The organism is Desulfolutivibrio sp. (assembly GCF_036584575.1).
Lineage (GTDB): Bacteria > Desulfobacterota > Desulfovibrionia > Desulfovibrionales > Desulfovibrionaceae > Desulfolutivibrio.
The window spans coordinates 1-57671 of sequence record NZ_JAZHDB010000098.1; the positions used below are offsets into that span (position 1 = coordinate 1).

At 62.6% G+C, this 57671-nt stretch carries 51 protein-coding genes and 1 tRNA gene (1 of these 52 running past the window's edge); 18 read left to right on the forward strand and 34 right to left on the reverse strand.

Features of this window, described 5'->3' with window-relative positions:
• Positions 1-4: 4 nt before the first annotated feature.
• Positions 5-1129, reverse strand: a complete 1125-nt coding sequence (gene alr / locus V3572_RS07655) for an alanine racemase (RefSeq protein ID WP_332110392.1) — start codon at positions 1127-1129, stop codon at positions 5-7.
• Between the two features lie 202 nt (positions 1130-1331).
• Between alr and V3572_RS07660 the strand changes: the two genes are divergently transcribed.
• Positions 1332-1408: transfer RNA gene (locus tag V3572_RS07660), tRNA-Met, on the forward strand.
• Positions 1409-1986: 578 nt separating this feature from the next.
• On the opposite strand, the gene V3572_RS07665 is transcribed toward V3572_RS07660, so the two are convergent.
• Positions 1987-2154 (reverse strand): Flp family type IVb pilin, encoded by a 168-nt coding sequence (locus V3572_RS07665; protein ID WP_163302088.1) that lies wholly within the window; start codon positions 2152-2154, stop codon positions 1987-1989.
• Here V3572_RS07665 and V3572_RS07670 point away from each other — a divergent pair.
• The 8 genes from V3572_RS07670 to V3572_RS07705 all read left to right on the forward strand — a co-directional run bounded on the left by V3572_RS07670 (position 2144) and on the right by V3572_RS07705 (position 8992).
• Positions 2144-2458: a hypothetical protein gene (locus V3572_RS07670; protein ID WP_332110393.1), complete on the forward strand. Its 315-nt coding sequence runs from the start codon at positions 2144-2146 to the stop codon at positions 2456-2458. The genes V3572_RS07665 and V3572_RS07670 overlap by 11 nt on opposite strands.
• 496 nt (positions 2459-2954) lie before the next feature.
• A complete protein-coding gene (locus V3572_RS07675; RefSeq protein ID WP_332110394.1) occupies positions 2955-3569 on the forward strand; it encodes a hydrogenase maturation protease in 615 nt (204 codons plus the stop codon).
• A 116-nt stretch (positions 3570-3685) separates the two neighbouring features.
• On the forward strand, positions 3686-4009 hold the full coding sequence (locus V3572_RS07680) for a TM1266 family iron-only hydrogenase system putative regulator (RefSeq protein WP_332110395.1): 324 nt from the start codon (positions 3686-3688) through the stop codon (positions 4007-4009).
• 1 nt (position 4010) lies between these two features.
• Positions 4011-4274: a hypothetical protein gene (locus V3572_RS07685; RefSeq protein ID WP_332110396.1), complete on the forward strand. Its 264-nt coding sequence runs from the start codon at positions 4011-4013 to the stop codon at positions 4272-4274.
• Positions 4261-5715 (forward strand): aspartate ammonia-lyase, encoded by a 1455-nt coding sequence (locus V3572_RS07690; RefSeq protein WP_332110397.1) that lies wholly within the window; start codon positions 4261-4263, stop codon positions 5713-5715. The genes V3572_RS07685 and V3572_RS07690 overlap by 14 nt, the downstream gene beginning before the upstream one ends.
• A gap of 182 nt (positions 5716-5897) precedes the next feature.
• Positions 5898-7184, forward strand: coding sequence for a [FeFe] hydrogenase H-cluster maturation GTPase HydF (gene hydF / locus V3572_RS07695; RefSeq protein WP_332110398.1), 1287 nt, complete (start codon positions 5898-5900; stop codon positions 7182-7184).
• 155 nt (positions 7185-7339) lie between these two features.
• Positions 7340-8605 (forward strand): [FeFe] hydrogenase, group A, encoded by a 1266-nt coding sequence (locus V3572_RS07700; protein WP_332110399.1) that lies wholly within the window; start codon positions 7340-7342, stop codon positions 8603-8605.
• A 12-nt stretch (positions 8606-8617) separates the two neighbouring features.
• Positions 8618-8992 carry an iron hydrogenase small subunit gene (locus tag V3572_RS07705; protein ID WP_332110400.1) on the forward strand — a complete coding sequence of 125 codons (375 nt, stop codon included), beginning with the start codon at positions 8618-8620 and terminating at the stop codon, positions 8990-8992.
• 277 nt (positions 8993-9269) lie between these two features.
• Here V3572_RS07705 and V3572_RS07710 read toward each other — a convergent pair whose 3' ends face one another.
• Entirely contained in the window at positions 9270-10109 is an 840-nt protein-coding gene (locus V3572_RS07710; RefSeq protein WP_332110401.1) for a substrate-binding domain-containing protein, read from the reverse strand.
• 372 nt (positions 10110-10481) lie between these two features.
• Here V3572_RS07710 and V3572_RS07715 point away from each other — a divergent pair, with 372 nt between their 5' ends.
• Positions 10482-10730: a hypothetical protein gene (locus V3572_RS07715; protein ID WP_332110402.1), complete on the forward strand. Its 249-nt coding sequence runs from the start codon at positions 10482-10484 to the stop codon at positions 10728-10730.
• Between the two features lie 500 nt (positions 10731-11230).
• Positions 11231-13261 (forward strand): methyl-accepting chemotaxis protein, encoded by a 2031-nt coding sequence (locus V3572_RS07720; RefSeq protein WP_332110403.1) that lies wholly within the window; start codon positions 11231-11233, stop codon positions 13259-13261.
• A 110-nt stretch (positions 13262-13371) separates the two neighbouring features.
• On the opposite strand, the gene V3572_RS07725 is transcribed toward V3572_RS07720, so the two are convergent.
• The 7 genes from V3572_RS07725 to V3572_RS07755 all read right to left on the reverse strand — a co-directional run bounded on the left by V3572_RS07725 (position 13372) and on the right by V3572_RS07755 (position 21298).
• On the reverse strand, positions 13372-14484 hold the full coding sequence (locus tag V3572_RS07725) for a 2-aminoethylphosphonate--pyruvate transaminase (protein ID WP_332110404.1): 1113 nt from the start codon (positions 14482-14484) through the stop codon (positions 13372-13374).
• 15 nt (positions 14485-14499) lie between these two features.
• Positions 14500-15945, reverse strand: coding sequence for a (R)-1-hydroxy-2-aminoethylphosphonate ammonia-lyase (gene pbfA, locus V3572_RS07730; protein WP_442877369.1), 1446 nt, complete (start codon positions 15943-15945; stop codon positions 14500-14502).
• Positions 15942-16769, reverse strand: a complete 828-nt coding sequence (gene phnX, locus V3572_RS07735; protein ID WP_332110450.1) for a phosphonoacetaldehyde hydrolase — start codon at positions 16767-16769, stop codon at positions 15942-15944. Before phnX ends, pbfA begins: the two co-directional genes overlap by 4 nt.
• A gap of 146 nt (positions 16770-16915) precedes the next feature.
• Positions 16916-18664: a putative 2-aminoethylphosphonate ABC transporter permease subunit gene (locus V3572_RS07740; protein WP_332110405.1), complete on the reverse strand. Its 1749-nt coding sequence runs from the start codon at positions 18662-18664 to the stop codon at positions 16916-16918.
• The gene (locus tag V3572_RS07745; RefSeq protein WP_332110406.1) at positions 18661-19797 is read right to left on the reverse strand and encodes an ABC transporter ATP-binding protein; all 1137 of its coding nucleotides are present in this window, start codon (positions 19795-19797) and stop codon (positions 18661-18663) included. Before V3572_RS07745 ends, V3572_RS07740 begins: the two co-directional genes overlap by 4 nt.
• 77 nt (positions 19798-19874) lie before the next feature.
• A complete protein-coding gene (locus tag V3572_RS07750; RefSeq protein ID WP_332110407.1) occupies positions 19875-20909 on the reverse strand; it encodes a putative 2-aminoethylphosphonate ABC transporter substrate-binding protein in 1035 nt (344 codons plus the stop codon).
• Between the two features lie 137 nt (positions 20910-21046).
• A complete protein-coding gene (locus V3572_RS07755; RefSeq protein WP_332110408.1) occupies positions 21047-21298 on the reverse strand; it encodes a hypothetical protein in 252 nt (83 codons plus the stop codon).
• Between the two features lie 142 nt (positions 21299-21440).
• Here V3572_RS07755 and V3572_RS07760 point away from each other — a divergent pair, with 142 nt between their 5' ends.
• Positions 21441-22952 carry a B12-binding domain-containing radical SAM protein gene (locus V3572_RS07760; protein WP_332110409.1) on the forward strand — a complete coding sequence of 504 codons (1512 nt, stop codon included), beginning with the start codon at positions 21441-21443 and terminating at the stop codon, positions 22950-22952.
• Between the two features lie 642 nt (positions 22953-23594).
• Positions 23595-25583: a methyl-accepting chemotaxis protein gene (locus V3572_RS07765; protein ID WP_332110410.1), complete on the forward strand. Its 1989-nt coding sequence runs from the start codon at positions 23595-23597 to the stop codon at positions 25581-25583.
• Between the two features lie 154 nt (positions 25584-25737).
• Here V3572_RS07765 and V3572_RS07770 read toward each other — a convergent pair whose 3' ends face one another.
• Entirely contained in the window at positions 25738-26136 is a 399-nt protein-coding gene (locus V3572_RS07770; RefSeq protein ID WP_332110411.1) for an OsmC family protein, read from the reverse strand.
• A gap of 198 nt (positions 26137-26334) precedes the next feature.
• Here V3572_RS07770 and V3572_RS07775 point away from each other — a divergent pair, with 198 nt between their 5' ends.
• Positions 26335-27789 (forward strand): DHA2 family efflux MFS transporter permease subunit, encoded by a 1455-nt coding sequence (locus tag V3572_RS07775; RefSeq protein ID WP_332110412.1) that lies wholly within the window; start codon positions 26335-26337, stop codon positions 27787-27789.
• Between the two features lie 98 nt (positions 27790-27887).
• Here V3572_RS07775 and V3572_RS07780 read toward each other — a convergent pair whose 3' ends face one another.
• The 5 genes from V3572_RS07780 to V3572_RS07800 form a co-directional block, all read right to left on the reverse strand.
• On the reverse strand, positions 27888-28805 hold the full coding sequence (locus tag V3572_RS07780; protein WP_332110413.1) for a delta(1)-pyrroline-2-carboxylate reductase family protein: 918 nt from the start codon (positions 28803-28805) through the stop codon (positions 27888-27890).
• Complete coding sequence (locus V3572_RS07785) at positions 28802-31882, reverse strand: efflux RND transporter permease subunit (RefSeq protein WP_332110414.1); 3081 nt, start codon at positions 31880-31882, stop codon at positions 28802-28804. Before V3572_RS07785 ends, V3572_RS07780 begins: the two co-directional genes overlap by 4 nt.
• Before the next feature lie 18 nt (positions 31883-31900).
• Complete coding sequence (locus V3572_RS07790; protein ID WP_332110415.1) at positions 31901-33019, reverse strand: efflux RND transporter periplasmic adaptor subunit; 1119 nt, start codon at positions 33017-33019, stop codon at positions 31901-31903.
• Between the two features lie 254 nt (positions 33020-33273).
• Positions 33274-34383 (reverse strand): transporter substrate-binding domain-containing protein, encoded by a 1110-nt coding sequence (locus V3572_RS07795; RefSeq protein ID WP_332110416.1) that lies wholly within the window; start codon positions 34381-34383, stop codon positions 33274-33276.
• A 54-nt stretch (positions 34384-34437) separates the two neighbouring features.
• Positions 34438-37107 (reverse strand): mechanosensitive ion channel domain-containing protein, encoded by a 2670-nt coding sequence (locus V3572_RS07800; protein ID WP_332110417.1) that lies wholly within the window; start codon positions 37105-37107, stop codon positions 34438-34440.
• A 252-nt stretch (positions 37108-37359) separates the two neighbouring features.
• On the opposite strand from V3572_RS07800, the gene V3572_RS07805 reads away from it, so the two are divergent.
• The gene (locus V3572_RS07805; protein ID WP_332110418.1) at positions 37360-38661 is read left to right on the forward strand and encodes a M23 family metallopeptidase; all 1302 of its coding nucleotides are present in this window, start codon (positions 37360-37362) and stop codon (positions 38659-38661) included.
• 25 nt (positions 38662-38686) lie between these two features.
• On the opposite strand, the gene V3572_RS07810 is transcribed toward V3572_RS07805, so the two are convergent.
• From V3572_RS07810 to V3572_RS07830, 5 genes are all read right to left on the reverse strand, one after another.
• The gene (locus V3572_RS07810) at positions 38687-39367 is read right to left on the reverse strand and encodes a molybdate ABC transporter permease subunit (RefSeq protein ID WP_332110419.1); all 681 of its coding nucleotides are present in this window, start codon (positions 39365-39367) and stop codon (positions 38687-38689) included.
• Between the two features lie 43 nt (positions 39368-39410).
• The gene (modA, locus tag V3572_RS07815) at positions 39411-40130 is read right to left on the reverse strand and encodes a molybdate ABC transporter substrate-binding protein (RefSeq protein WP_332110420.1); all 720 of its coding nucleotides are present in this window, start codon (positions 40128-40130) and stop codon (positions 39411-39413) included.
• 74 nt (positions 40131-40204) lie between these two features.
• The gene (locus V3572_RS07820; protein ID WP_332110421.1) at positions 40205-40903 is read right to left on the reverse strand and encodes an alpha/beta hydrolase family protein; all 699 of its coding nucleotides are present in this window, start codon (positions 40901-40903) and stop codon (positions 40205-40207) included.
• 19 nt (positions 40904-40922) lie between these two features.
• Positions 40923-41423, reverse strand: a complete 501-nt coding sequence (gene tsaA, locus V3572_RS07825; RefSeq protein WP_332110422.1) for a tRNA (N6-threonylcarbamoyladenosine(37)-N6)-methyltransferase TrmO — start codon at positions 41421-41423, stop codon at positions 40923-40925.
• Positions 41423-41698: a hypothetical protein gene (locus V3572_RS07830; protein WP_332110423.1), complete on the reverse strand. Its 276-nt coding sequence runs from the start codon at positions 41696-41698 to the stop codon at positions 41423-41425. The genes tsaA and V3572_RS07830 overlap by 1 nt, the downstream gene beginning before the upstream one ends.
• Before the next feature lie 370 nt (positions 41699-42068).
• Here V3572_RS07830 and V3572_RS07835 point away from each other — a divergent pair, with 370 nt between their 5' ends.
• Complete coding sequence (locus V3572_RS07835) at positions 42069-43190, forward strand: TOBE domain-containing protein (RefSeq protein WP_332110424.1); 1122 nt, start codon at positions 42069-42071, stop codon at positions 43188-43190.
• Between the two features lie 175 nt (positions 43191-43365).
• On the opposite strand, the gene V3572_RS07840 is transcribed toward V3572_RS07835, so the two are convergent.
• From V3572_RS07840 to V3572_RS07865, 6 genes are all read right to left on the reverse strand, one after another.
• Positions 43366-43860 (reverse strand): hydrogenase maturation protease, encoded by a 495-nt coding sequence (locus V3572_RS07840; RefSeq protein WP_332110425.1) that lies wholly within the window; start codon positions 43858-43860, stop codon positions 43366-43368.
• 189 nt (positions 43861-44049) lie between these two features.
• Positions 44050-45417 (reverse strand): Ni/Fe hydrogenase subunit alpha, encoded by a 1368-nt coding sequence (locus V3572_RS07845; RefSeq protein WP_332110426.1) that lies wholly within the window; start codon positions 45415-45417, stop codon positions 44050-44052.
• Positions 45418-45549: 132 nt separating this feature from the next.
• Complete coding sequence (locus V3572_RS07850; protein WP_332110427.1) at positions 45550-46485, reverse strand: methyl viologen-reducing hydrogenase; 936 nt, start codon at positions 46483-46485, stop codon at positions 45550-45552.
• A gap of 15 nt (positions 46486-46500) precedes the next feature.
• Positions 46501-46938, reverse strand: coding sequence for a hydrogenase iron-sulfur subunit (locus V3572_RS07855; RefSeq protein ID WP_332110428.1), 438 nt, complete (start codon positions 46936-46938; stop codon positions 46501-46503).
• A gap of 129 nt (positions 46939-47067) precedes the next feature.
• Positions 47068-50112: an FAD-dependent oxidoreductase gene (locus tag V3572_RS07860; protein WP_332110429.1), complete on the reverse strand. Its 3045-nt coding sequence runs from the start codon at positions 50110-50112 to the stop codon at positions 47068-47070.
• Between the two features lie 861 nt (positions 50113-50973).
• Positions 50974-51315, reverse strand: a complete 342-nt coding sequence (locus V3572_RS07865) for a hypothetical protein (RefSeq protein ID WP_332110430.1) — start codon at positions 51313-51315, stop codon at positions 50974-50976.
• Between the two features lie 311 nt (positions 51316-51626).
• Here V3572_RS07865 and V3572_RS07870 point away from each other — a divergent pair, with 311 nt between their 5' ends.
• Positions 51627-51926 (forward strand): 4Fe-4S binding protein, encoded by a 300-nt coding sequence (locus V3572_RS07870; protein ID WP_332110431.1) that lies wholly within the window; start codon positions 51627-51629, stop codon positions 51924-51926.
• A complete protein-coding gene (locus V3572_RS07875) occupies positions 51923-52351 on the forward strand; it encodes an iron-sulfur cluster assembly scaffold protein (RefSeq protein ID WP_332110432.1) in 429 nt (142 codons plus the stop codon). Before V3572_RS07870 ends, V3572_RS07875 begins: the two co-directional genes overlap by 4 nt.
• A gap of 43 nt (positions 52352-52394) precedes the next feature.
• Here V3572_RS07875 and V3572_RS07880 read toward each other — a convergent pair whose 3' ends face one another.
• From V3572_RS07880 to V3572_RS07910, 7 genes are all read right to left on the reverse strand, one after another.
• Complete coding sequence (locus V3572_RS07880) at positions 52395-53564, reverse strand: sensor histidine kinase (RefSeq protein WP_332110433.1); 1170 nt, start codon at positions 53562-53564, stop codon at positions 52395-52397.
• Between the two features lie 115 nt (positions 53565-53679).
• Positions 53680-54132 (reverse strand): response regulator, encoded by a 453-nt coding sequence (locus V3572_RS07885; RefSeq protein WP_332110434.1) that lies wholly within the window; start codon positions 54130-54132, stop codon positions 53680-53682.
• A gap of 160 nt (positions 54133-54292) precedes the next feature.
• On the reverse strand, positions 54293-54997 hold the full coding sequence (locus V3572_RS07890) for a hypothetical protein (protein ID WP_332110435.1): 705 nt from the start codon (positions 54995-54997) through the stop codon (positions 54293-54295).
• 2 nt (positions 54998-54999) lie between these two features.
• A complete protein-coding gene (locus V3572_RS07895) occupies positions 55000-55377 on the reverse strand; it encodes a response regulator (protein WP_332110436.1) in 378 nt (125 codons plus the stop codon).
• Positions 55377-57098 (reverse strand): sensor histidine kinase, encoded by a 1722-nt coding sequence (locus V3572_RS07900; RefSeq protein ID WP_332110437.1) that lies wholly within the window; start codon positions 57096-57098, stop codon positions 55377-55379. The genes V3572_RS07895 and V3572_RS07900 overlap by 1 nt, the downstream gene beginning before the upstream one ends.
• The gene (locus V3572_RS07905; protein ID WP_332110438.1) at positions 57091-57447 is read right to left on the reverse strand and encodes a NifB/NifX family molybdenum-iron cluster-binding protein; all 357 of its coding nucleotides are present in this window, start codon (positions 57445-57447) and stop codon (positions 57091-57093) included. Before V3572_RS07905 ends, V3572_RS07900 begins: the two co-directional genes overlap by 8 nt.
• Positions 57448-57481: 34 nt before the next feature.
• On the reverse strand, positions 57482-57671 hold the 3' portion of the coding sequence (locus V3572_RS07910) for a sigma 54-interacting transcriptional regulator (RefSeq protein WP_332110439.1). 1049 nt of this gene lie beyond the right edge of the window; 190 of the gene's 1239 nt are visible here — the last part of the coding sequence; its start codon lies off the right edge, out of view; its stop codon occupies positions 57482-57484.

The following is a 57671-nucleotide window of genomic DNA, read 5'->3' on the forward strand; positions in this document are numbered from 1 at the left end:
GCGCCTAGTCGATGTATTCGCGGGGGTTTAAGCCGAGCAGGCACAGGGGTTCGTAGGGGATGGTGCCCCACCAATCGGCCAGGTCATCGGGGGTAATGGCCTCTTCGCCCTGGCCGCCGAGCAGCAGGATCTCGTCGCCGGGTTTGGCGGAAGGGATTTCGGAGACATCCACGGCGGTGAGCTGCATGCAGACCCGGCCGCAGATAGGCACCCGGGTGTCGCCAAGCAGCATGAAGCCGGTATTGGAGAGGCTGCGGCTGTAGGCGTCGGCATATCCGGCGGCCACCACGGCCACGCGCATGGAGTCGGGCGCGGTGAAGGTGCGGCCGTAGCTGATGGATTGGCCCGGGGCCAGGTCGTGGACCGAGACGATGCGGGTGGCCACGTCCATGGCGGGTTTGAAGCCCTGTCCCAAGTGGGCCAGGGAGGCGCCGTGAAAGGGATTGCCGCCATAGAGGGCGATGCCTGCCCGACGGGAGTCGAAATGGGCCTCGGGATGGGCCAGGATGGCGGCGGAGTTGGCCAGGTTGCTTTGGAAGGTCAATCCGGCCTTACGCAGCGTATTGCGGATGGCCGTGAACTCCTGAATCTGGGCCGCCACATAGTCCACATCCTCGGGGTCGTCGGCCGTGGCCAGATGGGAACTGAGCATGGCCACATGCAGGCTGGGGGCGGCGGTGATGATCCGGGCGGCCTCGGCGGCCTCCTTGCGGGTGAAGCCCAGACGCCGCATGCCCGTGTCGCATTTCAGCGCCACGCCGAGCGGAGAGTCCATATGCCTGGCGACTCCGGCCAGCAGGTGCAACTGGTCGGGGTGGTGTACAAAGGGAATGATGTCGTAGGCCCAGAGGCTCTGGCACTGGTCGGCGTCGATGGGCCCCAGAAGGGACACGATGCGCCCGGGGATGCCCGAGGCGCGCAGGGCCACGGCCTCCTCCACCGTGCCCACGGCGAAGGTGGCGGCCCCGGCGGCAGACAGGGCTCGGGCTACAGGGATGAGGCCATGCCCGTAGGCGTCGGCCTTGATGACCGGGATGGTTTCTCCGCCGGGACGACACAGGGCTTTATAATTGTCCACGATATGGGCCACGCGGACGCGGACGCGCAGGGAATTGTACGGAATGGTCATGGGCTGCCGCCTGGGTTGGAGTTGCGGCCGAATGCGGCCGGTGGAAATGTGGCCGACTCGGGCGGGGATTGCAAGCCGCTTTCGCACGCCGGGAGGGGGAACGGGTTATCATGGGGCCATTTGCAATTCGACCCGGTTGCCGTCTTGCCAAAGGCCAGACGAATGTGTATTAAGCCCGTCTCCCGCATGCGGGAGCTTTCGCGGCGAGGTAGCTCAGGTGGTTAGAGCATGCGGCTCATATCCGCAGTGTCGGGGGTTCAAGTCCCTCCCTCGCTACCAAGATTGACCCGGCGGGACAGGCCAACAACCTGTCCCGCTTTTTTTCGGATCACGTCGTTCTCCCTCCCTGATAGCGTCCCAGTCGCCCGGACAGGCCCGATCAAACGCCCGCATGGCGCGCATGCGCCTTGTGTAGGCGATTTTTTGATTTCATCCGGCCATCACGCTGGAGAACGGCAATCCTTTTGTTCTCCCAAAACGCATCTTGCGTCGCGGGACCATGACGGCCTGAAACACGTGTCCCAGGGCAGCTGTTTCCTGTGAGGCCGTATCGGAAGGTGGCCGGGGCGTCGCCGACCGCCGTCGCCGCATCATACAGCCGCACCACGGATCAGACGCGAGAAAGCCGAAGGACCGCCCGAGAGCGGTTCTTCGGCTTTCTCGCGTGCCGCTATCGTCGGCAGACTCGAAAATCACACTGGTGGCGCGACGATGCCGCGCCGTTTGCGAGAGGTTTTCGAAACCAACCGTCCGGCGGCGTGGCCGCTGCTGGCGACAAAAAGCCCCGGTTTCGAAAAACCGGGGCGTTGTCGTCAGTCTGGGGCGGGCCGTGTGGCCCGCCCGTGTCTATGGCGTTGTTAGCCGCCGATGCCGGTGTTGATTTCTTCGAAGGTGCTGCGAAGCGTGGTGCCCAGGGTGGTCACGGCGAGCACGATGACGGCGGCGATCAGCGAAGCCAGAAGTCCGTATTCCACTGCCGAAGCCCCTTCCTCATCACGCACGAAGTTCATGATCTTGTTCAACATGGCCGTTCTCCTTTTATCGAATTTTGAAATTTTTTCCCTTGCGGATGACTCTCTTAAAGCAACCGCCGTGCCAGGCCGGTTCTTCGCGTCAAAACAGCCTGAGCGTATCTCAAACTGCTATAGAATTGTTTGTCGTGACGGGAAGTTGCCTGAAATCATCGGCGGCCTTCCCCATGTCCACGCCCGGTTCGCCGGACGGCATGATCCATATTTAGTGGAGCCAAAGGCCGGGGAAAACCGGGGAAGCCGCGATTGGCAAGGCGTTTCGCGTCTTTCCATGATTCGTGGCGCCCAGGGTGGATAATCCACAAATCGTGGATGTGAAAACATGGCTGCCGGAAATGTTCACGTGGGCTGCCATGTTCAGAGCCGAAACACAGAATGCCCGGGTTTTCAATCCGTCCCTGGGCTGCTGGTCCATCACCTGCTGCACCCAAAATCTGCGGCCCCCTCAGGCGACATGAAACCCTCGCCGCTTCCCTGCACCCGTCCCGTCCGGGAGGACTGCTTCGGACCTCCGGGGGGGGAAAACCCTTACGGGCAACCGTCCCGAACGATGCGCCTTTTTTCACGAAACCGATTGCATCTTTTGCCCGATGGGGATATCTGATTCCGAAGTAGCATCTTTTTTGATTTTGTATCCGATAAAGAGGAAGTTTCTAAGTTTGTTGTCACCCTCCCTGTCGACCCGCCCGGCCGTTTTCCCTGCCAGGCCGGGCGAGGCGGACAGGGATGACCCAAAGCGTTCCCGGCATCCGTCGGTGCAACCGACCAACGCCGGGACGGCAATGCGAGGCGCGATGCGTACCCACTTGGCGACGGCGCAACCGTCATTTTCTCCTGGACCGACGCCCGCTCCGCTTCCGCCGGAGACGACCGGACGCCGCTATGCCGTGGTGGGATTCGGCAACCTGTTTCGCGGCGACCACGGTGTCGGGCTCTACGCCCTGGAGGCCCTGGAACAGGCCGGATTCGGACCCGAGGTCCGTCTGGACTACATCGTCGGAGACTACCGCAACCTCATGACCTGTTTGTACGGGACGGACGTGGCGGTGATCGTCCAGGCCGACGTGGTCAGCGGGCGTCCGGGGGATATCCATTCCCTCGACCTGGCCCGCTTTCGCACCCTGGCCGCCCTGGACCATCACCTGCCCTCCCGCCGCGTGGCCCTGGCCGAGATGCTGGGGATTATTGAGGCGGCATATCGGCTGCCCCGGGAACTGCGCATCGTTCTGGTCGATCCCGACCCCGCGTTCGACGACGGCGGGGCGGGCCTGTCCAGGGCCGTTCGTCGCGGGGCGCGGCGGGCCGTGGAATTGACCGCCTCCGTTTTGGAGAGAAACGGGGCCGTTCGCCAAAATGGCCGCATGGTCAACCGGGTGTACCGCATCCCCTGGCTGGACATGACCCTGTAGCGGCCTTGCCGGGAGAGCGCACGGGGGAGAAATCCGAACCCCTCTGAGCCGATGCGTTTTGGAAAACATACAGCCTGTTGTTGGAGTTGAACCAGTCTTCACTCAGGAGTGCGAACATGAACGACGCCGCAAACACCCCCGGCCGCCATCCTGCGGGAGCAGAGACCCGCATGGGCATCCTGGCTCTGGCCGTGAAAAACCGGTCCGAGGCCGCCGAAGCCGTCAACCGGCTGATCAGCGAATACGGGGAGCTGGTCATCGGCCGCATCGGCGTGCCGTACCGGCAAAAGGGATTGAGCGTCATCGCCATGATTGTGGAAGGCACGACGGACGCCCTGGGGGCGTTTAGCGGCAAGCTCGGCATGCTGCCCGCCGTCAAAAGCAAGATGGTGCTGTTCGACAGCACGGCGCCGGGCCAAACAGACGTTCAAGGATCGTAAGATGTTCCAAGACACGGTAGCGGATTGGGTGGACGAGGCCAGCATCAGGGTCGCTCTGGAGTCAGGCCGCACGGAAGACGCGGGAAAAGTCCGCGACATCCTGGCTAAAGCCCTGGAGCTGAAAGGTCTTCGCCTGCACGACGTGGCCGAGATCGGGAAACGGGCCATCGCCCAGGAACTGGACGACATGCTGCCCAAAACGAGGCGCGTGTCGCAGCGCATGATCGAAAAGGTCCGCTCGGGACGCCGCGATGTCTCCTGTTGACGCCAGATATCAGGCCCCCATGCCGGGGTGCGCCGGGGAGGTCCGCCTGGAGCGGGATCTCCTCGGCGAGAAGGCCGTGCCGTTTGGCGCCTCCTACGGCATTCACACCGCCCGGGCGCTTGAGAACTTCCCCCTGTCGGGGCGAAGGGTGCATCCGGAACTGACCCGGGCCCTGGTTCTGGTCAAGCGGGCCTGCGCCCGGGCCAACATGGAGACCGGACATCTGCCCCTGCATGTGGGCGAGGCGATCCTTTCCGCCTGCGACGAGGCCCTGTCCGGCCTTTTGCCCGAGATCGGGATCACCGACGCCCTGCAGGGCGGGGCCGGAACCTCGGCCAACATGAACGCCAACGAGGTGCTGGCCAACCGGGCCGAGGAGATGCTCGGCGGCAGACCCGGCGACTACGCCCGGGTGCATCCCCTGCATCACATCAACCTGCACCAGTCCACCAACGACGTCTTCCCGACGGCCATCAAGGTCGCGGCGATCACGCTTTTGCGCCGTCTGGAAAAGTCCCTGGCCGCCCTGCAGACGGCCTTCCAGGACAAGGAGCGGGAATTTGCCGGGGTGGTCAAGATGGGCCGCACCCAGCTTCAGGACGCCTGCCCCATTACGCTTGGGGCCGAGTTTTCGGCCTACGGCGAGGCCCTGTCCCGGGATCGCTGGCGGGTGTTCAAGTGCGAAGAACGCCTGCGGGTGGTGAACCTGGGGGGCACGGCCGTGGGCACAGGCGTCACCGCCCCGCGCGACTATATTTTTTGTGTAGTGGACAAGCTGCGCGAGGACACGGGGCTTGGGCTGTCCCGGGCGGAAAACCTGATGGACGCCACCCAGAACGCCGACTGTTTCGTGGAGGTTTCCGGGATTTTAAAGGCCGTGGCCGTGAACCTCATGAAGATTTCCTCGGATCTGCGTCTTCTGGCCTCGGGGCCCCGGGCCGGGCTGGGGGAGATTCATCTTCCCGAGGTCCAGGCCGGGTCGAGCATCATGCCCGGCAAGGTCAACCCGGTGATCTGCGAGGCCGTGGGCCAGGCCGCGCTCCGGGTCATGGCCCTGGACGCCCTTACGGCCTCGGCGGCTATGTCCGGCCAGCTCGAACTCAACGCCTTCCTGCCCCTTCTGGCCGACGCCCTGCTTGAGGGCCTGACCCTGCTGGATGCCGCCTGCGCCATGTTCCGGACCAAATGCGTGGAGGGCATCGCCGCCGACCCGGCCGCCTGCGAGGAGCATGTCCACCGTTCCTGGGCCACGGTGGTGGCCCTGGTTCCGGCCATCGGCTACGAGGCCGCCGTGGAGGTGGCCCGGGAGGTGCGCGAGACGGGAAAAACCGTGCCCCAGGCGGCGCTGGAACGCGGGCTTCTGTCCGCCCCGGAACTGCGGCGTCTGTTGTCTGCGGAAACCATGACCGTCCTCGGGCAGGGCCGGGAGGGAAGGCCATGAACCGCCAGGACAACCTTGACAGGGAGGCCCTCTACGACCGGCTGCATCCCGGAAAACACCTGAAGGAACGGCTGGCCGCCCTGCATTTACGACCACAAGGAGGCTGTGGGCCTCAAATCGGCCAAGGCCGTGATCCGGCAGGCCGGTCACACGCTTATCAGGGACGGAGGTCTCAATAAACCATGCGCGAAACCCCGAAAGGACTACGTCTGCACATCGGCGTCTTCGGACGCCGCAATGTGGGCAAGTCCTCGCTTGTCAACGCCGTAACCGGCCAGCCCGTGTCCATCGTCTCGGACACGCCCGGCACCACCACCGATCCGGTGGAAAAGGCCCAGGAGCTTTCGCCCCTGGGGCCGGTGGTCTTCATCGACACGGCGGGCCTGGACGATGCGGGCGCGCTGGGGGAGCTTCGCGTCAAGCGGACGGAGAAAACCCTGGACCGCGTGGACGTGGCCCTTTTGGTCACCGAGGCCGGGGTGTTCGGGGATGACGAAATGCGCATTGCGGCCATACTCTCCGAACGGGACACCCCCTTCGCCGTGGTGGTGAACAAAATCGACCACAACCCGCCCACACCGGAATTTTTGGATCGCATCGCGGCCTGTTGCGATCCCGCCCCGCCGGTCATTCCGGTCTCGGCCGTACAAGGCCTGGGGCTTTTGGCCCTCAAGGAAATCCTGGTGAAACTGGCCCCGGACGACTGGTTCGCGGAGCCGCGTCTGGTGGGCGACCTGTTGCGGGCCGGGGAACTGGCCGTGCTGGTGGTGCCCATCGATCTGGGCGCGCCCAAGGGGAGGCTCATCCTGCCCCAGGTCCAGGCCATCCGGGACATCCTGGACAGCGACGCCCGGGCCATGGTGGTCAAGGAACGCGAACTGCGCGACGCCCTGGAGCAACTCACGCACAAACCGGCCCTGGTGGTGTGCGACTCCCAGGTGGTGCTCAAAACCGCCGGGGACACGCCCGCCGATGTGCCCATGACCACCTTTTCCATCCTCATGGCCCGCTTCAAGGGCGACCTGGCCAGACTGGCCGAGGGCGCGGCGGCCATCGACCGCCTGCGGCCCGGGGACCGGGTGCTCATTGCCGAGGCCTGCACCCACCATCCCCTGGCCGACGACATCGGCCGGGTCAAAATTCCCAGATGGCTGCGGCAATATGCGGGCGGGGCCATCCAAGTGGAGGTCAAGGCCGGGGCCGCCTACCCCGAAGACCTTTCGCCCTATGCCCTGGTCATCCACTGCGGGGCCTGCGTCGTCAACCGCAAGGCCATGCTGTCCCGGCTCTATCATTCCATCCGCCAGGACGTGCCCATGACCAACTACGGTCTGGCCATCTCCTTTCTCCAGGGGGTGTTGCCCCGCGTCCTTCTGCCCTTTCCGGCGGCCCGGGCGGCCTTTGAGAAGGCCCGGGAGACATGGCGACGCTCGCCACAGGAAAGGGACGTCATGCATGGAGGCATCTGAGGCCCGCGAAACCGTGCCGTTTCGCATACAAACCATAACACAGTCCGAGGGTGACATGACCTCAGACACGGGGGTCAAACAAAAGGAGGAGCCGCACAGCACCACATTGCCATGTTGCCTGAATCACTTTTGACCACGAAACATGGAGGAATCTCATGAGCAGAATCGAAATCGAGAAAATCTTTTACGAAAACCAGGTTCCGGATGCCAAGGCTGATCCGGACAAGCTCTTCTTTGTCCAGGTCGATGAGACAAAATGCATCGGCTGCGACACCTGCATGAGCTACTGCCCCACCGGCGCCATCTTCGGCGAGACCGGCGAACCGCACAAGATTCCCGACCAGGCGGCGTGCATCAACTGCGGCCAGTGCCTGACCCATTGCCCGGTGTCGGCCATCTACGAAACCCAGTCCTGGATTCCGGAGATCGAGGCCAAGATCAAGGATCCGAACGTCAAGGTCATCGCCATGCCCGCTCCGGCCGTGCGCTACGGCCTGGGCGACTGCTTCGGCCAGCCCCTGGGCTCGGTGACCACGGAGAAGATGCTCGAAGGCCTGAAAAAGATCGGCTTCGACCACGTCTGGGACAACGAGTACACCGCCGACGTGACCATCTGGGAAGAAGGCAGCGAGCTTCTGGCCCGGTTGACCAAGAAATCGGACCTGCCGCTTCCCCAGTTCACCTCCTGCTGTCCGGCCTGGATCAAGTATGTCGAGACCTACTATCCGGAATTGATCCCGCATCTCTCCACCTGCAAGTCGCCCATCGGCATGTGCGGTCCCCTGTCCAAGACCTATGGCGCGAAAGCGGCCAAGTACGATCCGGCCAAGGTCTATACCGTGTCGATCATGCCCTGCACGGCCAAGAAGTACGAGGGCATGCGTCCCGAGTTCAAGGCCAGCGGTCACAAGGACATCGACGCCACCATCACCACCCGCGAACTGGCGTATATGCTCAAGAAGGCGGGCTTCGACCTGCCCAAGGCCGCTGACGGCAAACGCGACGCCATCATGGGCGAGTCCACCGGCGGCGCGACCATCTTCGGCGTGACCGGCGGCGTCATGGAAGCGGCCCTGCGCTTCGCCTACGAGGCCGTGATGAAGAAAAAGCCCGAGAGCTGGGACTTCAAGGCCGTGCGTGGCCTGACCGGCTTCAAGGAGGCCTCGGTCGACCTGAACGGAACCGTGGTCAAGGTGGCCGTGGTGCATGGGGCCAAGCGCTTCAAGGACATCTGCGAAGAGGTCAAGGCCGGAAAGTCCCCGTACCACTTCATCGAGTTCATGTCCTGCCCCGGCGGCTGCGTCATGGGCGGCGGCCAGCCCATCATGCCTGGTGTGCTTGAGGCCATGGATCGTCGCGTGACTACCTTCCACGCCTCGTTGCAAAAACGTTTGGCCATGTTTAACGCCAACAAAGCATAAGGGGGGAACGCCATGTCCATTCTCCAACTCACCCGGCGCGGTTTCCTCAAGACGGCCTGCGTCGCCTCCGGCGGCGTGCTCATCGGACTGCGTCTGACCGGAAAGGCCGTGGCCGCCGGCAAGCAGCTCAAAGAGTACATGATGGACCGTATCAACGGGGTCTATGGGGCGGACGCCAAGTTCAAGGTGCGCGCCTCCCAGGACAACACCCAGGTCAAGACCCTGTACAAGGACTTCCTGCACGAGCCCCTGGGGCACACGTCCCACGAACTGCTGCACACCACGTATTCCGACAAGTCGGCCGGGATCAAGAAGCTTACCGCCGAAGGCAAGTTTCCCAATCCCCGGTCCAAGGAGTTCGCCGGTTCGACCTATCCCTATGAATAACCGCTAGCACCGCGCGACCCGAGGCCAGGGCCACAGGCCTGACACCAAGGGCGCGGCGGTTTGCCGCTTCTCCCCAACGCGCCGCATGCGTCCCCGTCCGTTCCGACGGATGGGAATGTTCCCTCCCGCCGCCGCATCTCCACCCCGGCCAACCAGCCGCAAGCGTTTCGTGCAACGCGGCGACAGGCCCGCCTCGGGGATCAAAATGACACCGCCGCATCCGGCCTGTGCAGGCGCGGACACGGCGGCGACCCGATGTTGGCAGAAAGGATGGCGGTTATTGCGGGGCAGGGCCGTACACGTACAGGGTGGAGCCGTTTTTGGTGTGCCCATTGATCATTTCTTTGGCCTGGGGGGTGAACCACCAGTCCAGGAACACCTTGGCCAGGGCCGGATCGGTCTTGGTGCATTTCTCCGGATTGACGCGCATCACGCTGTACCGGTTGAGCAGGGCCGGATCACCCTCGACCAGAATGGCCAGGGGGTTCTTGTCGCCCTGGTTGGCGGAAAAAAACTTCCAGGAGGCCCGGTCGCACAGGGTGTAACCGCCCTTCTCGGCCGCCATGAGCACCGTGGCCGACATGCCCTGGCCGCTTTCCAGATAGGACTCCGAAACGGCGGGTTCGATCTTGAGTTCCTTGAGCAACTTCTTCTCCAGCATGTGCGTGCCGGAATTGTCGCCACGGCTGATGAACAGCGCCTTGTCCCCATGGATGCGGGTCAGGGCGGCCCGGATGTCCTTGCCCGTGGTCTTGGCCGGATCGGCCTTGGGGCCCACCAGCACGAAGTCGTTGTACATGACTTCCTTGCGGTCCAGGCCGTTGCCTGCGGCCACAAAGGCCTTTTCCGCGTCCGGGGCATGCACCAAAACCACGTCCGCGTCGCAGTTCTTGGCGATTTCCAGGGCCTTGCCCGTGCCCACGGCCACGTACTTCAGTTCGATGCCCTTTTCCTTGGCGAACACATCCACGATCTTGTCCAGCAGGCCGGTTTCAGCCGTGGACGTGGTGGTGGCCAACATCAGGGGTTTGAGCTGGCCGTCGCCAGCCAGACAGGTGGCGACGCCAAACAACATGCCAAGGGCCGACAGGATGAGGAAGATATTTATGGTTTTCATGACATATGTCTAACCTCACATGACAAAAAAAGTCAATTATTTCAAAATTAACATAACAAAATAACCTCCGGGCGGATGCCGTCCGGGGGCATCCGGCTGCTGGCGTGTCGCGGTTAGGACTGTTCCTCCCCGCACTCCGGGGCCAGTGCCCAGGCCGCCCGGTCGCGTCGCGGTTCGCCGCAGGCCCCTCCCCTGGCGTCTGCGGGCATGACATCCCTTTTGGTCTGTGCTAAACGGCCGACATGCGGAGTGTGGCGACCCCTGGCTGCAAACCAAATGAGTGGGCAGGCGAGAATCGCCCGCACGACCTGTGACAGGCCCGGCGGCACGGGGCTCTACAACGACATACCCTTTCCCGGAACGGGAGGTTTCATGCAACGCCCTCTGATTCTCGTTTTTCTTTGCGCGGCCCTGCTCATGGTCGGATGCACAAAGCCGCCCTACCGCGCCCCGGACAAGTCCCTCGCCCAACTCAACGGCGACTATACGGACTGCTACAGCCAGGCATCCTTGACGGCCAACACCCCGCCCTACCCCGACAACCTCTTTCGCACCGTGTCCGATCAGACGGACCAGTGCATGAAAAGCCGCGGCTATACCGGCGGCTGCCTTTTCGATTGATCAGATCCCGGCGGCGTCCCTCCGGCCGGATTGCCGCCACGGCCGGTTCAAGACGACGCCCCCTGCCCAATCCGGCGGGGAACGCAAACTCTTCCTTCCGTGTTCCGAGGGTGTTTTCGAACGCATCCTGGCACGGAAATGCGCCACGGATGGCCGGAACCATCCAGCCTCTTTGGCTACGGCTTCCCTGAAGATGTTCCTGGCTGGCGATATGCAATAGAATTTCTGTTTTTTTTGCCGTCCCGCCATACGCCGTACAGCCCTTCGTGTTTCAAAACCCTCCGTATTATTTGAAGAACATCACAACATGCCCGCCTACCTGACCCAGGCTTACGACGTCCGGCCAGAGCAGGCGCACTCGAATACCCCTTGCACATTGGATATTTCTCCTGATATCGTGATAACCTATCATATTGAAAGCCTTCACCTTGCAGGGCTTGACTGGAGAGACGCCACACGCACGGAATTTGTGAAATTTCTTACATAGTTATGGAGGAATCATGAAAATTTCCATTTTCTGGAAGCTGGTGGGCATGATCTGTATAACCATCGTGCTGCTCTCCGGGTCCATCTTTTTCACCGTGAACCACTTTGTCGTCGATGGTTTTGACAAGGAAGCCTCCGGCGCCATCCAGAAATTCCAGAAAAGCGTGGACCATGAGGTGGAGGATCTGCGGCAGTTTCTCCAGACCGGGGGCGCCTTGCTGGCTGAGAATCCCGCCGTGGCCAAGGCTATGGCCGAAGGGGACGGAGCCTTCTTGAAAAAAGCCGCCAAGGATCTCATGGACCGAACCATGGTCGAATTCGTGACCATTTCGGACAAGGACGGCAAGGTGCTGGCCAGGGGACACGCGGACAAGGCCGGAGACAGCGTCCTGAATCAAACCAACGTGAAAAAGGCCCTCCAGGGGCAGACCAGCGTGGGCGTGGAACCCGGCACGGCGGTGAAGTTCTCCCTGCGGGCGGGATGCCCGGTGCGCTACGAGGGCAAGATCGTCGGGGTCATCACCCCGGGCATCGATCTGGGCTCCCACAGTTTTGTGGACAGCATCAAAAAACGCATCGGCGTGGAATGCACCATTTTCGAGAAAGACACCCGCCTGTCCACAACCATCATCCGCGACGGGAAACGGGTCGTGGGCACCAAGATGGACAACCCCAAGGTCATCGAGACCGTGCTCCAGAAATCCCAGCCCTTCATTTCCCGCAATATCATTTTGGGCCGGGACTACGATACGGCCTATTGGCCCCTGGTGGATGCCGGCGGCAAGACCGAGGGCATGTTTTTCATCGGCGCGGATCGGGCGCTCATCGAATCCGTTGAGTCGGAAATCGTCACGGCGGTGTTGACCGTGACCGGCATCGTGGCCTTGATCATGATTGCGGCCGGCGTTTTCTTCGCCCGTTCTCTGTCGCGCCCCCTGGGCCGGGCCACATCGTTTGCGGTGTCCGTGTCCGAAGGCAACCTGAACGAAACCCTGGAGGTCGCCAACAAGGACGAGATCGGCACCCTGGCCGCCGCCCTGCGCAAGATGCTGGACAATCTCAAGGCCAAGATCCTCGAATCCGAAGAAAAGACCAGGCAGGCCGAGGCCCTGGCCGTCAAGAGCCAACAGGCCACCGAAGAGGCCACCGAGGCCAAACAACAGGCCGAGGTGGCCAAGCGCGACGGCATGCTCCAGGCCGCCTCCCAGATCGACGTGGTGGTGGAGCGCCTGACCACGGCCTCGGAAGAGCTGTCGGCCCAGGTGGAACAGGCTGGACGCGGGGCCGAACTGCAACGGGAGCGGGCCGGGGAAACGGCCACGGCCATGGAAGAGATGAACGCCACGGTTCTTGAGGTGGCCAAAAACGCCGGACAGGCCTCGGAGAGTTCCGACGCGGCCCGGCAGATGGCCGAAAACGGTTCCTCGGTGGTGCAGCGGGTCATCGGGGCCATCTCCCAGGTGCAGACCCAGGCCACCACCCTCAAGGCGAACATGGGCAGTCTCGGCAAACAAGCCGAGGAGATCAGCAAGATCATGAACGTCATCGAGGACATCGCCGACCAGACCAATCTTTTGGCCTTAAACGCCGCCATCGAGGCCGCCCGGGCAGGCGAGGCCGGGCGCGGCTTCGCCGTGGTGGCCGACGAGGTGCGCAAGCTGGCCGAAAAGACCATGAACGCCACCCAGGAAGTCAGCCAGGCCATCACCGCCATCCAGGCCGGGGCCCGGAAGAACATCCAAAATACCGACGACGCCTCAAAGGCGGTGGAAAACGCCACGGTCCTGGCCGGGAAATCCGGCGACGCCCTGACCGAGATCGTCCGTCTTGTGGATTCCGCCGCCGACCAGGTGCGCTCCATCGCCACGGCGGCCGAACAGCAGTCCTCGGCCAGCGAGGAAATCAATCGCAGCATTGAGGAGATCAACCGCATCTCCGCGGAAACCAGCCAGGTCATGGGCGAGTCCGCCCGGGCCATCCAGGAACTGTCCATGCAGGCCCGGGAGCTTCAAGAGCTGGTCGAGGACCTCAAAACCCAGGACTAGGCGCGAAAGCACACCACGACAAGGCGCGGGCTGTGGGGACGACCCCAAGAGCCCGCGCCTTTTTCGTTGCCTGTGGCCTTCCGGCGGCCGCATTATATCCAGCGTTCCGATTATTCCGCCAAACCGGACATGGACACGGCCTCCACCAGCCGCTCCATGTCCTCGGGAAAGACCTGGCCGATGCTGCCGATGCGGAAGGTGTCGGCCGTCGAAACCTTGCCGGGATAAATGACGAACCCCCGATTCTTCAGGGCCTCATACAGGCGCTTGAAGGTGAAGCCGGACCAGGCCGGGCACAGAAACGAGGTGATGATCGGGGACCGATAGGCCGGAGGCAGGAGGCATTCGAAGCCCAGGCGGTTCATGCCCGAGACCAGGATGCGGTGGTTTTTGGAGTACCGGGCATGCCGGGCCGCCACCCCGCCCTCGGCGTCGAGCTCTTCCAGGGCCCGGGCAAAGGCCCGCACCACATGGGTCGGCGAGGTGTACCGCCACTTGCCGCCCTTGTCCTCCATCTCCTTCCACTGCCCGTACAGGTCGAGGCTTAAGGAACGCGCCCGGTCGCCCAGGCGCTCCATCTCCCCCCGTCCGGCCACCACGAAGCCGAACCCCGGCACGCCCTCGATGCACTTGTTGGCGCTGGAAATCAGAAAATCCGCGCCGATCCCGGCCATGGTCATGGGAATGCCGCCAAAGGAACTCATGGCGTCGACGATGAAGACCTTGCCCGCGTCCTTGACCGCCCGCCCGACGTCGCCAACCGGGTTTTGCATGCCCGTGGTGGTCTCGCAATGCACCACGGCCACATGTGTGATGGCCGGATCGGCCTCCAGGGCCAGGGCCACATCCCCGGGACGCGGCGGCTCCAACTCACCGAAATCCATCAGGGTCAAGGGGATGCCCAGCCTGCGGGCGATTTCCCCGATGCGCGCGCCGTAGGCCCCGTTGGACAAAACCAGAAGCTTGCCCTCCCGGGGAACGGCCGTGCCGATGACCGATTCCACGCAAAACGTGCCGCTGCCCTGCATGAGCACGGCGGTCAGCTCCTCCCCGCCTCCGGCCAGACGCACCAACTGCGACCGGATGTCCTGCACCAGGGCGTTGTAGTCGTCGTCCCAGGTGCACCAGTCGCGGAACATGGCCGCCTTGACCCCCTTGGAGGTGGACAGGGGGCCGGGGGTCAGAAGCAGATAGGGATTGTCCGGAAGCAGTCTGGAGTCCATCGCGTGATCCTTTCGTCAGGCGTTGCAGTCAGTTGCGGCGGCCAGGGCGGCATCCAGAACGGAAAACGCCAGGTCCGCGTCCTCATCGCTGATGGTCAGGGGCGGGGTCAGGGTGAGCACGTTTCCCCCGGACACCTTGAAGCTTACGCCCCGCGCCAGACACTCGTAAAGCACCCGGTCGGCGATGGCCGCCGCCGCGTCCCCATCCCCTTCCGGACAGTCGACCTCCAGGGCCAGGGCCAGCCCCAGGCCGCGCGCCGACCCTGCCGCCGCGTGTCGTGCGCTCAAGGCTTTGAGGTCGCCCAGAAGGCGTCTGCCCAACGTCGCGGCCCAACCCGGAAGATCCTCGTCCAGGATCACCCGCAGGGCCGCCAGACCGGCGGCGCAGGCCACGGGATTTTTTTCGTGGGTGTAGTGGCCAAGGGCCTTGTCCGGGGCCACGTCGAGATCCGCCCGGGCCAGAAGCGCCGCCAGGGGCATGATCCCGCCGCCCAGGGCCTTGCCCAGGACCACCATGTCCGGCCTGGCCTCGAAATGTTCGCAGGCGAAAAGCCGTCCCGTGCGCCCAAGCCCCACCGCTGTTTCATCAAAGATCAAAAGCGCCCCGTGCCGGTCGCAGATGTCCCGCACGGCCCGCCAGTATCCCGGCGGCGGCAGGACCACGGTGGTGGCCCGTACCGGTTCGGCCACCAGCGCCCCCACATCCCCCTCATGCCCCATGACGTAGTCGATGTACGCGGCGCAGCGCAGTCCGCAGGAGGCGCAGTCCCCACCTGGGCGGAAGAGGCACCGGCCGGGATCGGCCGGGGGAACATGGACGGCCCCTGGCAAAAGCGGTCCCGCGTTCTTGCGGAACAGGGCCTCGCCGCCAACGGAGATGGCGTCCAGGGACGCGCCGTGGAAGGAATCCCACATGGACACGGTCTTGAACCGCCCCGTGGCCGCCCGGGCCAGCTTCAGGGCCATGCCCACGGCCGTGGTTCCGCCCGGGGCGAAGAGCGCCTTGGACGGCCCGCAGGGGGAAGAGGCGCACAACAGTTCGGCCAGCTCCACGGCCGGGGCGTTGGCATACCGCCGGGGGCAAAACGGCAGTTCATCCATCTGGCGGCGCACGGCCCGGACCACGGCCGGATGGCCGTGGCCGAGGTGGTGGACGCTGTTGCCGTGGAAATCGAGGATGCGCCTGCCGCCAAGGTCCGTCAGCCAGGCGCCATGCGCCCCGGACAGGACGTTGAGGCAGGGGGTGGACAGGCTTTGCCGGAAAAAGACGGCCTGGTCCCGGGCCAGCCAGTCCCGGGTGGCCTGGTCGTGTTCGGCGGCCACAAACGCCGCCCGCCGGGGAGACAGGTTCACGTCCCCCTCGGTCTTTTCGGCCCGTTTAAAAGCCGTATCCCCGGGGATCGACGGCGACGGTTCAGAGCGCGTCCCCGCATCCCCCGGACATCCGTCGGCCTTGGTCACGGGCGGTCCCCCAAGGCCAGGCGGGAGCCGATCTCCTCGACAATGGCCGGGCAGTCGCCGATGCGCCGGGCCAGAAAATGCGCCCCGGCGTTCACCAGGCGATTTTCGGCCGCCTCCAGGCGCTTGCAAAACGTCGCCGGGGCCATGGCCGCAAGCTCCGCCTCGGGAAAACCCATCTCGTTGCCCTGCTCCGTCAGTCCCACGGTCCACAGGCCGGCGTTTAAGCCCTCGTGGATGTCGCTGACCGTGTCGCCGATTTTGACGATGGCCTCCAGGGGATAGACCTCCAGGGCCACGGCGTTTTGCCAGCACATGTAGGGATAGGGCCGACCGGCCGGGGCGTCCGTGGGACAGGCCATGAAATCCGGCGCATAGCCGCGCTCGCGCGCCAGGGGCATAAGCGCCTCCATCATGGGCCGGGTGTAGCCGGTGGTTGAGCCGATGCGCAGCCCCATGTCCCGCAACGCCGCCACGGCCTCCACAAGGCCGGGCACGGGTTCGGCGTGCCGGGAGATCATCTCCACCATGAGCGGCTCGGTCTCGGCGTACATGTCCTCCACGTCGGATTCGTCCGGGTCGCGGCCGAAGACCTCGCGCCATCTGGCGGCCACGGAGGCCATGCGGCACACGGCCCGGATGTGGTCCTTTTTCATGAGCCCCATGGGGGCGCGGGCCTCGGGCACGGTCACCGCCACCCCCCGGCGGGCGAAGACCTCGAGGAAGACGGCCACGGGGCCCATGCAGCCGAAGTCCACGGCCGTTCCGGCCCAGTCCAGGATGACCGCCCTGACGGGCCCCGTATAGGCGGTGTTGCGAATGAACATGTCCACGGTATCGATTCTCCTTTTGGATCATCGCGGCGCGACGAACCGTCTGGGCGGCCTATCACGGCGCCGCGTGCTTTTCCATGCCGGGCTTGACGTCCGTTCCACGAGCGGCCGTCACCCGGGCGCCGCTTCCCGGCGAAAATTTATCCCTTCCCGGCCCATGTCTGGGTGCGTCGCCGCAACCGTTTGGTCGCCAGCCCGTAGAGGATGCGCACGGCCACGTTGGCCCCCACGATCAAAACGGACATGGCGCAGGCCGGGGCGATGTCCCCGGCGTCGTCCATGTTGGCCACGGCCACGGCGGCCAGGGGGATGTCCGCCGAATAGAGAAAGATGACCGCCGAGACCGTGGCCATGGAGTTGACGAAAAAATACAGCCCGATTTCCAGAATGGCGGGCAGGCACACCGGGGCCGTGACCCGCAGGAAGGTGCGGTAAAAGGGCACGCCCATGGATTCGGACACGGATTCGAATTCCCGGTCGAGCTGTCCCAGGGCCGTCGCCGCCGTGAGGTAGCCCACGGTGAAAAAATGCACCACATTGGACAACACCAGGATGCCCATGGTGGCGTACAGGGCGTTGGCCGGGTTGGGGATGTGCAGCCCAAAGAGGTCGAAGGCCGGGGCGTTGAAAAAAAAGATGTAGGACAGGCCGATGACCAGCCCGGGCAGGGCCAGGGGCACGATGCACAAAAAGGAGGCCGCCTGCCGGATGGGGCGCATGCCCGGGGATTTCTCAATGAGATAGGCGGCGGAAAAGGTGGCTACGGTGCCCGCCACGGCCGAGATGGCGGACATCTTCAGGCTGTTGAAAAAGGCCCGGTAGCCTCCGCCGCCCGTGCCGGAAAAGTCGTAGTGGGCCAGGGTCAGGCTCAAATCGTAGGGCCAGACCTTGATCAGGGAGGCAAAAACCGCCACCAGGAAAAAGGAGATCACGGCCAGGGCCACCAGCAGGCAGAAAAGGAAAAAAGGCCGGTCGCGAACGGGATCGGGCCGGGGAACCAGGGGCACGCTGCGGGCCCCGATCATGGACGACTGTCTGCGGCGGCTCACCCGGTCGGCCAGAAAGGCCAGAACGGTCGGAAACAGCAGGATCATGCTGACCGTGGCCCCCATGACGAAATTCTGTTGCCCGATGACCTGCTTGTAGATGTCCGTGGCCAGGACGTTGAAAAAGCCCCCCACCACCTTGGGCGCGCCGAAATCCGTGAAACTCAGGATGAATCCCACGAAACAGGCGCTCACCAACCCGTAACGCACCCCGGGCAGGGTCACGGTGAAAAACACCCGGCCAGGCGACGCCCCGAGGGAATGGGCGGCCTCATAGAGCCTGGCGTCGGTCATGGAAAGGGCCATGGTCAGGATGAGCACGGCCTGGGGAAACACGAACAGCACCTCGGCCAGGATGATGCCCACGGCGCCATACAGGCCGATGTCCAGGCCAAAGGGCAAGATCCCGAAAAAACCCGTGGTGACGAGCCCCTTTTTCCCGAACAGGTAGACCAGGACGATGCCGTTTAAAAGCGTCGGGGCGAAAAGCGGCATCATGGCCACGGTGAGGAAAAACCCTTTGGCCGGGATGGCCGTGCGGGTCAGGGCGTAGGCATAGGCGAATCCAAGGCTGACGGCTACAAGGGTGGTGGCTGCGGACACGAAAAGGCTGTTGCCGAAGGAAACGGCCAACGAGGGCGTGCTGAAATAGCGGATGAAATTGTCGAACCCGGCAAACGCCCCGTCCGGGGTGGTGAGGCTTTTCACCGCCAGGGTGGCCAGGGGAAACAGCACCGCCACGGTCAGCCACAGGCACAAAAGGACCAAAAGCCCGGCCCGAAGCGCCCGCATGGCGTCGAAGTCCGCACATGCCCGCGTCAACGCCGCCATCCGGGGGCTCATGCCCCCTCCGCAACGTGGGCTTCCTGACGATAGACGTGCATCCGATCCGGGCACAGCCCCACCGAGAGCCCCATATCCTGGCGCAGTTCCATCCGGCGCACGGTCTCGGCCGAGACGTCGGCGATCATCCCGCGTTCTCCGCCGCCCACGAACAGGCTCAGTCCCACCCGGTAGACCCCGCCGCGAAACTCAAGATGACGGGCTTTTCCCGGCCACAGATCCGGCCCGGTTTCCTGGCGCGGGGCCAGGGTTACGTCCTCCGGCCGGATGGCCAGGGTCACCTCCCCGGCATCCCCCGCTCCCCGGGCGATCCTCGGGCCGCTTGCCCCCCGGATGGAGCGGTTGCCCAGGAACACGGTGCCGTCGGGATGGCGCTTGCCGCCGGAGATGAAATTCATGGAGCCGATAAACGAGGCCACGAACGGTGTGGCCGGGGCGTCGTAGATGTCCCGGGGCGAGCCGTCCTGGACCACCATGCCCTGGTGCATGACCAGGATGCGGTCGGCCATGGTCAGGGCCTCCTCCTGGTCGTGGGTGACCATCACCGTGGTCACCCCAAGACGCCGCTGCAAGGAGCGAATCTCGCCCCGCAGCATGATGCGCACCTTGGCGTCCAGGGCGGACAGGGGCTCGTCCAGGAGCAGCAGCTTGGGAGACAGGGCCATGGCCCGGGCCAGGGCCACCCGCTGTTGCTGGCCGCCCGAGAGCCTGGCCGGATAGACGTCGCCAAGCCCCGTCAGCCCCACCAGCCGCAACAACTCCTTGACCCGGTCGTGCCGGGCCCCCTTGGCGGCGTTGCGGCTTTTTAAGCCATAGCCCACGTTCTCTGCGGCGGTCAGGTTGGGAAACAGGGCGTAGGACTGAAAAACGATGCCCACGTTGCGCCGGGACACGGGCAGCCCGGTGACGTCGCGTCCGGCCAGGACCACCCGCCCGGCCTCATGGGATTCGAGTCCGGCCACCACCCGCAGCATGGTGGTCTTGCCGCAACCGCTGGGGCCCAGGATGCACACGAACTCCCCGGCCGAGGCCGCCAGCCCCACCTCGCGCAGGGCGTAGAAATTCCCGAAACGCTTGGTGACGTTTTCCACCAACAGATACGGCTCGTCCTTTCCTGGGGCACGTTGGGGCATGATGTCCTCGGGGGCGCGATCCGGCGGGAAAGACCGGATCGCGCCCGTGATGGGGGGAGGCAAAGGGATCGGGAGGCCTATTTGGCTTCGCTTTTGCTTCCGTAGCGCTTGGTCCACTCGGCCAGGATGCGTTCACGATTCTTGGCCGCCCACTGGAAGTCGTTTTTCACCAGGATCTTGAAGGGATCGGCCGGATAGCCCTCGGGGATGGCCACGCCCGTGGGATAGGCGGTCAGGGGGTAGACCTTGGCGTACATCTTCATGACGTCGGCCCCCAGCGCCCAGTCCAAAAAGACCTTGGCATCGGGCTTGATGGCCGCCTTCTTGACCAGGGCGTTGGCCTCCACGTCCCAGCCGCAACCGTCGGAGGGGAACACGGTCTGCACGGGCTCACCCTTCTGCTTCTGGATGATCCCCCGGTAGCCGAACGAGATGCCGATGGGGAATTCCCCGGCCCCGGCCATCTTGCAGGGCTTGGAGCCGGAATGGGTGTACTGGGCGATGTTGTCGTGGAGTTTGTCCAGGAACTGCCAGCCCTTTTCCTCGCCCATGGTCTGGAGCACGGCCGAGACGGTCAAAAAGCCCGTGCCCGAGGAGGCCGGGTTGGGCATGACGATCTTGCCCTTGTATTCGGGCTTGACCAGATCGGCCATGGAGGCCGGGATGGGCAGCTTCAGCTTTTCGGACTCCACGGTGTTCACGCAAAAGCCGGTTTCCCAGGCTTTGATTCCCACCCAGTGGGGCGGATTGGCCGCATCGCGGAACTGGCTGGCCACTTTGTCCAGATTTTTCGGGGCATAGCCTTCCAGCATGCCGTTTTGGTCGCACACCAGAAGGCTGGTGGCCGCCGTTCCCCACACCACGTCGGCCTGGGGGTTGTCCTTCTCGGCCAAAAGCTTGGCCGTGACGATGCCCGTGGAATCGCGCACCACCTTGACCGTGATCTCCGGGTGGTCCTTTTTGAACAGTTCCAGATAGCCAGGGTATTCGTCGTCCTCCAGGGCGGTGTAGACCAGGATCTCCCCGGCCCGGGCCAGACCGGAAAAGACCAGCCCCAGGGCCACGACAAACCCCAGGATCATGCCTGCCAGTGCGTGCGTGCGGCGTTGCATCCCCGTCTCCTTTGCGTTGCGGTTTGATGGATAAAAAGAACTGGCAGGAATGTGTTACAAACGCAGGACGGCCTGGAGACAAAGCCATGACCGAGGCGCCGGCCGGAAAAAGAAACCCGGGCAAGGTGAGACCATTTCTATTCTCTAACCAGAATCCGTAAATAACATCCGTTCAAGATGCCGTAACGGCGCCTCAGGTCATTGAAAAAAGTGTATAATTCCAGGATATTGATCATTGCTGGGTGGCGATAGCCCACTTCATCCACGGGGTGCTGGACATGAGCAAGCGTGCCATGTAGATGATTCAGGAACCGATCATCGGCAATACCGGGTTGCTGACTGCGGGAAAAATTCTGCACATCAGTGGCGTTGACGGTGTCTGCACTCATCTGGAATCGGCAAATCACCTGGACCGTTTTTTAGTCTCGCAGTCCTCCCTGAAAGAATAATGCTGCATACCAGTCCTGGGGTATGCGTAGCGCAGTGGGATTGCTGCGAGGGCCAACGATCTAGGGAGGATACCCGCATCGCATGAAAATCCTTCTCGTTTCGCCAGCTTATCCGCCAACATTCTGGAGCATGCAGTATGCAGGACGCTTTTTTCATGCGCCATCGAATGTTCCGCCTCTTGGTCTGCTCACCGTAGCCGCAATGCTCCCAAAGGATTGGCCACAGCGACTTGTTGATATGAGCGTGGAACCGTTGCTTGAAGAGCACCTCGCCTGGGCAGATGCTGTTTTTGTAAGCGCCATGGATATTCAGATGCAATCGGCTGCGACGGTCGTGCGCCGGGCAAATGCCGCCGGAGTGCCTGTCGTGGCCGGGGGGCCACATTATACGCTGTATTATGAAACGGTCCAGGGAGTTGATCATATCCTGGTGGGCGAAGCCGAGGCCGTCATGCCCCAGCTTGTGGCCGATCTGCAAAACGGTTGCGCCAAGCCGGTGTACAAGGCGGACGGTTTTCCACGCTTGACAGAGACACCGCCCCCCCGGTTGGATCTTCTCGACATCAAAGCGTACCTCGCCATGCCCATACAGAGCACACGAGGGTGCCCCTTTCAGTGTGAATTCTGTGATGTGTTGTTCCTCAACGGTCTGAAGCCCCGCCACAAATCCCTGGAACAAATCCTTGTCGAACTGGACAATATCTTGTCTCTGGGCTGGGGAGGCATGATATTTTTTGTCGATGACAACTTCATCGGCAACAAAAAGCTGGCAAAAACGTTCCTGCACGGCATCATCGCTTGGCAACAGGGGCATGGACAGCCATTCACGTTCATCACGCAGGCCAGCATCAACCTGGCCGACGACGCGGAACTGCTCGGACTGATGGCGACGGCCCAATTCAAGAGCGTCTTCATCGGCATTGAGACTCCGGCGGCCGCCTCCCTGGCCGAATGTTCCAAGAAACAAAATCTGGGACGCGACTTACTGCGATCCGTGGAGACGATCCATTCCTTTGGCATCAATGTCATGGGCGGCTTCATCATCGGTTTCGATGCGGATCCACCCGAAATTTTCTCCATCCAACGGCAGTTTATTGAGAATTCCGGTATAGCCGTGGCCATGATCGGGTTGCTCTCGGCTCCGCCCCACACGCCGCTGTGGAAACGTCTTGAAAAAGAGGGCCGGATTCTTGGCTTTCCCTCAGGAAACAACACTATGGACGAGAATGCCCTGAACTTCATTCCAAAAATGGATAAGGACTTCCTCGTTAACGGATACAAAGACCTTTTGCGAGAAATCTATACGCCGACAGCATCCTTTGGGCGCATCAAAAAATGTTTGAAGCACTATAAGACTCCTGATTTCGTGACAAAAAGACCGGTGAAGCTGTATGATGTCAAGGCCATGTTCCATTTGTTTTGGACACTTGGCTTTTTCACGAAAGGGCGTTTGGCTTTCTGGAGATTATTTTTTTACATATTGTTCAAAAGTCCAACCGAATTGACTGAAATGCTGCATTTGGCAGCCATGGTGCACCATTGTCAAATCGTGACCACGGATTTCCTCAGAAACAAAGAAACGTGTTCAAGATGATGGTCGCCATGAATCCGTAAGAAGCATCCGCTCAATCTTCAGTAAAAAGGCGGCGTCAAACGGAGGCTTCGCAGAAGCGCGTATCAACCTGCGCCGACACCTGGCAACGGTCTGAACATGAAAGCGGCAATTCACTGCTTGGGCAGCGGCCTGCTGAAAAATCGTTCACTTTCGCCTTGACGCCAAAAACTCCGCTCTGTCGAAAATGACGTCTCACCATCAAGATTGAACCAGACGCTGAGCGGATATCTCCCGGCTGAGAATCCTCGCCAAGAGAAAGAACGGGGGCTCTGCCTCGATAGCCCAACGGATTTATATTCTCTAACAATTACTGAATATTACCAACGTATTTGTCCAAATCCAAACCCCGGCGGATGCGGTATCGCCACCGGGCGGGGAGGATTCCGATTGACGGCGCCGCAGGGCTTTCGATACCTCGGAAGACGCGTATGGCAGATTGGTTTGAACCCCAGACACACCCCGATCCGCTTCGTGTTGCTCGGATCGGCAGTGTCCTGGAAAACGCAGCACTGCCTTTGACCTCCTGCAACGCCGTAAAGGAAGGGAGGCTCAACTTCCCCGGCCGATTGTCATGACCACGGTGCGGCAGGTCGGCTCAGACACCGCCAAAAGGAAATGATCATGTTTATGAATTTGAAGTTGGCCGGGAAGATCGGCCTGGGATTTTCCCTGGTCCTGGCCATCGCCATGGCTGTTGGCGCTGTATCCATTGTCTCCATGAGCGGCGTCCGGACCCAGAACCATGTTCTGGCCCAGACCAACGTTCCCGAGTGGTCGCTGTCCGGGATCATCGAACGCCATCAACGTCAGGCCGGATATTATAATCTGGGCTACAGCTTAAATCTCCAGCCGGAATGGCTGGAAAAAGGCCGCCAGGAAATGGCCCTGGCCCGTACGGCCATGCAGAAGGGCCTCGCCGGACTCAAGGAAACCTCGGGAGGCGGCGACGCCGACTCCTTCGGCAAGGTGTTGCGGGATATTTCCGCATCCATGGACGCCTATGAGATCGCCGTTCAAAAAACAGAAACAAGCGTGGAGCGCACCAAAGCCGCCCGGGTGGCCCTGCATGAGGCCTCCCAGACCTTTACCACCAACATCGACGCCTACCTCAGGCAGCAGCAATCCGCCATGCAGCGCCAGATCACCGCCCACGACACCGTGGAGGAACTCCAGCTCAGGCAGGACCGCATCGACCGGGGGTTGGCCCTTCTTCTGGCCGGAGAGGATATCCGGGCTGACGCCTGGGAGGCCCAGGCCACGGCCAATTCGAGCATCCTGGAAGCCTGCGTCCAACAGACCGGAAAGATCATCACCCTTACCGACGAACTCTTGGCCGAAACCCGACAGGAGGCCAATCGGCGCCAACTGTCGGCGGTCAAGGAAGCGGCCCAGGCGTTTCGCAAGGTCATCGGGGAGATCGTTACGGAACAGATGGCCGTGGCCCCGCTTATCCAGGAACGCATCGCCACCTATTCCGGAGTGCTGGACCGGGCCGCCGACCGGGCCGCCCTGGCTGAAAAGAGCACCACGGCCATGGCCTCCGAGGCCCTGGCGTCCCTGGACACGGCCATCTCCACGACCTCCATCGGACTTGGGGCGGCCCTGCTCCTGGGCATCCTGGTGACCGTGATCATCACCCGGGCCATCACCGGCCCGGTGCAAAAAGGGGTGACCTTCGCCCAGGCCATGGCCGAAGGCGATTTCACCACCAACCTGGACATTGATCAGAAAGACGAAATCGGGGTGCTGGCCAAATCCTTAAACGACATGGTGGAAAAACTGCGCGAGGTGGTGGCCGACGTGCAATCGGCCACGGAAAACGTGGCCTCGGGCAGCGAGGAGCTGTCGGCCTCGGCCCAGCATCTCTCCCAGGGGGCCAGCGAACAGGCCGCCGGGGTGGAGGAAATCTCGTCCTCCATGCAGGAGATGACGGCCAACGTGCGCCAGAACATGGATAGCGCCCAAAAGACCCGCCAGATCGCGCTCAAGGCCGCCTCCGACGCCGAACAGGGCGGCGAGGCCGTGCGCAAGGCCGTGGTGGCCATGAAAAACATCGCCGAAAAAATATCCATCATTCAGGAAATCGCCCGCCAGACAAACCTGTTGGCCTTAAACGCGGCCATCGAGGCCGCCAGGGCCGGGGAACACGGCAAGGGGTTCGCCGTGGTGGCCGCCGAGGTCAGGAAACTGGCCGAACGCAGCGGCGCGGCTGCGGCCGAGATAGGGGAATTGTCCGGAACAAGCGTGGATGTCGCCGAAGAGGTCGGGGTCATGTTCTCCCGGCTCATCCCGGACATCACGCGGACAGCCGGACTGGTGGAGGAGATCGCCGCGTCCGGGGTCGAGCAGAACGCCGGGGCGGAACAGATCAGCAAGGCCGTCAGCCAACTTGACCAGGTGGTGCAGCAAAACGCCTCGGCCAGCGAAGAAATGGCCTCCACCTCGGAGGAACTGGCCGGACAGTCCGAACAGCTCCAGGCCACCATCTCCTTTTTCCGGGTCAGCCGAAGCCACCCCACGGGCCGGACCTCCAAGTCCATCGCCGGAACATCCGCTGGTCCCGGCGCCAGCCCGAAAGCGTCGCCGGGCCAAGCGTACGAACGCCTGTAACGCAGGATATCCAACTGGCAAAAGGCCGTCTTCCCCGGGGTGCGGGGGAGGCGGCCTTTTGCTGTTTGGCAGGGAAATGCCGGATCGTGGGGATGCCGTCGCGTCCCTGGCGATCCCGGCAGCCGACGCCACGACCAGATCGCGACGCCAAGGATCAGCGTGTGCGCACGGAAAAAAGCGGCGGATGCTCGAAGTGTTTTTTCACCCAGCAGGCCTCCACGGCCCGGACAATGGCCTCGCGGTATTTTTCCGGGAATCCCTCGGGCAGGGTCAGCTCCATCTCCACCGTGCCCACAAGCTTGGTGCGCTCGTCGGGCTGGCAGCGCACCGACAGGGAAAGGCCGGTGGCGTCGATGGAACGGTTTTGGCAAAAGGCCAGGGCATAATAGCCGGAGCAGGCGGCCACGGCCCCGAAAAACAACTGCGATGGCAGGGGGGCGCTCCCCTCTCCGCCGCTTTTGACCGGCTGGTCCGTCTCAATGACCACATCGCCGAAGTCCGCCAGAACCTTTTTTCCACCGGGGAACCGAACGTCAATCACCATACTGTCCATAACGACATATCCTCCGGCCCCATGTCTACACGCCGGGCCATGCCCAAGGCAAGAACCGCGGCGAGGCCTTGACGGGGCGTACGCCGTCGCAATTTCCTAGAGCGGCCCTCAAAAAAAAGCTTTGCGGCCCAGGCGGCATCACTATAGAAATGACGGCTCTGCGCGATCCCGGAAAACCCGGCGCGCCAAGGACTCTCCATGCCAGAAAACGCCTCCTCCGTCCCGGAATCCGCCTTCGGCTCCTCCGTGGCCCTGTCCATGCTCGGGGTGAACATGATGGTGCTCATGGCCACCCTGGACATGAGCATCGTCAACGTATCGCTTCCCACCCTGGCCGCTAGCCTCGGGGTGGATTTCGCCACCATCCAGTGGGTGATCCTAAGCTACGTGGTGGCCATCGCCTGCCTGTTGCTGCTCATCTCCCGGCTCGGGGACATGATGGGCAAAAAGCGCATCTTCGCAACCGGCCTGGTCATCTTCACCGCCGCCTCGCTTCTGTGCGGGCTGGCCCCAAACGCCCATTGGCTGATCGCCTTTCGGGCCCTGCAAGGCGTGGGCGCGGCCATGAGCCAGGCCTTGGGCATCGCCATCGTCACCGAGATCGCCCCGCCCGGCACGCGCGGCCGGGCCATCGGCTTTGTGGGGGCCACGGTGTCCATGGGACTGGCCCTGGGGCCGTCGGTGGGGGGAATCCTCATCGATCTGGCCGGATGGCGCTGGATATTTTTGGTCAATGTGCCCATCGGACTTTTGGCCATGCGCATTGTGGCCAAATACATGCCCGCCCTGCCCCCCTCCCAGGCCAGGCAACGGTTCGACGTGCCCGGCGCGGTCATCGCCGCCGTGACCCTGGGCTGCTACTGTCTGGGCATGACCCTGGGCCAGAAGACGGGCTTCGACCAGACAGGCGCCCTGGCCCTGCTGGGTCTCTCCGTCATCGGATTCGCGGGATTTCTTGCGGTGGAGCGGCGCACGGCCCAGCCCATGATCGATTTGTCCCTGTTCCGCAACCTGCGGTTTTCCCTGAACCTGCTCATGTCGGTGCTGGTGTTCATCTCCCTGTCAGGCGGATTCATCGTGCCCTTTTTCCTGCAAATGGCCCAGGGGCGCGCCACCTGGGAGGTCGGATTGATCATGATGGTCCTGCCTGTGTGCATGGGCGTGTTCGCCATGCTTTCCGGCTCCCTCTCCGACCGCTTCGGGTCGCGGGGATTAAGCATCCTGGGGCTGGCCACGGTGGGCATCGGCTATCTGGCCATGACCGGGCTGACCCAGGACGCCCCCTGGTGGGAATTCGTCCTGCGCAACTGTCCGGTGGGCATCGGCATCGGGCTGTTCCAGGTTCCCAACAACAGCGCCATCATGGGGGCTGTGCCGCGCGAACGGCTGGGCGTGGCCTCGGGGCTGCTCAATTATACCCGGGTGTTCGGGCAATCCACGGGAATGCCCCTGGTGGGGGCGATATTCACCGCCTCCATCGCTGGCATGTCGGCCATGCCCACGCGGGCGGACATGACCCGGGTGCCTCCCGACCAGTTGGTGGCGGCCTTTTGCCATACCAACTCCATCCTGTTCCTCCTGGCCATGGCCGCCCTGGCGCTGGGGGCCGTGGTCTGGCGGCTGGACCGCACGGCCAAGCCGCAGGCTGCTTAAAAACACACGGGGGCGGCCCGACCGGAAGGCATCTTCCGGACGGCGCGAGGGCCGGGACAGTCTCCCTGAGATTTTGGCAAGGATACGGCCGAAGCCGCTTACAGCATGGCCATGGCCAGCCGGGCGGCGGCCAGATCGAACAGGGCGTGCCCCACGCTTTTGAAAAGCACCGGTCCCCCGCCCGCTTCCGGACGTCCCACCGCACCGTCCGCCACATCCTCCAAGGGCGTGATGCGCCCGAAGTCCGCCCCGGCCCGGATGAGATCGCCCGCCTCTGCCTGCGCCGCCGTCAGATCGTCCACATAGACCTGGGCCCGGCGCACCAGACCGGCCGGGATCTCGGCCGCCCGGGGGGAAAACGACCCCACGGCGGCCAGGAAGGCGTCGTCCCGGACCCTGTCCGGAACAACCGGCTCCGTGGCCGTGGTGGCCGTGACCACAAGCGGGGATGCGGCAATCACGCCGGGAAGCTCCCGGGCCTCCACGGCCCTGGCGTCCAGGCCAGCCTGCCGCAAGGATTGGGCCAGGGCCTCGGCCTTAGCCGGGGTCCGCGAGAACAGGCGGCAGGTCTTCACCCCCAGGCCCTCATGAAAGGCCAGGGCGTGCGTCCGGGCCTGCACCCCCGCCCCCACGACCAGCAGCGGCCCCTGCGGATTCGGGGCCAGAAGCCGCGCCGCCAGAAGGCTCAGGGCCGCCGTGCGCCGGGCGGTCACCGTCGGGCCGTGCAGTTCGAAGAGGGGTTTTCCCGTGGCCGCGTCGGACACCGTGACCTCGCCCTGAATGGCGGGCGCCCCCTGGCCGGGATTGCCGGGATGCACGGTGATGCGTTTGACCATGAGCAGATGGTGGTCCGTGGCGGGCATGACCAAAAGCACGCCGCCGGGAAGGGGCATGTGCAGCCGGGGCGGGGCGAAAACCTCGCCCCGGCGCTTTTTCGCCAAGACCTCGGCCAAGGCGTCGGCCAGCCGGTCAAAGGGCAGCACGCTGGCGGTTTGGGCGGCATCCAGGCACATCATGAGGCGTCGGCGTGGCTCTCCGAACGTTTGGTCAGCCAGTTCTGGAGCTGGTCCATGTAGGTATAAAACACCGGGGTCAGGTACAGGGTGACGATCTGGGAGATGACAAGCCCCCCCGCCACCACCAGACCCACGGGCTGCCGGGCGTCGCCGCCGGCGCCGTAGCCCAGGGCGATGGGCATGATGCCTGCGATGGCCGCCACGGTGGTCATCATGATGGGCCGAAACCGCACCACGCAGCCCGCGAACACGGCCTCGAAGGGGGTTTTGCCCTCTTTCTCGGCCTCGATGGCGAAGTCGATGACCATGATGGAGTTCTTCTTGACGATGCCAATCAGCATGATGATGCCCACGAAGCCGTACAGATCCAGGGGACGGCCGAAGAACAGAAGCGTCACCAGACCGCCCAGGGCCGCCGAGGGCAGGCCCGAAAGCACGGTCAGGGGATGGATGAAGCTTTCGTAGAGAACGCCCAGGATGATGTAGATGACCATGATGGCCAAAAGCAGCAGGAAGGGCACGCTGGCCAGGGATTCCTGGAAGGCCGTGGCCTGGCCCTCGAAGAAGTAGCTGATGGTCGGGGGCAGCTCCTTCTTGGCCAGATCGGTGATGGCCGTGACCGCCTGTCCCAGGGAATAGACGCCTGCGGTGTTGAAGGAGATGGTGACCGAGGTCAGCTGGCCGGTGTGGTTGACCACCAGGGGCCCCACGCCCTCGCGCATGGAGACCATGCCGCTTAAGGGCACGAGTTTCATGTCCCCGGTGGTGTCGTCGGCCTGGCTGGTGCGCACGTAGAGCTTGTTCATCAGGTCCGGCCGACGCTGGAACTCGGGCTGGACCTCCACAATGACCTTGTAGGTGTCCGTGGTGGCGTACAGGTTGGTCACCTGTCTGGCCGCATAGGCGGTCATGAGCGCCGTCTCCAGGCTTTGGGCCGTGACCCCCAGGGTCTTGGCCTTGTCGCGGTCGATGTCCACGAAGATCTGCGGGCCGTTGATCTGCATGTCGGTGTTCACGTCGGCCAGTTCCGGCAGCTTGCGCATGAGCCCTTCCATCTTGCGGGCCAGGGGATAGAGTTCGGAGGTGCTCGGCGAAAGCAAGGTGAACTGATACAGGGCCTTGGTCTGCTTGCCGCCGATCTGGATGGAGGGCGGATTGTACATGAAGACCATGAGATCCGGAATCTGGGCCACCTTGGGGCGCATGCGGTCGATGATCTCCTGGGCGCTGGCCTTGCGGTCCTTCATGGGCTTGAGCAGAGGGAACCCGGCGGCGTTGTTCATGGAGGTGTTGGGACCGCCCACGCCGATGATGCCGATCATCTTGAAGACGTCGGGGTCGGCGGCGATGACCCGGCTGAGTTTGAGCATGCGCTCTTTCATGGTGTCGAAGGAGGCGCTCTGCTCGGCCATGGCGAACATGTAGAACATGCCGGAATCCGTGGCCGGAATAAACCCCGTGGGCACCACGGTGAAAAGCCACATGGTCAGGGCCAGAATCCCGACTGAGGCCATGAGCACCAGGGCCCGAAACCGCAGGGCCACATGCAGGGTTTTCTCGTAGCCCCGCTCCATAAGTTTAAACAAACCTTTGGATTCGTTCATTTTCCCTGACAAAAACCGGCTGCACAGCATGGGCGTCAAAGACAGGGTGACGAATCCGGAGACCAGGATGGCCACGGTGATGGTCACAGCCATCTCGTTGAGCACCCGGCCCAGGATGCCGGCCATGAACATGATGGGAATGAACACCACGGACAGTGACAGGGTCATGGAGATGATGGTGAAGCCGATCTGGCGCGCCCCGTCCAGAGAGGCCTGCATGACCTTTTTGCCCATCTCCATGTGGCGCACCACGTTTTCGATCATGACGATGGCGTCGTCCACCACGAATCCCACGGCCAGGATCAGGGCCATCATGGACAGGTTGTCCAACGAAAAGCCCAGAATCTGCATGACCGCCAGGGTGCCGATGATGGAGGACGGCAGGGCCATGGCCGCTATGAGCGTGGCCGGGAGGTTTTTGAGGAAGAAGAAGATGACCACCACCACCAGGGCCACGGACAAAAGCAGGGTGAACTGCACGTCGTTGATGGATTCTTCGATGGTGACCGAGCGGTCGTAGAGCACCTCGACGGTGATCGAGGGCGGCAGGGTGGCCTCGATCTGGGGCAGAAGCGTCATGATGTCGTTCACCACGTCAATGGTGTTGGTTCCGGCCTGACGCTTGACGGCGATGACGATGCCCTGGTCCTGGTTGAAGAACCCGGCGTTTTTGTCGTTGATGGTGGAGTCGATGGCATGTCCCACATCGGCCAGACGGATGGGCTGGCCGTTGCGGTAGGTGATGATCTGGCGGTTGTAGGCCGCCGCCGTGTGCAACTGGCCCTTGGTCTTGATGGTGTAGAGCTTTTCCGTGCCGTAGAGGGAGCCCGTGGGCAACATCACGGTTTCCGCCGAGAAGGCGTCGGCCACCTCGTCCACGCCGATGCCCAGGGCGGCCAGTTTGTCGGGATTGACCTGCACCCGGGGGGCATAGGTCTGGTCGCCGTAGATGGACACCTGGGCCACGCCGTTGATCATGGAGATGCGCTGGGTGATGAAGGTCTTGGCGTAGTCGGTGACCTTGTACAGGGGCATGGAATCGCTGGCGATGCGGATATAGACGATGGGCATGTCCGCCGGGTTGACCTTCTGGAAGGTCGGGGGGCTGGGCAGGTTGTTCGGCAGGCTGCCCTGGGCGGCGTTGATGTAGGTCAAAACGTCCGTGCCCGCGCCGTCAAGGCTTCGGGACAATTCGAACTGCAAGGTGATGGTGGTGGTCCCCAGGGCGTTGATCGAACTCATGGATTGCAGGCCCGAGATGGACGAAAACTGCCGTTCGAGGGGGGTGGCCACGGCCGAGGCCATGGTTTCCGGGTCCGCGCCGGGCAGGGAGGCGGTGACCTGGATGGTTGGAAAGTCGATGTTGGGCATCTCGCTCACCGGCAGCGAGAAATAGGAAACCACTCCGAAGAAAATCAGCGCCGCCATAAGCAGCGTGGTGGCCACCGGACGCTTGATAAAAAGATCGGTCATGCCCGAGATCCTTGTAAGTTAGGAGCCTTTCCGATCCTTGTCGACCGCGTCCTGCCCACTGTTTTGTCCATCGCCTTTCGGCTGGGGCTGTCCCTGCGTCGTCCCGTCAGCCGGCGGGACCGGCCCTTCATTATAGGTCTTCTCGTTGACGATGGTCACGGGCGCTCCCGGGAAAAGCTTGATCTGTCCGGACGTGATCACCGTGTCTCCGGCATTTATGCCGGACTCGATCACCGTGTTCGACCCGATTTTGCGTCCGGTCTTGACCTTGCGTATCTCCACCGTCTTCTGGGCCGTGACCACGAAGGCGGAGATGCCGTCCTGGGTTTCCATGAGCGCGTCCGAGGGCAACAGGATGGTTCCCGGGATCATGGCCAGAACCACGGAGGCCTCGACGAACTGACCCGGCCACAACAACCTGTTTTCATTCTGGAACTCACCCTGAATGGTGATCATGCCGGTGGTGGTGTCCACGGCGTTGTTGATGACCGTCAGCACCCCCGTGCTGGCCGGGGCGTCCTTTCCCGGAAAACGGACGTTGATGGGAAGCTGGGTCTTGACGGCATGGGCGCGCAGATCGGGAAGATCCTTTTCGGCCACGGAAATCTGGATATTGATGGGGCGAATCTGGTTGACGGTGAGGATGGTGTCCTTGTTTTCCTCCACCAAGTTGCCCGTTTTGATCTGTTGCAGGCTGCAGATGCCGTCCACGGGAGAGGCGATGGAGCACCAGGACAGGCTGATTTCCGCGTCGGCCAGGCTGGCCTCGTCCATCCGGACCTGTTCTTTGGACTGCTGATAGTCCGTGCGCTTTTTCTCGTAGTCTTCCTGGCTGATGACCGCCTTCTCCACCAGATCCTTATACCGCACCCAGTCCCGGTGGTTCTGTTCGGCCGTGGCCTTGTCGCGCAAAAGCGTGGCCTTGGCCTCGTCCACTTTGGCCTGGAACGGGGCCGGGTCGATGAGCACCAGCAAATCCCCGGCTTTCACCTCTTGTCCTTCGACGAAGGAGGTGGCTTTGAGATAACCGGTCACCTGGGGGCGGACCTTGACGGTGTTGTAGGCATACACATGCCCGATGCCGTCCACATTGAGCGGGGCATCGGCATGAGCGGCCTGTACGACCGTGACTTCCACAGGCTGCGGAGCCGCCTTTTGCTCGGGTTTTTTCTCGCATCCGGCAAAAGACAGAAAACTCACAACAATGACGAGGGCCGCATAAAAAAAGGCGGCTTGTCCAGTCTGGGGGCGGCTTTTCATTGCACTCCTTACGGCGACGTTGGTACGGCGCAGCAACATGCGTTATCCAGTTTACGGGTAGACACTAATCTTTTTAACAATTTCGAGCAAGGGCCTTGATCCGTACCGCTGCAGCCGCCTTTCCCCGGCGGCTACTCCCCAAGATATGGGCCGGTCAGTGTTTTCCAGTAGTTCCGGTCCATACGCAAACGCAGAAGGACCACGTTGGCCGGCTTGCGCAAGGCGCTGCCCAGGGGAAAGGCGAACCCGTACAGTGTGGGATCGAAGTGCGCTTCCAGAACCGCCACTTTTTGGGAATATCCCTCCCGCACCGTGTGCAGCAAAAAGGGCCGATCATCCACCACAGCGTCCAAATCCCCCGCAGCCAGGGCGGCCAGAGCGGCGTGAATATCCGTATATTGGCGCGGCCTGGCGTGGATATGGCGCAGATAGCCCTCAGCCGTCCCAGGGGAGACGCAGCCCACGGCGGCCGTCGGCAGATCGGCCGGGCCGTTGACCTTGCCCTCGATGCGGCCCACGGTCAGGGTGGTGGTCACGCTGGCCGTAAAAACGGACACCAGCACCACCGAGGCGAACATCCAGGCCATGCCCAGAAGCCGACCCGCGATGCTTTTCGGGGCGGCGTCGCCATAGCCCACGGTGGTCATGGTCACGGCGGACCACCACATGCCGTCCACAATGCCCCGGGGACCGCGCCCGAACTGGTCGGGATTCAAGCGCCGTTCGATCCACCACACCACAAGGCCGCTGACCATCAGCAAAAAGCCCATAAGTCCCACGTAGATCAAAAACTGGGGGGAAATGAGCTCTTCCACCACATGGATGAAAATATTGCCCACCGGGCGATTTGGAACCGCGATCCCCAGTCCGCTCAGATAATAGGGATGTGTGAAATCCATGTGGCGTTCCGAGTCCGGGGTGATGGACAGGGCCGTGACGGCCGCGTCGATCCGGCCGTGTTCCACGGCCTGAAGCAGGGACTTCTCGTCAAATTCTTCAAGCGTAACCCCGTATCCCATCTCGTCGGCCATGTCCTGCCACAGGTCGATGCTGATGCCCTCCCATTCCCCATGGGCGTTTTTATACGAAAACGGCGGCCTCTGCGTGGTTCCCACTTTCAGATTGGTGGAAGCCGCAGGGGCGTTTTCCGGTGCGGACGGAGGCGGCGTCTGGGCTGTGGCCGAAAGCGGCGCTCCCCAGAGAAGACCGGCGAGGATGGCGGCTGTGAAAACATGACCCATGGGGCGAGGCTCCTGGAGTGTTGTGTGATTGAACCTGAGGCGGCCGTTGCGGGGCTATTCCGACTGCCGCACCGTGACCCGGGAGAGATTCCATCTGCGTCTGGAATGCACCCGGCGCATCTGCCGGACCAGCTTGAACGTCTCTCCGCGCTTTTCCTTCAGGGCCGTCCGGGCCTCCTCCAACTGCATCTCCTCGGTGCCCCTGGGCTTGTATTTGACCTTGACCCCCTGGAAGGCCATCATGATCTTGTTTTCCTGGAATCGGTTGTCGATCTCGGACAAGATATCCGACTCCGTCTTGAATTTCTTCATGAAGTCGTCGATCCAGATGTACAGGTCGAACTCCACGCCGAAACGGCCGAACTGGCGGATGTTGACCTCGGGCTTGGGCTTTTTGAGCACGGCCTCGTTTCCCTTGGCCACCTCCAGAAGCAGCTTGCGCACCTTCTTGATCTTGGCCCCCGGGGCCACGGCCACGGGAATGGTCAGGCGCATGGTGGTGTCGTGATAGCTCAGGTTGATGATCTCCCCGCGCAGAAAGCTGGAATTGGGGATGATGACCATGGTGTTGTCCAAGGTCCGGATGATGGTGTTGCGGATGGAGACGCTTTCCACCTCGCCTAAGTTTTTGCCCTGCTGGATGATATCGCCCTTTTTGATCGATCCTCCGAACATGATGATCAGGCCGCTGACGAAGTTGTTGACGATGTCTTTGAGACCAAAGCCGATGCCCACGGACAGGCCGCTGGCGATCCAGGCCAGGGCGTGCAGGGGCACCCCGAACAGATACAGGATGAGCAGCATAAATCCCAGCCAGACAAGATAGGAGCTGATGTTCGTCAGGGCGTGGCGCAGTCCCGGCTCCATCTTCCGGCCCCCGAGCTGGGGCATGGAGAACAGGGAGCCAAGCCAGGACAAGAGCACCTTGGCCAGGAAAAAGGCCACAACCAGGGTCACCACGGCGTGGGGGGTGATGGTCGCCACGCCGATGGTCAGGGAAAGATCCATGACGTAGTCGGCAAACCCGGGGCCGCCGATGTAATGCAGCACCCAGAAAATGTATAAGGCATAGATGATCGTCTGGGCGAAAGGCAGGCCAAGCCCCGGCCTCGCCTCCCCTCCCCTGGCCGTGGCGAACGACACGACCGCCTGGTGCAGCAGGCGGGAAACCCCAAGGGTCAGAAGCAGCATGAAGATGGCCTGGGTCACGATGAGGCTTTGCGGACCAAATCCGGCCAGACCGGCCACGACCATGAGGGCCATGAGATATCCGGCCTGGGCCGCCATGTTGCGTAGTCGCGAGGCGTTTCCGGCCTGGGCCCGCAGGCGGTACAGACGGATGGAGGCCCACAGCGCGGCCAGACTCCACGCCAGCCCAACGCCCGTGGCCGGGATGTTGAGGGCCTGCAGCAATGCCCCCAGGGCAAAGAGCACGGAAAAGACGAACATGGGTCGGCGCACCAGCGGTGGTGTCCCCAAGGCCTGGGCAAGGTCCATCCGGCCCGACAGCATGAACATGACCCCGAAGGCGATCAGCACCACCCAGCCCAGGGCGACGAACTGATTGTTGGTGAACAGCGTCAACTGGTCGGCCAGATAGAGGGACAGCCCGAGAAAGACCAGCAGGCGGCCGAGACGCTGCGGCAGGTCCGGGCCGGACGGCGGCGCAGGGAGCGCCTCCCCGGCGGCGGCTTCCGTTTCCAGGCGGCCGCCATCTGCTTCTTGAGACGTTTCTTGAGACGTTTCTCCCGGAGTAGCAGGCGACGCATCAGGAACCGTTTCAAGCGACACTTTCCCGGGGCGCACGACCTTGGACCGCAGGGATTTCACCACGGCCGCAGCCAGATACAGCAGGATGAAAAAAACGGCCAGGTAGGAAAAAAACGACGTCCAGCGCACCCATCCCACCAGGGGGGCGACAAAGCGGGGAAAGGCCTCGGCCCATTCCTCCATGTCGTCGCTCAAGGACTGCCACCCTTCCAGGGTCAACAGCGTGTCCGACCGGGAAAAATAGTAGCGTTTCAGGGCATCGACAAATCCTGCCTGGATCTGGTCATGCACCTGGGTGATATCCGCCTGCAACTGGTCGGCCTGGGTCAGGGCGGCATCGACATCCGCCTTGATCTCATTCAGGTCTTTTTTGAACTCCCGGAACCGGGCCAGGGGGGCGTTTAAGCTGTCGCTCGTCCCGGCGGCATAGTCCAGGGTCAGCCCTTTTTTCCGAATGGCCCGTATGGAGGAATAGTCCTTTTTGGCCTGGGCCAGCCTGATCTGCCGGTCGTCCAGGGGAGACCGCTTCAGTTCCACATAGCGCTCAAGCTCCCGCAACTGGATGAGGATGCTGCGGTAGGCCCACGGGGTTTCCCCGGCCACGCCACGTAGAAGCAAAAGCTGGTCCAGGCGGTTGTCGGCCTTGGCCAGGGCGTCTTCAAGCTCGACCTTCATGGCGGGCAGAATCGTGCGCAAGGTTTCGGTCTGCCGGATGCGCAGATCCAGATCCTTCTCGATTCCAGCCAGGATCGTCCGCCACGTTTCGGCCTCCTGGGTTTCATGATCCAGGGCTTTTTTGTCCCTGGCCGACAAGGAGGCAGGGCTTTCCTCCGTCGTCGGCGCGGCAGGGGGCGATCCGGTTTGGGCAAAGGCCGCCCCCCCATGCCCGGCAGCGGAGAATGGCGTGAGGCAGACCACGACATACAACAGGATCGTCAAGGAGGATGTGCGCATAGGTCTCCAACGGGATCTGTCCATCCATGGCGGGTCCGTGCCGTACGAACGGACGCCCCCTGGCTGTGAAGCCTTTTCCCATGGGGGCAACGAGTATCCTTTTCCGTACCAGCAAGCAAGGATGACGCCGCGTTTTGCTGTAGCGGGGCTGATTTCGGGGAGGGATTCGCCGTCTCTGCCGCCGTCGTTCAGACGCCTTGAATTCGCTGGCTCATCCCGGTATGCTGGCGGGCAGCAAAAAGGACAGCTTCCATGAAAAAATTGTTTTTCCTCACCATCCTCGTCTGTCTGGCCCTGGGGGGCGCAGCGGGATATTTCTTTCTCACCGACAGCGAGATACCCTTTGTAACCCTGCGGCCCGACACTCCAACCGTCTCTCCCAAGCGGGAATACACGGTGGAGGCGGTGGATTCGGGGTCAGGCATCCGGGCTTTAAGCGTCATCGTGAGCCAGGGCGACAAGAAGATCACGATACTGGACAAGGCCTATTCCCCCGCCCCACCCCAGGCTGCCGAGACGTTCACCCTGGAAAGCGCAGGACTCAAGGACGGTCCCTTCGACCTCGACATTACGGCCACGGACAATTCCATCCACGGGTTCGGGGCGGGGAACGCCGCGCTCATGCACAAGACCCTGTCCCTGGACTCCACGCCGCCCGTGGTGGGCATTCTGAGCCAGGCCCACAACGTGCGCCAGGGCGGTGTTGGCTGCATCGCCTATTCGGTGTCCGAGAAACCGGAGTCCTCCGGGGTGTTGGTCGGGGACATCTTCTCTCCGGGATTCAAGATCGCCAATGGCCATTACGTGTGCTTTTTTCCCTTTCCCCTGTCCATGGAGCCGGGCGATTTCAAGCCCCGGCTGCGGGCCGTGGATCTGGCCGGAAACGAGCGCATCATGGATTTTCGCCATCAGGTCATCCCGCGCAAGTTCAAGGCCGACACCATGAACGTGTCCGATGGTTTCCTCCAGGCCAAGATGCCCCAGTATTTCGCGACGTATCCGGGGATGAAGGATCTGGTTGAGATCTATATCAAGGTCAACAATGAAATGCGCCGGGAAAACGCCAAAACCCTGCGCGAACTGGGATCGCAAACCGCCCCGGAGCTTTTCTGGGACAAAAAGGCCTTCATGCGCCTGCCCAACGCCGCCCCCATGGCCGCCTTCGGCGACCGCCGCACCTACATGTACCAGGGGCGCGAAATCGACAAACAGATCCACATGGGCCAGGACTTGGCCTCGTTGGCCAATGCCCCGGTTCCGGCCGCTGCAGGCGGCAAGGTGATCCTGGCCGAATTTTTCGGCATCTACGGGCAGGCTGTCATTTTGGACCACGGCCTGGGGATTCAGACCATCTATTCCCATCTGAGCCAGATCACGGTGAAGGTGGGCGACATGGTCAAGCGCGGGGACATCCTGGGCAACACCGGGGCCACGGGACTGGCGGGCGGCGACCACCTGCACTTCGGGGTCATCGTCCATGGCGTGGAGGTGTCGCCCGTGGAATGGTGGGATCAGCACTGGATCGACGACAACGTGGCGGATCGCTTCAAATAGGACGGCCGACCGGGATGGCGACGGCTCAGGCGGCGGACAGGCGACGGAGCATGAACATGGCCGTAAGCGACGCCAGCCCCAGCATCCCGGCCAGAAGGCCCGCCCGCTCGTAGTCGCCGGTAAACACCGAATTGTAGATCTCCAGGGACACGGTGTTGGTGCGGCCCACGATGTTGCCGCCAAGCATGAGCGTCACCCCCACCTCGCCGATGGAGCGCGTCCAGGATAAAAACAGCCCGGCCAGAATATTTTTGCGAACAAGCGGCAACACGACCCGCAAAAAAATCTCGAATTCGCTTTTGCCCAGAACCCGGGCCGCCTCCATGTACCGGGTCATCTCCCCGGTAACGGCCGCCTGCACCGGCTTGACCATGAGCGGCAGCCCGGACACCACCGCGGCCACGGCCACTCCCGTGAATCCGAACACGATCTCCACCCCGAAGGTGTCGCGTACGGCCGGGCCGATCACCCCCCGATTGCCGAAAACAAGCAGCAGCCCGAATCCTGTGGCGATGGGCGGGAAGACCATGGGCAGGGAAACGATGAAATCCACCGCCGCCGCCAGGGACGAACGCGACCGGCCAAGGTAGTAGCCAAGCCCCACCCCCAACGTCAAAAAAAGGGGTACGCTCACCAGACAGACCCGCAGGGTCAATGCCAGGGGACCGCGTACCCCGGGATCGGACAAAAATTCCGCAATGGGCATGGGGGCGCCGGACTCCGCTCAGGTTGCGTCCGGCACACGCGCCTTACAGGCCATGTGCGGCGGACAGTTTTTTGGCGTCCTCCGAGGCCAGAAAGGCCGCAAAGGCCTTCACCTCGGGCTTCTCCTTGGTCTCCTTGAGGATTCCGGCCACAATACGGATGGGCGAATACATGGACTGGTCCACCAGGACCATGCCGCCGATCTTGTCCGCCACGCCCTTGGCGTCCGTGACGTTGATGAATCCGGCGTCCACTTCGCCGCTGACCAGATAGGCCGTGACCTGGGGCACCGTGCCCACCACCAGGAGCTTGTCCTTGACCTTGTCGGCCAAGCCGCTTTTCTCCAGATATTCCGTGGCGGCCTTCCCGTAGATGGCCTTGGCCGGGTCGGGCATGGCCAGTTTTTTGATCTCGGCCTTGGCGATGTCCTGCGGGGCGGACAGGGTCGCCCCCTTGGCGTAGGCCACCACCAGATGGCCTTGCCCGATCTCGACATAGGAATCGAAGTCCACGCCCGAGGCGCTCAGATAGCTTTTGTCCCCGAGGATGATGTCGATGCCGCCTCCCCCCTTCAACTGGCCGAAGATCTGGCCCATGTTGCCGTAGAGCAGCTCCACCTTCTGGCCCGTTTTGGCCTCGTAGGCCTTGGCGGCCTCATCCACGAGTTTTTTGTACCCGGCTCCGGCAGCCACCAGAAGCGGCCCGGCCAGGGCGTTTTGGGCCATAAGCGCGACAAAAAGCAATGTTGCGAGAAAACGTGCCATCATGGTTCTCCGTATGGGTTGAAGGGTGAATCGTCCGGAAGGTTTCAGCGCTCCGCCCGGGTTCCCAGGGCCGATCAGTCCCCAGCCGCCTCGCACAGGGCCTTGGCCAGACGGAGGGGATCGGTGGTCATGGGATTGTGGTCCGAACTGATCTCCGCATAGCCGAAGCCGCGCTCCCGGGCATGGGCGGCCATACGGGCCAGCAGCGGATTTTTGGTCTTGGCGCAGCGGATGAAATAGGGAGCAGGCCAGGCGCTTTCCCGGGGGGCGGTCGAGGCGTCCCGAAAGGCGGCGGACGGGATGGGAACCAGGCGTTCGGCGAACGGTCGGCTCTTTTCGCCCTCGGGAAGACCGAACATGGGCATGGGCCAGGGCCGGACCTCGGCGCCGTTGCAATGGGCGCTTAAGACCCTGACGAACTCCGGCCCCGCTATCTCGGCAAAGGACAGGCCGGGTTCGGGAAGCACCGCATCCAAGAACACCAGACGGCGCACTCGCCCGGGAACCCGTTCGCACACGGCCGGGGTGATCATGCCCGAATAGCTGTGGGAGACCAGGAGGACATCCGAGAGCTGCTCGTACAGGATGACGTTCTCCACATCCTGGACGTAGGTTTCAAGGCCCATGTGCCTGCCGCGAACATGCACCCGTTCCCCCATGCCGGTCAGGGTGGGGGTGAAGACGACGTGGCCCGCCTCGCGCAAGGCCGCAGCCGTCTTGCTCCATACCCAACCGCCCTGAAATGCCCCATGCACGCAGACGAAAACAGCCATCTTCCCCTCCCCTCGCGCATTATCCGCAGGACGGAGCGGACTCGAAACGGCCGTCGCTGCGCACCCGGACGGCGTTTCCCGAGACCCCGTCGAACCAGCCGAAACGATCCGCGTCCCAGACATCGAAATCCGCCACATAGGGCTTGATATCCAGGACCGGCGTCTGGTCCAGCATGTCCACGTTTTCAAGCTCCACCATGTTTCTGGCCACGGACAGCACCCGAAGCACGGAGATCCCGATGGGATTGGGCCGCCGGGGGGAACGGGTGGCGAAGATGCCCCGCTCGGAGGTGTCCAGGAAGGGCCGCACGGAAAGCGCATGTCCCTGTATTTTATGAAGATGGTAAATCATGATGACATGGGAAAAGCCGTCAAGGTCGCGCAGGCCCTCTTCGAATTCGGGATGGACCTCCAGACGGCCGACGACGCCGATGGCCCCCACGGGCTGGATGGGCATGCCGCGAACGCTGTGAAACGGGGTGTGCAAAATCCCGATGGGCCGGTAGACGATCTGCTGCATCAGTCTCTCTTTGCGTCGAAGGCGAGCAACAAGACAAGGGCGGCGACAGCCATCGACACCCCGGCGACAGCGGATTTGAACACCATGGGACAGGCCGCCGCGCCAAGAAACAAGGGCAACAGCCGACCGAAGAATTCCTTTCCGCTGACCGGATCGAAGTGGCCGACGCCCCCCATGCCGCTCTCCCCTTCATGGGATGCCGCATGCGGGCGCCAATGCGCTTCGAGGAGGTACAAGACCAATATCGCCGCCGCAAAGGCGAATATGATTCCCATGACAAAGACTCCGACGCGCGTTTATGGCCATCGCCTCACCGCACGAGTTATGAAATGCAGTCCACACGACATGTCTCCGTACCGGGACACCAATGCATATGCCGTAACCGCTAAGTTCCCTGCGGATTACTGCACAAACATCTCTCCGTGTATCTGGTTGTGCAAAATGCCTGGATTTTTCTAAATCGTATCGAATGGGCAGGCAATGAGGTCACTGGACTTTATGAATGCGTGATAGTTAAATTTATGGTGTGCCAGACGGGAATTTGGTGTTACGTTGGGCATGGAATCATGACTGTCATGACTCCCGTCCTTTTCGTGACAGTAAAAGACGTGTCGCCGCCAGACGACCTCAGGAGACAGCACAGGGATGGTCACAGCTCACACCAAAAAGGCAGCCCGGGTCGCCGGTCCATGTCCGACCGCCGCGACCATGGCGCCAGGGCGGCCCTGTCCGGCCAAGATTTTTTCCGTCCCCGGCGACATCAAGCATCTCGAAACCGGCCAATTGGACGCGCTTACGGCCGCGTTCACGGCCTGGAAGGATCGCGCCAAGCGGCCCGACGTGCGGCTTTCCAGGGGGCGGGTGTGGGTGATATTTCTGCTTCTGCGCCATTGCGGGGCCAAGCTCGGCGAGGTGCTGACCCTTGACGACCGCGCCGATATCGAGTGGCGGACGGGAGTGGTCCGTTTCGGGGGCGCGAAAGAGGGCGACGTCCTGCCCCGGGAGGTCAAACTGCCCCAGGCGGTGGCCGACGAATTGGCGCGGTGCTTCGACGATCCCGCATTTTTGTCCCTGCGCGGTTCGGTCCTGCACATGGACGGCGGCTACGTCCGGCGCAAATTCTACGAACGGGGCCAGGAATGCGGCCTGCCCAAGGAACTCTGCAACCCGCGCATCCTGCGCCACTCCCGGGCCGTGGAGCTTCTACGGGGCGGCGTGCCCTTAACCGTCGTCCAGACCATCCTGGGGCATGGCTCCGTCAACCTGACCGCCCACTACCTGAGCTTCACCCGGGAAGACATCCAAACCCTCGTGAGCTATTACATCCACAAGGAGGCCAGGATGAAAACCAGCGCCCGCAACACCTTCACCGGCCAGGTGTCCCGTGTCCGCACCGGAACGATCCTGTCCGAGGTGACGCTTATCACCCCCCGGGGGCACGAACTGGTTTCGGTCATCACCAACGAAAGCCTGGAGAAACTCGAGATCCGGGAAGGCGTCCTGGTGACGGCCAGCATCAAGGCCCCGCTGGTGATCCTGGTCAAGGACGACGACGCCCCGGTCAGCAGCATGCGCAACCGGTTGTACGGAAAGGTATTGCGCATCAACATGGGGGCCATCGCCGCCGAGGTGGTGGTGGCCGTGGATGAGGAAACGGAGGTCTGCGCCCTGATCACCGACGAGTCCGTGAATCGCTTGGGCATTGCCGTCGGCGACCCCATCTGGGCCATGTTCAAGGCCTTTTCCGTGGTGCTGGGCGTGGATTAAGTCCCGGACGCGCCGGGTGCGGGGCAAAAGCGGTCATGCAGGCCGACATGCGCCCACCGGGCCGCCACGCGGCAGGCGTTACGTGGCGGGCCTGCCTGGGGCTGCCATAACGATATCAAGGGCCTGGACATGTTCCAGGCCCTTTTTCCGTGCCTCGCGCAAACCCGGCGTCGGATCAGGGCAGAAGGCACAACTCCCGCACCCGGGCCGCCACCTTGGGCAGGGCCTCCGTCACCTCGGGCGTCAGTTGATCGGTGATCTCCTCCGGGATGTACCCCGTCTGCACCACCAGGATATGCACGTCGGTCCCGGTCTGTTCCTTGATGTCTTTGAGGAGATTGACCGAGGGAAACTGGTGCAGGGAAAAATCCTTGATCTTTTTCGGACTCATCATGTCCACGTCGATCTCCCAGAATTCTCCGGCGTTGCGGCTGGGCTCGGTGACCGCGTCCACCACGATGATCCGTTTCGGTTTGGGGTCCATGAGCAGCATGTCCAGGAGCACCTGCCGGATGGAGGTGCCGATGTCCAAAAGGCCCACATCGTCCGGCAACCCGCCCTGCTCTTCCAGCATGTTGACCACGGCCGGTCCCAGGCCGTCGTCTCCCCTCAGAATGTTGCCGCATCCGAAAACCATCACCCGCTTCTCGAACATGAGCGACCAATCCACGTGGTTTCCTTCCTGATGTTAAAGTGACAAAAGGCCGTCGCCAGGGGCGACGGCCTTTTGTACGGCAGTTGGCGCCGCGTGTCGAACTTCTTAGTAGTTACGCAGGGTATCCAGGAGCTTGCCCTTGCTGTCGTAGATGCGGCCTTCGAGAGCGATACCGCCGTCCAGGCGGTGGGTGGCGCAGCTCATTCACGGATCATATGCTCGTATCGTCATCTCAATGGTATTGAGCACCCCCTGGTCGTATTTGCCGTCCTTGATCAGGGCCTTGGCGGCCTGTTTGACGCCCAGGTTCATGCCCGCGTTGTTGTGTCCCGTGGCCACCACCAGGTTGGCCATGGTCACCAGCCCGTTGTCGTCGGTCTTGTAGTGGTGGATCAGCGTGCCGCGCGGGGCCTCAAGGCAGCCCACGCCCTCGCCGGCCCGGGGTTCGATCTTCTGGTGACGCACCTCGCGGCTGGTGATCTCCGGATCGTTTAAGAGCTCTTCGGCGCGTTCGCAGCACTGGATGAGCTCGATCAGACGGGCATAGTTGTACAGAAGCGTCTGGTGCGCCGGACGGCCGAAGGCGGAGCGGAAGATCTCCAGTTCCTTCTGGGCCAGGGGCGTGGCCATCTTGTCGCACACGTTGATGCGCGCCAGGCAGTTGACCCGGTAGACGCCCACGGGGTTGGTCTCGTCCAGGCTAATTTTGCCGGCCTTTTTCATGTACGGGAACTTGAGATACGTCCAAGGCTCCACATGTTCGGCAATGTAGTCCTGATATTCGTGGTACTTGAACTGCTCGTAGTTGCCATTTTGATCCATCATGCGCAGTTCGCCGTCGTGGAACTCAAGCGCCCCGTCGCTGGGACGCACGGTGCCCAGGTAACCGGACGGGAACACGCCGACGGTGTTGATCACGTCCAGATATTTGGGGAACACGTTCTCTTTGGCGAAATTGAGCGAGAAGACGCTGAAGTCCAGGGCCTCCTTGACCACGGCCAGGAGTTCCTTGCGCTCTTCCTCCAGCATGGGCCGGGAGTAGCCGCCAGGAACGGCCGCGATGGGGTGGATGACCTTTCCGGCGAACTTTTCCAGGGCCATCTGCACCTTGTAACGCATATGCACGACCTGCTTGGCCAGATCTGGCGCGGCGCCCACGACGCCCACCACGTTTCTGACCGAATAGTCGGCATCCGGGCCAAGGACGAAGTCCGGGGCGGCCAGGAAGTAGAAGTGCAGGATCTTGTCCGGGATAAAGGCCAGCATGTGGCACAGTTCCCGGAGTTTGCGTCCGGCCGGGGGCGGGGTGACGCCCAGGCAGCCGTCGGCGGCCTTGCAGGAGGCCAGGTGATGGTTCCAGGGACAGATGCCGCAGATGCGGTTGACGATGTCCCGGACCTCCTCCACGGGCCGACCCACAACAAACTTTTCAAAGCCGCGCAGGGTCATGATGGCCATGCGCGCGTCGACCACGTTGCCGCTGTCGTCGAGCATGATCTCGAACCCGGCGTGGCCCTCGATGCGCGTCACCGGTGCGACGCGGATCGTTTTGGCGGTATTTGGCGAAGCCATGCGGTTCTCCTCTTCATCCCGGGCCGACTGCCGAGGCGTCGAGCCAGGAATATGTTCAAGAAAAAAGCGTCCGTATCCGTTCATGGCCCGGAAGAGAGCCTCAGACGCCTGCCCCCGGGCCGTTTCATCCGATCAGCCCAGTTTTTTGAGCACGCTGTGCGCGCCGTTGAACCGGCACAAAAAGCCCCGGCGGTCGACCATCTTGCGCGGGTCGTAGCCCACGGTGGACAGCGCGCCCACGTAATCGACGATGGGCAGGGCCCCGTCCTTGATCGGGCCGTAGCAGCCCCGGCAGGGAACGCGGGTGGCGATGCACCGGGGGGCCGTGCCGGTCATTCCCGAACACCCGGCCCGGGTGACCGGGCCAAGACACATAAATCCCTGTTCCAGGAGGCAGCGCATGTCATCGACCGGCTTATCAGGATCGAATTCCGGGGCTTCCAGGATGCGCTTGAGATCCCCGGTGCTCTTCTTGCTTTTGCGAATGGTGGGACAGGTGTCGCACACGGAGCGCTCGGGCAGGTTGAGCTCGGTCTTGCCGTCCAGAAGGGCCAGCACGGCGGCGGTGATCCAATCCGGGTGCGGCGGGCAACCCGGCAGCTTGATGTCCACCTTGACGTGCTCGTCCAGGGCGGTGACCGTCTCGAAGGCCTCGGGGATGTGGTAGGTTTTATAGTCCGGGTCGGGACCGGGCACGGTGGTCGGCGACTCCCGGTACATGAAGTCCTTGATCTCCTGGAGCGAATACATGTTGCCCAGCGCCGGGATGCCGCCGTCCGTGGCGCAGGTGCCCAGGGCGATGAGGATCTGGCAGCGCTCGCGCATCTTTTTGAGCACTTCGAGGTGCTCGGAGTTGCGCACGCCGCCGGAGACGATGCCCACCACCGCCTCGGGGATGTCCAGTTCCGTGTTTTCGCCGGTCTGGCCGTAGTATTTTTTGTCGATGAGAACCGGGATGTGGACGAACTCAAGCTGCGGCAGCAGGTCCACCAGGACGTCGCCGATGTTTAAGATCGCGATCTCACAACCCGAACACGAGTTGAGCCATTCTTCCGCTATTGTGACCATGGTTTCCTCCCGGACTTAGGCGCACGCACAGGCGGCCGTTTTTTTCTTGAGCGGATTGGGTCCGAGAGACCTGATCTTGTCCGTGAAGGCGGTCACCACTTCGGCAAACCGGGGCGCTTCGGCCGACGAGACCCACTCGATGGCGAAACGCTCCGGATCGATGCCCAGATCCTCCAAAACGACCTTGGCGCCTTCAGCCCTAGCCAACGCTTTGTTATTACCGTCCAGGTAATGGCATTCCCCGAGGTGTCAGCCCATGACGATGACGCCGTCCGCGCCTTTGCGCAGGGCGTCAACGATCAGATTGGGATGGACCATCCCGGAACACATGACCCGGATGGCGCGCATGTTCGCGGGGTACTGCAGCCGGGAAACCCCGGCCAGATCGCCCCCCGCATAGGCGCACCAGTTGCAGAGAAAGCCGATGATCACCGGCTCATAGGTGTCAGCCATGGTTGCCTCTCCTTTTTCCTCATGCGGCGTCGGGCGCATCGGGGCGTCCCGCCCGCCGCATGATGATGGTGTATTCATCCCGGAGACGGTCGCTGGTCGCAACCGCCTCCGTATCATGCCGCGTAAGCGCTAGACGCCCATCAGAATGCTCTCGACCTGGGCCTTGAGCTGGTTCATGGTGAAGCCGCCCACATCGACGCCCTGCTTGGGACAGGTGGCCATGCAGATGCCGCAGCCCTTGCACAGGGCCTTGTCCGTACTGATGCGCTTGTGCTCGCGACCGTTCTCCACATAGACCGTAAGCGAAATGGCCTTGTAGGGGCAGGTGTCCACGCACAAGGCGCAGCCGTCGCATTTGTCCGTGACCATGCTCTTGATGGAGTCAAGGGGCATGACCGACTTGGCCAGGATGACCCCGGCCCGGCTCACGGCCGCCTGGGCCTGGGCCACGGCCTCGTCCACGGGCTTGGGATAGTGGCAAAGCCCCGCCAGGAAGAGTCCGTCCACGGACATATCCACGGGCCGAAGCTTGGGATGGGCCTCGGTCAAAAAGCCGTCCGCGCCCACGGAGCACTTGTAGAGCTCCACAAGCTCCTTGGTCTGGTTGGGCACGATGGCCGAGGCCAGGACCAGGTAGTCGGCCTTGATCTTCAGGGTTCTGCCCAGGATGGGGTCGTCGCCCACCACGTAGAGGGCGTCGCCGTCTTTTATGATCTGAGGCTTCTTCTCAACCTCGTAGCGCACGAAGATGACGCCCAGACGCCTGGCCTCGGTGTAGAGATCCTCGCGCAGCCCGTAGGTGCGGATGTCGCGGTTGAAGATGAAGACGTTCATGTCGGGATTGAGCTTTTTGAGCTCGATGGCCGACTCCACCGAATGGGTGCAGCACACCCGGCTGCAATAGGGACGGCCGGGTTCGCGCGAGCCCACGCACTGGATGAACACCACGTTTTGGGCCGCCTTGGCCTCGCTGGCGCTGACGTCCAGGAAGGCGTCGAACTCCAGGTGGGTCTTGACCCGGTCGTCGTGGCCGTAGAGGTATTCCGTGGGTTTGTATTCGGAACCGCCGGTGGCCACCACGCCCACGCCGTAGTTGACGGCCAGGGTTTCGCCGCCGACCTCGATCTCGCTGACGAAGTTGCCCACGGAGCCGACAGCGGTCTTCAGCATGGCGTTCGTGAGCACCTTGATCTTGGGATGGCTTTTTACCCGTTTGACCAGGGCCTCGACCTTGGGCTTGATCTCTTCGCCCTTCCAGGTCTTGTTGAGGCGAAGGGCGTTGCCGCCCAGGATGTTGCTCTTTTCCAGCAGCACGGTCTCGTAGCCCATGTCCGCGATGCCCAGGGCCGCCGTCATGCCGGAGACGCCGCCGCCGATGACCAGGGCCTTCTGAACCACGTTGACCGAGAGGTATTCCAGGGGGGCCAGAAGCCCGGCCTTGGCCACGGCGCTGCGCACCTGGTCCTTGGCCTTGGCGGTGGCCTTCTCGGGCTCGCCGCCATGCACCCAGCTGTTTTGGTTGCGGATGTTGGCCATCTCGATCAGGTATTCGTTGATCCCGGCCTCGCGCAGGGTGTCCTTGAACAGGGGCTCGTGGGTGCGGGGGGTGCAGGCCGCGACCACGATGCGGTTCAAGGCATGCTCCTTGATCTTCTCGGCGATGAGCACCTGGGTGTCCGAGGAGCAGGTGAACAGGTTGTTTTCCACGAAGACCACGCCGGGCAGGGTCTTGGCGTATTCCACAACCTCGTCCACCTTGATCACCCCGGCGATGTTGATGCCGCAGGAGCACACGAACACGCCGATGCGCGGGGCGTCGGCGGATACGTTCTTCTCGGGGGGATAGACCTTTTCCTTGGTCAGGGTTCCCCGGCTCTCGGCCAGGGTGATGGCCGCGCAGGCCGCCGCCGAGGAGGCCTCGGTCACGGACTGGGGGATGTCCTTGGGGGACTGGAAGCAACCGGCCACGTAGATGCCATCCCGGCTGGTGGCCACCGGCGCGAAGCTGTCGCACTCCGCGAAGCGGTACTTGTCCAGGCGGATGTCGGCGGTTTTGGCCAGGGCGGCGGCGTCGGCCGGGGCCTCAAGGCCGATGGACAGCACCACCATGTCGTATTCATCGTTGTGTTCGACGCCCTGCTCGTCCACCCAGCGCGTTTTCACGCCCTTGCCGTCCGGGCCGGGGAGGAAGGAATGGGGACGGGCGCGCACGAAGTTGATGCCTTTTTTCCCGGCATCCACATAGTATTTTTCGAAGTCCTTGCCGTGGGAACGGATGTCCATGTAATAGACGGTCTGCTCCACGTCTCCGGTGGTGTGCTCCTTGGTCACGATGGCCTGCTTGATGGCGTACATGCAGCAGACGCTGGAGCAAAACCCGTTGTCGCACTTGTTGATGCCACGCGAACCGACACACTGGAGCCAGGCGATCCGCTTAGGCTCGGTATGGTCCGAAGGCCGCACCAGATGGCCCATGCACGGTCCGGAGGCGGACAGGAGCCGCTCGTATTCGAGGCTGGTGACCACGTCCGGGATGTTGGCGTAGTTGTAGGTGTCGAAGACGGTGGGATCGAAGGGCTTAAGTCCCGGGGCCAGGATGACCGAACCGACGTTGACGTCGATAATGGTCTCTTTTTGGTCGAAATTCACCGCGCCGGTGGGACAGTACTTTTCGCAGGCGCGGCATTTGCCCTTCTGAATGTAAATACAGTTCTCGGCGTCAATGGCGTATTTGAGCGGCACGGCCTGGCCGTACAGGATGTAGGCCGCCTTGCGCTTGTCCAGCCCCTCGTTGTACTCGTTGCCCACCTTCTTGGGGCATTTCTCGGCGCACAGGCCGCAGGCGATACACTTGTCCATGTCGATGTAGCGCGGATGCTGCTTCACCTTCACGGTGAAATCGCCCTGGGCGCCCTCGACCGCCACCACCTCGGAAAGCGTCATCAACTCGATATTCAAGTGCCGACCGCACTCGACCAACTTGGGAGAGATAATTCACATTGCGCAGTCGTTGGTGGGAAACGTCTTGTCAAGCTGGGCCATCACCCCACCGATGCCCGCTTTTTTCTCGACCAGATAGACGTAGTAGCCGGAATCGGCCAGGTCGAGCGCGGTCTGCATGCCTGCGATGCCGCCGCCTACGACCATGACCGAACCGAGTTTTTTCGCCGACATTGAAACCCCCTTTCGCTTTGGGTTGAGCCGCCCCGTTTTCCGGGAAAGCCCTGTTCACCGTTACCGACCGTCTCTTCTCGCGGTTCCGAAGAACCAACTGCATTTCGACCAAACTCCACCCCCCGCCTGCCCGCCCGACAAAAATCGGTACCGGACATGGTGTGGATGCAACCGCGACCATCGTGTTTTCTGTGGATTTAACACTGTCGACAGGCACAGCCCTCAACAGCACCCTCTCCATCCGGCAGGTGCGGCCATTCTGCCGCCGCACGCCGGTTGCGCAAACGACTTCCATCCGCTGGCCGCCCCTGCGCCGAGCTTCCGGAAACCATGATCGATCCGGACCTGCGGATGGGTTTCACCCATCCTCCCAACCTGGCCGTGGCGTCTGCCCATGGACAGGTGAAATTCTTCACATCATCTTTTCCGATTGCGCCTATCGATGCAATTTATACATAAGTATTGAGAAGATAGATGAAATCAACAAACGGGTCAACGGGGATTTTCAATAGGAGAAGGCGGTATGTATTTGATTTTGTCGATGCGAACGGCAACGGCTTGTCGTGTTACGTATTATAAATTCATGCCACAAAGCATAGCGCAAACGTTACGGGATGGCGCGTGCCTCCCGCATCCCCCTGGACGGCCAGGGCCGTCCCCATCACGCAAAACGGCCGCCCATGTCGTGCACATGGACGGCCGCCAGTCGTAGCACCAGTTGCGCCATCACGGAAAACGTTCGCTTACGGATAATCCGATTCCATCAAACCCGGTTTCAGGCGCCATCGCTCCTTTTTGCACAACGTCCAATCGGATGGTTTTCCGGGAATCGCGCGAAACCCGCTCCCCGGCCACGCCTGATCAGTTGGCCTTGGCCCTGCCCAGGGCAGCCCGGATATTGCCCATATCCATCAGCGCCGTGATCCCCCGCCCCACCTCTTTGGGGTCGAAGTCCTCCCGGGTGCGTTCCGCCACGCACAGGGCCCAGCTTCCCCCCGGTTCCCGTCCCAGGTACAGCGAACGCCGGATGGCCGAGGTCTCTTCGGTCAAAAGGCCGGACTTGAAAAAAAGCGATGCGAAACCGGCATCCTCGGCCCGCCACAAATAGCGGATGCTTCCCGGGTCTTTGGGCAATTCGCCAAAGGTTTTTTCCCGCCAGGTGCAGGCGTCGAACAGATCCTGAAGCGTCTCGTTGCAGTCCATATCCGTCTCCAATGCCTTGGTGTTGTCCCCTCAAGCGACGCCGGGGCAATTTTTTCCGAAGGTAATCCCTGGGCTCCCCTTCGGCAAGGGGCTCGGTCGGAGGGAGGCAGGAGGCCATGGGATGGTGTGCAGCCGGAAACACCGCTGACACTTTGGACCGGGTACATCTCTGACACTTTTATCCGATCAAAAGCCTTGTCGGGAGGACGGGAACCCATGATTTCGCGTTGCCAAACGCCCGGCGGGAAGGATATCGAACAGCGTGAAATCCGGCGACGACATGCCGTGAAAAAAAAGACGGAGGCGATACCGTGCACTTCATAAACGAGACCACGTTTCCCCGCAAAGAACCCAAGGCGGCCATCCGCAAAGAGGTGTGCGACGGCTGCGCCATCTGCGTGGACGTCTGTCCCCGGAATTGTCTGGAAGTGGCCACCAACCCCAAACGGCTCAACGCCAGGATCATCCGCCTGACCCCGGAATTGTGCAGCGGGTGCGGGGCCTGCCAGGGCGCCTGCCCCAAGGAGGCCATCTACATCCCCGGCCTGTCCACCGCCGACCTGCGAGGCTACGTCAATCAGGCCTTGGCCATGTCCGGGGTGTGTTCATGAGCGACTTCGACCGGTTGGCCGAAGAGCTCCAGGCCATGTGCGACGCCGACGCCGTGGCCTATTTCGGGGAGGCCGTGGTGGCCCGGTGGAAGGCCCCTCGCCATGTGGGGGTCATGTTCGACCCATCGGCCATGGCCACGGTTTCCGGGGCCTGCGACGACACCATCACCCTTTTTTTGCGCATCGCGGAAGGCCGCATCAGCGAGGCCTCGTTTTACGCGGACGGCTGCGCCTCAAGCGTGGTCTGCGCCGACGCGGCCGTGGAGCTGGCCCTGGGCAAGTCCCCGGGCCAGGCGGCGGCCATGCAGGCGGAGGATATCCTTGAACTCTTGGGCGGTCTGCCCAAGGACAAGCGCAAAAGCGCGCGCATCGCGGCCAAGGCCGTGCAAATGGCCGTCGCGGACTACCTGTCCCGGCACAGGTGATCCACCGGGCCGCCGTCCGGGAGGTTCCCCGGGCCCCCCGGGCTCAGTGCGGGGCGGCTGCGGCGTCAGGCCGCAGGGGGATCAGCGGCAGGGTCACGGTGACCGTCGTCCCCTCGCCGAGCTGGCTTTCCACCCGGATATCCCCGCCCAGGGCGGTCAGGATGCCCCGGCAGATGGACAGCCCCAGGCCCGATCCCTTGCCCACCTCCTTGGTGGAAAAAAAGGGATCGAAAATGCGCGCCATGTTGGCTGCGGCAATGCCGATACCCGTGTCGGACACGGTGAAAACCACATTCTCCCCTTCCAGCCATCCTTTGAGGGCCAGCACCTTCTCCCGTTCGGACGCGCCGTCCATGGCGTCCAGGGCATTGTCCACCAAATGGGAAAAGATCTGCTCCAAATGGGCCGGAGGGACGAAAAGCTCGGGGATGTCCCGGGAGAAGTCCGTTTTGACGCGCACCGACAGCGTCTTGGCCCGGTCGCGGACAGCCTTGACGGCGGCCCCGGCCAGTTTGTCCGGACGAATTTTCTGGGGACGCGGATCGATGCGTCCGCCAAGGCTCAAGAGCTTGGCCGTGATGCCCCGGCAACGCCGCCCCTGGGACAGGATGCGGGTGATGGAGGTGTGCAGTTCGCCGAGAAGCTTCGCGTCGGGGATGTCCGCGTCGTGCAGGAGATCCTCCATCCAGCCCGCTTCATGGAACATGATGTTGACCGGATTGTTGATCTCATGGGCCACGCCCTCGGCCAGGGTTCCCACGGCGGCCAGCTTGACCGTCTCGATCATGCGCAGGCCCGCCATCTTTTCGGCCCGCCGGGCGCCCGCCTGACGGATGGCCGCCACCAGCACCTCCACGTCCACGGGCTTGAGCAGATAATCCACGGCCCCAAGCTTCATGCCGGTGACGGCCGTGCCCACCTCGGTGGCCCCGGTGAGCATGATGGCCTCCACATGGGGCCTTTCGGCCTTGATCTCGCGCAAAACGTCCAGACCGCTTTTCCCGGGCAGGTTGACGTCGAGCACGGCCACGTCCACCTCGCCCGGCCCGGATGCGGCGTCACCGGAAACCCCGGCCAACACGCGCAAGGCCTCCTCGCCATCGTGGGCCACCAGGACGGAAAGCCCCCTGGAGGTCAGCCGCTCGGCCAACAGGTCCGCAAAATCGACCTCGTCGTCCACCAACAGCACCCGCTCCGGCATTTCCGTCTCCACCCCAACCACTCCGGGACGCCGACATGGCGGCCATGCGCCACGCCATGTGGCCACGTCCAGCGCCCCGGGCATGTTCCGGCAGGCCCGTCAAACGCCCGCCGCAATCACGGCAAGGCTATTTGCCGTCCTCGTCCAGGATCTTCTGGGCCTCGTCGAACTCGCCGGCCTGGGCGAAGGTGGCCGCCACCATGGCGTCCTCGATCTTTTCCCGATAGGCCTTTTTGACGGTGCTCAACAGCTCGTCGATGTCGATGGGTTTTTTGTGGTAATGGAAGGCGCCGAGCTTCCTGGCCTCTTCCTCATCCAGATCCGTGCCGTGGCCGGTAAGGATGATGACCTGGACATGGGGGTGGGCCTTGCGGACCTTGCGCAGGACGTCCATGCCGTCGATGCCGGGCATGCGCAAGTCCAGGACCATGACGTCGGGGGCCTCGACCTTGACCGCCTCCAGGGCCTCTTCGCCGCTGAAAACCACCTTGGAGGGCACATCGCGCATCTTCATGCGTTCGGCCAGGGTGTTGACGAAGTTCTCCTCGTCGTCCACCAAAAGCAGCTTGATCTTTTTCATTTGCTTCTCCTTCCTCGTGTTTCGGCCCCCCTGGGGGGAAAGTCTCTGGTCCGGGGGCTGCCCCGTCGGACCATTTCGTTCGCGTGGGTACGGCGCATGCGCGCCTCAATCCGCCGTATCGAGTCGCCAAGGGGACGGTCCCCCTCGGATGCGCCTATGGTCAGTCCCCTGCCGCGTCAGCCGGGCATGGGGGAAAAACCAGCCTGATCCGATCCGCCTGGGTTGTCGCAACGGGGCCCCCCGCCCCCTCCCCGCCGCCTAAAGACTCGGGAAGGACCACGGGCGGGGATCCCGCGCCACCCTCGGGCAAAAGAAAATCCACGACGGGCCCGTTCTCAGCCGTGCCCACGACGACCCGGACCACGCAACCGGACAGGGCCTCGATCAGGGCCTGGGCCACGCCGTAGAGGGCCATCAAGGCCTGCATGGGAGGACACTGGGCCTGAAGAGGCTGGCGCTCATCTCCGGGCTCGAGAACGAATTCGATCCGCCTTTTCCGGGCGATGCGCCCGATGAGCGAAAACAGAAGTCCCGTGGCGTTTTTCAGATCCGACGTTGCCGCCGGGCTGTCCGGCACATGGGCCAGACGGTTCAGGCCGTCGCTTAAATTCGAGCCCCGCTCCACCTGTTCGTTCATGGCCGCAATCAGGGTCGAAAACTTGTCGTGATACTGGAATCCTTTGCGAAACCCCAAGGACTTGAGGGATTCCTTGCGGCTTAAGTGCAACAGGTCGCCCATGAGCCCGGCGGATTGCTGGATGATGGCCAGTACGTTTTGCACCTCATGGGTGATGGAGGCGGTCACCGCCCCCATGAATGCGGCCTCACGCCCGGCCTGCTTTTTGTTCTCCCCGGAGGCGTTCATGTTCACCGCCTGCCGCCTGCGGCTTCGGTCATCTTTTCGATGAGCACGTCGATATCCAGGGGCTTGATCATGTAATCGAAGGCCCCCAGCTTCATGCCCTCAATGCCGTTTTTGGTGGTGCCGTGGCCGGTCAAAAGGATCACCTTGACGTTGGGAAACCCGGCCTTGATGCCGCGCAACACCTCAAGACCCCGCATGCCCGGCAGCATCACGTCGAGGATCACCAGGTGCGGCGGGTTCTCGGCCACCTCCCGCAGGGCGCTCTCACCGTCGAAGACCACCCGGGAGGCGATGCCCCGCAGGGCCAGGCGTTCCGACAGGGTGGTCACGAACTCGCGTTCGTCGTCCACCAAAAGCACGTTCCAGTCTTTTTTCTCCATCAGCTTGCCGTTTCCTTCCTGGCCGATTTCGGCAGGTATATGGTGAAAAGGGTTCCCTCGCCTTGTTTGCTGGTTACCGCAATGTCGCCGCCAAGTTTTTTGATGATGCCGTAGGTGATGGACAGGCCAAGGCCCGTGCCAGTGCCCTTCTTGGTGGTGAAAAAGGGTTCGAAGACGTGTTCGAGGGTGTCCTGGGACATGCCGCAGCCATTGTCCTGAAAACTGATGACCAGGGAATCCGGGGCGATCTCGCCGGTCTTGACCTCGATGTTCCCGTCGTCGGGCACAGCGGCCAGGGCGTTGTTCAAGATGTTCAGGAACACCTGCTGGAGTTGGCCCCGGTCGGACAGGATGCGCGGCAGGGACTCGTCGAGCTCCCGAACGATGGTCACCCCCCGGTGTTTGGCCTCCTGGTCCAGGAAGCTCAGGGTGTCGGTCAAGACCTCGTTGATATCCAGTTCTTCATAGCTGACGTCCATGCGCCGGGCGAAGCCGAGCATGCGGTGGGTGATGTCCCGGCAGCGCCGGATGCTTTTGAGGATGGCGTCGGCCAGGGTGATGAACTTTTCCCGATCCGGGAAGTCCGGACGCAGCCCGAGAAGATCCTTCATAAGCCCGGCCTTTTCGTTGATGGCCGCCAGGGGGTTGTTGATCTCGTGGGCCACGCCTGCGGCGAGACGCCCGATGGAGGACAGTTTCTGGGCGTGCTCCACCTGACGAAAGGCCAGTTCCCGGCGTTCCTCGCTCTCGCGCATGCGCTGGATGAGCAGGTCGGTCATCTTGTAGACCACCAGGAAGATGGCCATGACCCCGAGCACGAAGATGAAAAGCAGGTCGCCCTTGACCATGTACCAGGTCTTGAGCGCCGATCCCCGGGGTTTGACGGCCATGAGCACGAAATCCGTCTCCGGAAAATAGGAATAGGCCAGGTAGATGTCTTCGCCGTTGTGGTCCTGGGTCTCCACCAGCCGGGCCTCGTAGCCCTGGGGGGGCATGGCCATGGGAAGACGCTCCAACACCTTGCCGTAATAATTGGACGTGGTCTGGAGGATGCCCTCCTTGTTGAGCAAAAAAGCGTCGCTGTCGGGCTCAAGGCTCATGGCCGCGATGAGCCGGTCGAACCGGGTGGTGTCGATGGTGGCCCGGACCACCCAGTTTTTGCCGTTTTCATCCATATGGCGCACGGCGATGACCATGTGCGGAAAATGCCGGTAGCCCATGAACACGTCGCTGATGTAGGTGCCCCGGATCATGACCTGGTTGAACCAGCTCTGTTCGGCGTAGTTTTTCCCGGCCAGGGAATAGGGTCCGGCGTAGCTCACCTGGACGCCGTTCTCATCGAGCAGCCCAAGGTCCACAAAGCCGTCGAAGACCTGGGTCATGACCTTGAAGATATGCTTGAGATTTTTTTCCTGGGCCAGCTCCTCGAAGGGATAGGCCGAGGCGATGAAGCTCACGGTGGAGGTGCGCTCGGCTAAAAAAAGCTCAAAGGAATTTTTGGTCTTGGACACCAGGATGCGCAACGGATTTTGGATTTCCCGGCCAAGGGCCGCCCGGTATTCATAGTAGTTGATGGCGGCCATGAGCAAAAGCGGGACCACGGAGACCACGGCCATAAGCCCCACGATCTTGCGCCGCAGGCTCATGTAGCGCTCGGGGGACAGGATGTCCTCGCTGCCGTGCAGATCCTTGAACGAGTGGCGTAAAATGGTCTTAAACACGACCGTCACCGCCCGTAAAGAGCATATCCCCGGACTTGAGCCTTCCGGCCAGAAATCGCGTCAACGCAGCCTCGGCCGTGCCCGCCACGGCATCCAGCACGTCCACCCGCTTCCAGCGCAGATAATGGTAATATTCCTCTTCGATGCCGCCGCAGATCACCGTATCGATGTCCCGGGCCAGCACCAGGTCGCACAGGTCGTCGGCCGAGGCGTTGGGAAGAACCAGGTTTTGCCGTCCCTCCACGGTCCCGTCTTCGGACACGGCCACGATCAGCGCCTCACCCGCCAGGTCGAACCTGGGGGCCACCTCGTCCCGGAACAGGGGAATCAGGATCTTTTTGGTGCGCATGCTCATGCCTTTCCGATGGGTCGCGATTGAGGGTTTAGGAACGCTTCCGTCCCCGGCTGTCTCCCGGCCGCCCCGATGCAGGGGACTCGCCGACCTTGAGGGCGGCCAGGATATGCCCCGGCAGATGCGCCGGAAGGATCATGTCCTTTTGGCATATCATGGCGGCATATTCCACGATGTTTTTGAGTTCCCGCACGTTTCCCGGAAAGGGGTGGCTGCGCAAA

What these genes read in the sequence shown, in the direction of transcription:
- alr (WP_332110392.1), bottom strand. Translation starts at nt 1,129, where the DNA reads ATGACCATTCCGTACAATTCCCTGCGCGTCCGCGTCCGCGTGGCCCAT.
- V3572_RS07665 (WP_163302088.1), bottom strand. Translation starts at nt 2,154, where the DNA reads ATGTTGAACAAGATCATGAACTTCGTGCGTGATGAGGAAGGGGCTTCG.
- V3572_RS07675 (WP_332110394.1), top strand. Translation starts at nt 2,955, where the DNA reads ATGCGTACCCACTTGGCGACGGCGCAACCGTCATTTTCTCCTGGACCG.
- V3572_RS07680 (WP_332110395.1), top strand. Translation starts at nt 3,686, where the DNA reads ATGAACGACGCCGCAAACACCCCCGGCCGCCATCCTGCGGGAGCAGAG.
- V3572_RS07685 (WP_332110396.1), top strand. Translation starts at nt 4,011, where the DNA reads ATGTTCCAAGACACGGTAGCGGATTGGGTGGACGAGGCCAGCATCAGG.
- V3572_RS07690 (WP_332110397.1), top strand. Translation starts at nt 4,261, where the DNA reads ATGTCTCCTGTTGACGCCAGATATCAGGCCCCCATGCCGGGGTGCGCC.
- hydF (WP_332110398.1), top strand. Translation starts at nt 5,898, where the DNA reads ATGCGCGAAACCCCGAAAGGACTACGTCTGCACATCGGCGTCTTCGGA.
- V3572_RS07700 (WP_332110399.1), top strand. Translation starts at nt 7,340, where the DNA reads ATGAGCAGAATCGAAATCGAGAAAATCTTTTACGAAAACCAGGTTCCG.
- V3572_RS07705 (WP_332110400.1), top strand. Translation starts at nt 8,618, where the DNA reads ATGTCCATTCTCCAACTCACCCGGCGCGGTTTCCTCAAGACGGCCTGC.
- V3572_RS07710 (WP_332110401.1), bottom strand. Translation starts at nt 10,109, where the DNA reads ATGAAAACCATAAATATCTTCCTCATCCTGTCGGCCCTTGGCATGTTG.
- V3572_RS07715 (WP_332110402.1), top strand. Translation starts at nt 10,482, where the DNA reads ATGCAACGCCCTCTGATTCTCGTTTTTCTTTGCGCGGCCCTGCTCATG.
- V3572_RS07720 (WP_332110403.1), top strand. Translation starts at nt 11,231, where the DNA reads ATGAAAATTTCCATTTTCTGGAAGCTGGTGGGCATGATCTGTATAACC.
- V3572_RS07725 (WP_332110404.1), bottom strand. Translation starts at nt 14,484, where the DNA reads ATGGACTCCAGACTGCTTCCGGACAATCCCTATCTGCTTCTGACCCCC.
- phnX (WP_332110450.1), bottom strand. Translation starts at nt 16,769, where the DNA reads ATGTTCATTCGCAACACCGCCTATACGGGGCCCGTCAGGGCGGTCATC.
- V3572_RS07740 (WP_332110405.1), bottom strand. Translation starts at nt 18,664, where the DNA reads ATGAGCCCCCGGATGGCGGCGTTGACGCGGGCATGTGCGGACTTCGAC.
- V3572_RS07745 (WP_332110406.1), bottom strand. Translation starts at nt 19,797, where the DNA reads ATGCCCCAACGTGCCCCAGGAAAGGACGAGCCGTATCTGTTGGTGGAA.
- V3572_RS07750 (WP_332110407.1), bottom strand. Translation starts at nt 20,909, where the DNA reads ATGCAACGCCGCACGCACGCACTGGCAGGCATGATCCTGGGGTTTGTC.
- V3572_RS07755 (WP_332110408.1), bottom strand. Translation starts at nt 21,298, where the DNA reads ATGAGTGCAGACACCGTCAACGCCACTGATGTGCAGAATTTTTCCCGC.
- V3572_RS07760 (WP_332110409.1), top strand. Translation starts at nt 21,441, where the DNA reads ATGAAAATCCTTCTCGTTTCGCCAGCTTATCCGCCAACATTCTGGAGC.
- V3572_RS07765 (WP_332110410.1), top strand. Translation starts at nt 23,595, where the DNA reads ATGTTTATGAATTTGAAGTTGGCCGGGAAGATCGGCCTGGGATTTTCC.
- V3572_RS07770 (WP_332110411.1), bottom strand. Translation starts at nt 26,136, where the DNA reads ATGGACAGTATGGTGATTGACGTTCGGTTCCCCGGTGGAAAAAAGGTT.
- V3572_RS07775 (WP_332110412.1), top strand. Translation starts at nt 26,335, where the DNA reads ATGCCAGAAAACGCCTCCTCCGTCCCGGAATCCGCCTTCGGCTCCTCC.
- V3572_RS07780 (WP_332110413.1), bottom strand. Translation starts at nt 28,805, where the DNA reads ATGATGTGCCTGGATGCCGCCCAAACCGCCAGCGTGCTGCCCTTTGAC.
- V3572_RS07785 (WP_332110414.1), bottom strand. Translation starts at nt 31,882, where the DNA reads ATGACCGATCTTTTTATCAAGCGTCCGGTGGCCACCACGCTGCTTATG.
- V3572_RS07795 (WP_332110416.1), bottom strand. Translation starts at nt 34,383, where the DNA reads ATGGGTCATGTTTTCACAGCCGCCATCCTCGCCGGTCTTCTCTGGGGA.
- V3572_RS07800 (WP_332110417.1), bottom strand. Translation starts at nt 37,107, where the DNA reads ATGCGCACATCCTCCTTGACGATCCTGTTGTATGTCGTGGTCTGCCTC.
- V3572_RS07805 (WP_332110418.1), top strand. Translation starts at nt 37,360, where the DNA reads ATGAAAAAATTGTTTTTCCTCACCATCCTCGTCTGTCTGGCCCTGGGG.
- V3572_RS07810 (WP_332110419.1), bottom strand. Translation starts at nt 39,367, where the DNA reads ATGCCCATTGCGGAATTTTTGTCCGATCCCGGGGTACGCGGTCCCCTG.
- modA (WP_332110420.1), bottom strand. Translation starts at nt 40,130, where the DNA reads ATGGCACGTTTTCTCGCAACATTGCTTTTTGTCGCGCTTATGGCCCAA.
- V3572_RS07820 (WP_332110421.1), bottom strand. Translation starts at nt 40,903, where the DNA reads ATGGCTGTTTTCGTCTGCGTGCATGGGGCATTTCAGGGCGGTTGGGTA.
- tsaA (WP_332110422.1), bottom strand. Translation starts at nt 41,423, where the DNA reads ATGCAGCAGATCGTCTACCGGCCCATCGGGATTTTGCACACCCCGTTT.
- V3572_RS07830 (WP_332110423.1), bottom strand. Translation starts at nt 41,698, where the DNA reads ATGGGAATCATATTCGCCTTTGCGGCGGCGATATTGGTCTTGTACCTC.
- V3572_RS07835 (WP_332110424.1), top strand. Translation starts at nt 42,069, where the DNA reads ATGGTCACAGCTCACACCAAAAAGGCAGCCCGGGTCGCCGGTCCATGT.
- V3572_RS07845 (WP_332110426.1), bottom strand. Translation starts at nt 45,417, where the DNA reads ATGGCTTCGCCAAATACCGCCAAAACGATCCGCGTCGCACCGGTGACG.
- V3572_RS07850 (WP_332110427.1), bottom strand. Translation starts at nt 46,485, where the DNA reads ATGGTCACAATAGCGGAAGAATGGCTCAACTCGTGTTCGGGTTGTGAG.
- V3572_RS07865 (WP_332110430.1), bottom strand. Translation starts at nt 51,315, where the DNA reads ATGGACTGCAACGAGACGCTTCAGGATCTGTTCGACGCCTGCACCTGG.
- V3572_RS07875 (WP_332110432.1), top strand. Translation starts at nt 51,923, where the DNA reads ATGAGCGACTTCGACCGGTTGGCCGAAGAGCTCCAGGCCATGTGCGAC.
- V3572_RS07885 (WP_332110434.1), bottom strand. Translation starts at nt 54,132, where the DNA reads ATGAAAAAGATCAAGCTGCTTTTGGTGGACGACGAGGAGAACTTCGTC.
- V3572_RS07890 (WP_332110435.1), bottom strand. Translation starts at nt 54,997, where the DNA reads ATGAACGCCTCCGGGGAGAACAAAAAGCAGGCCGGGCGTGAGGCCGCA.
- V3572_RS07895 (WP_332110436.1), bottom strand. Translation starts at nt 55,377, where the DNA reads ATGGAGAAAAAAGACTGGAACGTGCTTTTGGTGGACGACGAACGCGAG.
- V3572_RS07905 (WP_332110438.1), bottom strand. Translation starts at nt 57,447, where the DNA reads ATGCGCACCAAAAAGATCCTGATTCCCCTGTTCCGGGACGAGGTGGCC.